This is a genomic window from Algoriphagus oliviformis (genome assembly GCF_017254915.1).
GTDB lineage: Bacteria > Bacteroidota > Bacteroidia > Cytophagales > Cyclobacteriaceae > Algoriphagus > Algoriphagus oliviformis.
This window is the reverse complement of the sequence record NZ_JAFKCT010000004.1, coordinates 173,015-230,685: the sequence shown is the minus strand read 5'-3', so window position 1 is coordinate 230,685 and position 57,671 is coordinate 173,015. Positions and strand designations below refer to the sequence as shown.

The 57,671-nt window shown below is 52.8% G+C and carries 49 protein-coding genes (2 of these 49 running past the window's edge); 23 read left to right on the top strand and 26 right to left on the bottom strand.

Annotated elements, in window-relative coordinates:
- A protein-coding gene (locus J0A68_RS11495; protein WP_236025547.1) for an aldose epimerase family protein crosses the window boundary here: on the top strand, positions 1-565 show its 3' portion. It extends 470 nt beyond the left edge of the window; only the last 565 of its 1,035 coding nucleotides appear in the window; its start codon lies off the left edge, out of view; it ends in the stop codon at positions 563-565.
- Positions 566-795: 230 nt separating this feature from the next.
- Here the strand turns inward: J0A68_RS11495 and J0A68_RS11490 are convergent, their stop codons facing one another.
- The 11 genes from J0A68_RS11490 to J0A68_RS11440 form a co-directional block, all read right to left on the bottom strand.
- Positions 796-1,164 carry a helix-turn-helix domain-containing protein gene (locus tag J0A68_RS11490; protein WP_206578355.1) on the bottom strand — a complete coding sequence of 123 codons (369 nt, stop codon included), beginning with the start codon at positions 1,162-1,164 and terminating at the stop codon, positions 796-798.
- Between the two features lie 11 nt (positions 1,165-1,175).
- Positions 1,176-1,472 carry a type II toxin-antitoxin system HigB family toxin gene (locus tag J0A68_RS11485; protein ID WP_206578354.1) on the bottom strand — a complete coding sequence of 99 codons (297 nt, stop codon included), beginning with the start codon at positions 1,470-1,472 and terminating at the stop codon, positions 1,176-1,178.
- A 60-nt stretch (positions 1,473-1,532) separates the two neighbouring features.
- On the bottom strand, positions 1,533-1,895 hold the full coding sequence (locus J0A68_RS11480; protein ID WP_206578353.1) for a DUF2200 domain-containing protein: 363 nt from the start codon (positions 1,893-1,895) through the stop codon (positions 1,533-1,535).
- Between the two features lie 76 nt (positions 1,896-1,971).
- Positions 1,972-3,015 (bottom strand): serine hydrolase domain-containing protein, encoded by a 1,044-nt coding sequence (locus J0A68_RS11475; RefSeq protein WP_236025546.1) that lies wholly within the window; start codon positions 3,013-3,015, stop codon positions 1,972-1,974.
- 191 nt (positions 3,016-3,206) lie between these two features.
- Positions 3,207-3,632, bottom strand: a complete 426-nt coding sequence (locus tag J0A68_RS11470) for a transposase (protein ID WP_317195105.1) — start codon at positions 3,630-3,632, stop codon at positions 3,207-3,209.
- A gap of 352 nt (positions 3,633-3,984) precedes the next feature.
- Positions 3,985-5,478, bottom strand: a complete 1,494-nt coding sequence (locus J0A68_RS11465; RefSeq protein WP_206578351.1) for a glycoside hydrolase family 3 protein — start codon at positions 5,476-5,478, stop codon at positions 3,985-3,987.
- Between the two features lie 355 nt (positions 5,479-5,833).
- Positions 5,834-7,096 (bottom strand): MFS transporter, encoded by a 1,263-nt coding sequence (locus tag J0A68_RS11460; protein WP_206578350.1) that lies wholly within the window; start codon positions 7,094-7,096, stop codon positions 5,834-5,836.
- On the bottom strand, positions 7,093-7,572 hold the full coding sequence (locus J0A68_RS11455; RefSeq protein WP_206578349.1) for a GNAT family N-acetyltransferase: 480 nt from the start codon (positions 7,570-7,572) through the stop codon (positions 7,093-7,095). Before J0A68_RS11455 ends, J0A68_RS11460 begins: the two co-directional genes overlap by 4 nt.
- Positions 7,569-9,242, bottom strand: coding sequence for a glycoside hydrolase family 10-like protein (locus J0A68_RS11450; protein WP_206578348.1), 1,674 nt, complete (start codon positions 9,240-9,242; stop codon positions 7,569-7,571). The genes J0A68_RS11455 and J0A68_RS11450 overlap by 4 nt, the downstream gene beginning before the upstream one ends.
- A 190-nt stretch (positions 9,243-9,432) precedes the next feature.
- Positions 9,433-10,101 carry an N-acetylmuramoyl-L-alanine amidase gene (locus J0A68_RS11445; protein WP_206578347.1) on the bottom strand — a complete coding sequence of 223 codons (669 nt, stop codon included), beginning with the start codon at positions 10,099-10,101 and terminating at the stop codon, positions 9,433-9,435.
- Positions 10,102-10,295: 194 nt separating this feature from the next.
- On the bottom strand, positions 10,296-11,282 hold the full coding sequence (locus J0A68_RS11440; RefSeq protein ID WP_206578346.1) for a c-type cytochrome: 987 nt from the start codon (positions 11,280-11,282) through the stop codon (positions 10,296-10,298).
- Positions 11,283-11,489: 207 nt separating this feature from the next.
- Here J0A68_RS11440 and J0A68_RS11435 point away from each other — a divergent pair, with 207 nt between their 5' ends.
- The 3 genes from J0A68_RS11435 (at position 11,490) to J0A68_RS11425 (ending at position 15,579) form a co-directional block, all read left to right on the top strand.
- A complete protein-coding gene (locus J0A68_RS11435) occupies positions 11,490-12,914 on the top strand; it encodes an amidohydrolase (protein WP_206578345.1) in 1,425 nt (474 codons plus the stop codon).
- Positions 12,915-13,204: 290 nt separating this feature from the next.
- The gene (locus J0A68_RS11430) at positions 13,205-14,620 is read left to right on the top strand and encodes a sulfatase (RefSeq protein WP_206578344.1); all 1,416 of its coding nucleotides are present in this window, start codon (positions 13,205-13,207) and stop codon (positions 14,618-14,620) included.
- Between the two features lie 263 nt (positions 14,621-14,883).
- Entirely contained in the window at positions 14,884-15,579 is a 696-nt protein-coding gene (locus J0A68_RS11425) for a DUF2490 domain-containing protein (RefSeq protein ID WP_236025545.1), read from the top strand.
- A 3-nt stretch (positions 15,580-15,582) separates the two neighbouring features.
- Here the strand turns inward: J0A68_RS11425 and J0A68_RS11420 are convergent, their stop codons facing one another.
- Both J0A68_RS11420 and J0A68_RS11415 read right to left on the bottom strand, forming a co-directional pair.
- Positions 15,583-16,893, bottom strand: a complete 1,311-nt coding sequence (locus J0A68_RS11420) for an ATP-binding protein (protein ID WP_206578342.1) — start codon at positions 16,891-16,893, stop codon at positions 15,583-15,585.
- 68 nt (positions 16,894-16,961) lie between these two features.
- Positions 16,962-17,528 (bottom strand): GNAT family N-acetyltransferase, encoded by a 567-nt coding sequence (locus J0A68_RS11415; protein WP_206578341.1) that lies wholly within the window; start codon positions 17,526-17,528, stop codon positions 16,962-16,964.
- Between the two features lie 167 nt (positions 17,529-17,695).
- On the opposite strand from J0A68_RS11415, the gene J0A68_RS11410 reads away from it, so the two are divergent.
- The 6 genes from J0A68_RS11410 (at position 17,696) to J0A68_RS11385 (ending at position 21,830) form a co-directional block, all read left to right on the top strand.
- Complete coding sequence (locus tag J0A68_RS11410) at positions 17,696-18,907, top strand: glycoside hydrolase family 18 protein (protein ID WP_236025544.1); 1,212 nt, start codon at positions 17,696-17,698, stop codon at positions 18,905-18,907.
- A 275-nt stretch (positions 18,908-19,182) separates the two neighbouring features.
- The gene (locus tag J0A68_RS11405) at positions 19,183-19,494 is read left to right on the top strand and encodes a helix-turn-helix domain-containing protein (protein WP_206578340.1); all 312 of its coding nucleotides are present in this window, start codon (positions 19,183-19,185) and stop codon (positions 19,492-19,494) included.
- Positions 19,495-19,538: 44 nt separating this feature from the next.
- The gene (locus J0A68_RS11400) at positions 19,539-19,937 is read left to right on the top strand and encodes a hypothetical protein (protein ID WP_206578339.1); all 399 of its coding nucleotides are present in this window, start codon (positions 19,539-19,541) and stop codon (positions 19,935-19,937) included.
- Between the two features lie 183 nt (positions 19,938-20,120).
- The gene (locus J0A68_RS11395) at positions 20,121-20,639 is read left to right on the top strand and encodes a hypothetical protein (protein ID WP_206578338.1); all 519 of its coding nucleotides are present in this window, start codon (positions 20,121-20,123) and stop codon (positions 20,637-20,639) included.
- A gap of 154 nt (positions 20,640-20,793) precedes the next feature.
- A complete protein-coding gene (locus tag J0A68_RS11390) occupies positions 20,794-21,207 on the top strand; it encodes a hypothetical protein (RefSeq protein WP_206578337.1) in 414 nt (137 codons plus the stop codon).
- Between the two features lie 32 nt (positions 21,208-21,239).
- Positions 21,240-21,830, top strand: a complete 591-nt coding sequence (locus J0A68_RS11385) for a hypothetical protein (protein WP_206578336.1) — start codon at positions 21,240-21,242, stop codon at positions 21,828-21,830.
- Between the two features lie 300 nt (positions 21,831-22,130).
- Here the strand turns inward: J0A68_RS11385 and J0A68_RS11380 are convergent, their stop codons facing one another.
- Entirely contained in the window at positions 22,131-22,811 is a 681-nt protein-coding gene (locus tag J0A68_RS11380; RefSeq protein WP_206578335.1) for a response regulator transcription factor, read from the bottom strand.
- Complete coding sequence (locus J0A68_RS23020) at positions 22,808-24,340, bottom strand: sensor histidine kinase (protein WP_206578334.1); 1,533 nt, start codon at positions 24,338-24,340, stop codon at positions 22,808-22,810. The genes J0A68_RS11380 and J0A68_RS23020 overlap by 4 nt, the downstream gene beginning before the upstream one ends.
- Positions 24,341-24,474: 134 nt before the next feature.
- Between J0A68_RS23020 and J0A68_RS11370 the strand changes: the two genes are divergently transcribed.
- From J0A68_RS11370 to J0A68_RS11345, 6 genes are all read left to right on the top strand, one after another.
- The gene (locus tag J0A68_RS11370; RefSeq protein WP_206578333.1) at positions 24,475-25,305 is read left to right on the top strand and encodes a GLPGLI family protein; all 831 of its coding nucleotides are present in this window, start codon (positions 24,475-24,477) and stop codon (positions 25,303-25,305) included.
- Positions 25,306-25,434: 129 nt separating this feature from the next.
- Positions 25,435-26,274, top strand: a complete 840-nt coding sequence (locus J0A68_RS11365) for a GLPGLI family protein (protein ID WP_206578332.1) — start codon at positions 25,435-25,437, stop codon at positions 26,272-26,274.
- 208 nt (positions 26,275-26,482) lie between these two features.
- On the top strand, positions 26,483-29,158 hold the full coding sequence (locus J0A68_RS11360; protein ID WP_206578331.1) for a carboxypeptidase-like regulatory domain-containing protein: 2,676 nt from the start codon (positions 26,483-26,485) through the stop codon (positions 29,156-29,158).
- A 349-nt stretch (positions 29,159-29,507) separates the two neighbouring features.
- Entirely contained in the window at positions 29,508-31,031 is a 1,524-nt protein-coding gene (locus J0A68_RS11355; RefSeq protein WP_206578330.1) for a Fic family protein, read from the top strand.
- Between the two features lie 126 nt (positions 31,032-31,157).
- Entirely contained in the window at positions 31,158-32,492 is a 1,335-nt protein-coding gene (locus tag J0A68_RS11350) for a purple acid phosphatase family protein (protein WP_206578329.1), read from the top strand.
- Positions 32,493-32,503: 11 nt separating this feature from the next.
- Positions 32,504-33,343 (top strand): glycerophosphodiester phosphodiesterase family protein, encoded by an 840-nt coding sequence (locus tag J0A68_RS11345; RefSeq protein ID WP_206578328.1) that lies wholly within the window; start codon positions 32,504-32,506, stop codon positions 33,341-33,343.
- A 375-nt stretch (positions 33,344-33,718) separates the two neighbouring features.
- Here J0A68_RS11345 and J0A68_RS11340 read toward each other — a convergent pair whose 3' ends face one another.
- Positions 33,719-34,306 (bottom strand): YceI family protein, encoded by a 588-nt coding sequence (locus J0A68_RS11340; RefSeq protein WP_206578327.1) that lies wholly within the window; start codon positions 34,304-34,306, stop codon positions 33,719-33,721.
- Between the two features lie 351 nt (positions 34,307-34,657).
- Between J0A68_RS11340 and J0A68_RS11335 the strand changes: the two genes are divergently transcribed.
- Together J0A68_RS11335 and J0A68_RS11330 are read left to right on the top strand one after the other, a co-directional pair.
- Complete coding sequence (locus J0A68_RS11335) at positions 34,658-34,807, top strand: hypothetical protein (RefSeq protein WP_206578326.1); 150 nt, start codon at positions 34,658-34,660, stop codon at positions 34,805-34,807.
- Between the two features lie 154 nt (positions 34,808-34,961).
- Positions 34,962-35,687 carry a hypothetical protein gene (locus tag J0A68_RS11330; protein ID WP_206578325.1) on the top strand — a complete coding sequence of 242 codons (726 nt, stop codon included), beginning with the start codon at positions 34,962-34,964 and terminating at the stop codon, positions 35,685-35,687.
- A 63-nt stretch (positions 35,688-35,750) separates the two neighbouring features.
- Here the strand turns inward: J0A68_RS11330 and J0A68_RS11325 are convergent, their stop codons facing one another.
- From J0A68_RS11325 to J0A68_RS11310, 4 genes are all read right to left on the bottom strand, one after another.
- A complete protein-coding gene (locus tag J0A68_RS11325; protein ID WP_206578324.1) occupies positions 35,751-37,181 on the bottom strand; it encodes a DUF1501 domain-containing protein in 1,431 nt (476 codons plus the stop codon).
- Positions 37,182-37,253: 72 nt separating this feature from the next.
- The gene (locus J0A68_RS11320) at positions 37,254-39,728 is read right to left on the bottom strand and encodes a PSD1 and planctomycete cytochrome C domain-containing protein (RefSeq protein WP_206578323.1); all 2,475 of its coding nucleotides are present in this window, start codon (positions 39,726-39,728) and stop codon (positions 37,254-37,256) included.
- A gap of 196 nt (positions 39,729-39,924) precedes the next feature.
- Positions 39,925-42,111 carry an alpha-galactosidase gene (locus J0A68_RS11315; RefSeq protein WP_236025543.1) on the bottom strand — a complete coding sequence of 729 codons (2,187 nt, stop codon included), beginning with the start codon at positions 42,109-42,111 and terminating at the stop codon, positions 39,925-39,927.
- A gap of 257 nt (positions 42,112-42,368) precedes the next feature.
- The gene (locus tag J0A68_RS11310; RefSeq protein WP_206578322.1) at positions 42,369-45,173 is read right to left on the bottom strand and encodes a PQQ-dependent sugar dehydrogenase; all 2,805 of its coding nucleotides are present in this window, start codon (positions 45,171-45,173) and stop codon (positions 42,369-42,371) included.
- A 209-nt stretch (positions 45,174-45,382) separates the two neighbouring features.
- On the opposite strand from J0A68_RS11310, the gene J0A68_RS11305 reads away from it, so the two are divergent.
- Together J0A68_RS11305 and J0A68_RS11300 are read left to right on the top strand one after the other, a co-directional pair.
- Positions 45,383-46,165 (top strand): threonine/serine exporter family protein, encoded by a 783-nt coding sequence (locus J0A68_RS11305; RefSeq protein ID WP_206578321.1) that lies wholly within the window; start codon positions 45,383-45,385, stop codon positions 46,163-46,165.
- Positions 46,165-46,653 carry a threonine/serine exporter family protein gene (locus J0A68_RS11300; RefSeq protein WP_206578320.1) on the top strand — a complete coding sequence of 163 codons (489 nt, stop codon included), beginning with the start codon at positions 46,165-46,167 and terminating at the stop codon, positions 46,651-46,653. The genes J0A68_RS11305 and J0A68_RS11300 overlap by 1 nt, the downstream gene beginning before the upstream one ends.
- 39 nt (positions 46,654-46,692) lie before the next feature.
- Here the strand turns inward: J0A68_RS11300 and J0A68_RS11295 are convergent, their stop codons facing one another.
- From J0A68_RS11295 to J0A68_RS11270, 6 genes are all read right to left on the bottom strand, one after another.
- On the bottom strand, positions 46,693-47,061 hold the full coding sequence (locus J0A68_RS11295) for a bleomycin resistance protein (RefSeq protein WP_206578319.1): 369 nt from the start codon (positions 47,059-47,061) through the stop codon (positions 46,693-46,695).
- A gap of 7 nt (positions 47,062-47,068) precedes the next feature.
- Complete coding sequence (locus tag J0A68_RS11290) at positions 47,069-48,037, bottom strand: NAD(P)-dependent alcohol dehydrogenase (protein WP_206578318.1); 969 nt, start codon at positions 48,035-48,037, stop codon at positions 47,069-47,071.
- 65 nt (positions 48,038-48,102) lie between these two features.
- A complete protein-coding gene (locus J0A68_RS11285) occupies positions 48,103-48,474 on the bottom strand; it encodes a VOC family protein (protein WP_206578317.1) in 372 nt (123 codons plus the stop codon).
- Between the two features lie 130 nt (positions 48,475-48,604).
- Complete coding sequence (gene purN, locus J0A68_RS11280; protein WP_317195104.1) at positions 48,605-49,177, bottom strand: phosphoribosylglycinamide formyltransferase; 573 nt, start codon at positions 49,175-49,177, stop codon at positions 48,605-48,607.
- 275 nt (positions 49,178-49,452) lie between these two features.
- Positions 49,453-49,884: a VOC family protein gene (locus J0A68_RS11275; protein WP_206578315.1), complete on the bottom strand. Its 432-nt coding sequence runs from the start codon at positions 49,882-49,884 to the stop codon at positions 49,453-49,455.
- Between the two features lie 25 nt (positions 49,885-49,909).
- Positions 49,910-50,512, bottom strand: a complete 603-nt coding sequence (locus J0A68_RS11270; RefSeq protein ID WP_206578314.1) for a hypothetical protein — start codon at positions 50,510-50,512, stop codon at positions 49,910-49,912.
- 405 nt (positions 50,513-50,917) lie between these two features.
- On the opposite strand from J0A68_RS11270, the gene J0A68_RS11265 reads away from it, so the two are divergent.
- From J0A68_RS11265 to J0A68_RS11255, 3 genes are all read left to right on the top strand, one after another.
- Positions 50,918-56,395 carry a PAS domain-containing protein gene (locus J0A68_RS11265; protein ID WP_206578313.1) on the top strand — a complete coding sequence of 1,826 codons (5,478 nt, stop codon included), beginning with the start codon at positions 50,918-50,920 and terminating at the stop codon, positions 56,393-56,395.
- Positions 56,396-56,479: 84 nt separating this feature from the next.
- Entirely contained in the window at positions 56,480-57,019 is a 540-nt protein-coding gene (locus tag J0A68_RS11260) for a DUF8685 domain-containing protein (protein ID WP_206578312.1), read from the top strand.
- 50 nt (positions 57,020-57,069) lie between these two features.
- On the top strand, positions 57,070-57,671 hold the 5' portion of the coding sequence (locus J0A68_RS11255; RefSeq protein ID WP_206578311.1) for an endo-1,4-beta-xylanase. It continues 511 nt past the right edge of the window; the window shows 602 of its 1,113 coding nt (coding positions 1-602); the start codon lies at positions 57,070-57,072; the stop codon falls past the right edge of the window.

The following is a 57,671-nucleotide window of genomic DNA, read 5'->3' as shown; positions in this document are numbered from 1 at the left end:
TGCCCTGCGGATTCGCTTCGAAAGCGAAACTGATCAAAAAACCATCCTCAACCTGACCAACCACACCTATTTCAACCTGGGCGGTATGAAGCGCGATGTGCAAGACCATGAGTTCCAGTTTTGGGCGGATGCCTACACGCCGGTGGATGCGGAACTGATCCCTACCGGAGAGATCAAGGACGTGACCGGAACTCCATTCGACTTCCGTACGCCAAAGATACTCGGCGAGCAGATCGCGGCCAATGGGGGAGGGTTTGACCATAATATGGTGATAAAACGAGAGCCCTCAGATGAGATGACCCATTTTGTACGGGTGCGGCATCCTGAGAGTGGCCGGGTGATGGACATGTATTCGGACAATGTCGGTGTGCAGTTCTATACTGGTAATTTCCTGGAGGGCTTTGCTGGAGCGGAGGGAAAGACCTATGGCAAGCATTGGGGATTTTGCCTAGAGTCCCAAAACTGGCCTGACGCCATCCATCACGACAACTTCCCCAGCCCGGTGCTGAACCCCGGCGAAAAATATGAGCATACCATCGAGTACAGATTTTCGGTGGAGAAATAGTTTTTCTGTATATACGCTTTTCTGCCAGTAAACGAATTTCCAATAACAATCGGGCTGGAAGACCGATGACCGATGACCGAAGTAAGGCAAAGCCCCAATTTTAGCGTTCTTTCGAATTGTCACGGCTGCCTACCGGCGAAGTAGCGGATAACCATGATATATAAAACACAGAGCCCTCCAAATTTTCATTTGGAGGGCTTTTTACATGGATTTGAGAGGGGAAAAGTTTCTTATCGCACTAATTCATAGTCCTGAATCAGAAGGTTAGGAGACAGATTGAGTCGCGTATTTAGCTTTCTGATCATATCCACGGTCAATTTGCGTTTGCGGCTGAGTACTTCCGAGACCCTGCTTTTGCCCCCCATTTCGGGGATTAGATCGACTTGCTTGAGCTCAAGCTCTTCCATTCGGATCTTGATTGCCTCAATAGGATCAGGAGCTTCGATAGGATAGTGTTTGTTTTCGTAATCGTCCACGAGCAAGCTCAATATTTCCAGCTCGTCCCCTTCGGGTGTGCCCAGTTTTGAATCAAAGATTTCCTCAAGCCTTCTCAGGGCTGCCTGGTAGTCCATTTCGGTTTTTATAGGCTTTAATTTCATGCTGACCTGTTCTAAATGCTGTTTGCGTCAATTTGGTTGTATTCCGAGTGGGTTCCGATAAACCGGATGAATGCGACCTGGTGCTCGAAATTGAACTTCACGATCAGCCGGTAGGAATTGCCCCTGATATTGAAGACGATCCGGCCGTCTTTTAGGATACTCGCGTTTGCATAGCTTTTTTTTACGTCTCTTGGCGACTTCCAATAGGAATTCATGGCGGTTTCATACCAGGTTTTGAGGTATTGCTCCGAATCAGGATGTCTTTCCCAAAATTGGCGAAGAGTACTTTTCGCAATAATCCGCTTCATGGTTCTCGATATGGGAACAAAGCTAAATCAAAAATTCCCAAATAGAGAACTTTTGTTTTGCTAACTCCTCAGGATCTTTTCCATCTTTCGGCCTTTGGCCAGTTCGTCAACGAGTTTGTCGAGGTAGCGGACTTGCTGGGTGAGGGGATTGTCTATGTCCTCGATGCGATAGCCGCAGATCATGCCTGTGATCAGGTGTGCGTTGGGATGGAGTTGCGCTTGCCCAAAAAATGACGCAAAGGTGGCTTTTTCCGCGATCAGCTGATGGATCTTCTCTTCGTCAAAACCCGTAAGCCAAGTGATGACCTCATGCAGTTCTTCCTTGCTTCGGCCTTTTTTCTCCACTTTGGTCACATAGTGCGGATAGACGGAGGAGAAAGTCATCGAGGCCATCCTCTCATTGTGGGTATCACTGGGCTTCATGGTGCTTGGGTTTGATAAGCTCAAATTATCGATGCTGGATGAAATAAGCAATTTTGGTTTGGGGTGGCATCTCGCCTTAGCCTTTCCGGAGGATCTTCACGATCCGGTTGTAAAAGATCTCTGACACGTTCCACATCGTCCCTCCGCTGGTATTGACAAACTGCACGACCACGGCATCGATATCGGGATGGTAAAAGGCATGGCTCTGATAGCCGGGAAGCAAGCCCGTATGCCCGTATTCGTAAATGGAAGAGTAGATCGCTTGTTCCTCCTCGCTGAGCAAAGAGCCGTCGTTCAAGGCGCGGATGAAGATGCCCACTTCCTCTGCCGTGGAAATCATGGAGCCACCCGGCTGGATGAAGTCATTGCCCTTGATATCGGGCTCATAGCCGACAAAATACCCGCTCATCAGTTCCTCGGCGTTGATCTCGCTCATCAGGCTGTACGTGTGGGTGAGTCCCATAGGGGCCAAGATCTCCTCGCGGATATAGCGATGATGGCTGTAGCCGAGCGTCCTGTCCAGAATGTCCCCGATCAGCAGGTAGTTGGTATTGGAGTAGGCGTACTTCTTGTCCGGGGCAAAATCCGCCGGCTGACCGAATACCAGCTGGTAGGTTTCGGCGGTCTTCTTGAAGGGGTCGTCCCAGGGATAGTCTGCATGGTAGGTGTAGTCGGGGATGCCACTCCGATGCCGCACCAGCATGAGAAGGGTGATTTGGGCCGAGTTTTCGATCTTGTCCGCAAATTCCGGAAGGTACTCCGCCAGGCTTTTGTCCAGGGAAAGCGTGCCTGCTTGGGTTAGTTTTGCCACTGCCACGGCGATGTAGAGCTTGCTGATGCTGGCGATTTTGAAAAGGGAATGCGGGTCGGCAGGGATTTGGTTTTCCCGGTTTTTCCAACCTGCGGCATAGAGGGCGGGTTCCTTTCCCCTTTGGTCCACATAGACGATCATCCCATCAATGCCGTAGGAAATCGCCTCGTCTACCTGCTCCTGCACCGTCTCGGGCAATGGCATGATCCAGGCTTTGACCAGGTTCCAGGGCGGAAAAACAATCAGGCTGATCAAGCCTGCCAAAGGCATCGCAATCTGAAAAAATCGCTTGGTTTTGCTTTTTGTCATTCATCCAAGGTAGGGAAGGCAGACGGGGAATGAAAAGAAACCGGGAGGTTTTGGGAGACTGCCGCCGGAAGATGCTCTTGGAGGGTTCGTCAAAAGGTCAACTCCAACCCACTGGAAAGAGGAATCGGTTCTGGCTACATTCTCCAACCCTCCAAGGGACTCAAAGCCCTTGGAGGGTTTTCTGCAAAGTCCTATTTTCCAAAAAGCCACTCGTTTTCAGGATTGTATTCCAATTCATGATCTTTTATAAAACCGGCTAGCCCGCCAAACCAGTCCAAAACAGCCTGCTTTTCAAGTTTTGTCTGCGATGTCGAGATCAAAGACTTCCAAGAACTGAATTTCCAATCCCTGAAATCTTTCACAAATCCGTGGTGAGCAGGGTTTTGATGGATATAGGTAATGCACCTCGTGAAATAGCTGTCGCCCTCGATTTTTCTTCGTTTGATATTCGGGACAAAGAGACTTCCCTTTCTCTGGTACTTTTTGTTGAAAGCTTGAGTATAAGAGTTTAGAAAATTGGAGAAAGCTTGACTTGGGTTTTTTACCAGATCTTCCCTCATTTGAATCATCACGTGGAAATGGTTGGGCATCAAACAATAGGCAAAGGTTTTTGCCACTGGCTGGATATGGATCGCGTATTTCGAAAGGAAAAACAGGTAGTTCTCTTCCTCCCGAAACAAGTTGTCAAGCCCATTTGCATGAGTCCAAACATGGTAAAAAGTACCCGGTTCAAATTGGTCCTTTGGAGTAGGCATAGCTGAAAAGTCGTCTTTAATTTACTGAAAAAAGGAAAGAAAACTGGCTAAATATTCCAACCCTCCAAGGGGCCAAAAGCCCTTGGAGGGTTTCTGCAGCTTGTGTCCACCCTCCAAGGGTTAAAAACCCCTTGGAGGGTTCGTCAAAAGGGCAGCTTCGACCTCCTGGAAAGAGAAATCATTTCTAGGTAAATTCCCTAACCCTCCAAGGGACTCAAAGCCCTTGGAGGGTTTTTGCCACGGCCTCCTGCACCTCCTGAAATCCCTGATATCCACAAATCACGGCTTCGAAGTTCTCCAAATCACCCAGATGCTTTAGCGCAAGTGGATTGCCGAAGTGGACGAGGATGCTGGGTCTGGATTTAGCCAGATTTTGAATTTCTTCCAAGGTCTCTCGGTTCATTCCAAACTGATTCAGTGGCTTGTGGCTGGGCACAAAAACAGCTATTATCTGCTTACTAGCGGCTTCAGCTGGAGGCAGATTCAGCAGCTCTGCGAAGTGGCTTTTTTCTTTGCTGAAAAACTCCCGATAGCCCAGTTTGCCTTCTTCGGCCAAAGCCCTCAATTCTTCCTTGATTAATTTTCCGGAGTGGACTTGTACATAGTTCTCTGCCAAAGTTCGTTGGAACTTGGAATGGCTTTCCCAATCGAAAACTGGGACTTCCACCTTTTTGGACTCCATCACGCCCAGTCGGGCCTTAAGCTCCATGATCTTTTGGAAGGCAGTGTCGATCTGGTCCTCGCTGGCTTTTTCGGAGATTTTTTGGATGCCCTCCTTCACATGATCGGAAAAACAAAGGATGTCATTTCCGGCTTGGAAGGCTTGCCATTCGAGTTCGCCGGGTTCGGGGAAAAGGTTGGCGACAGCCTTCATGTTGAGCGCATCGGAGATCACCAGGCCTTCGAAGCCCATTTCTTCCTTCAGCAATCCAGTAATCAGTTCTCGGCTGATGCTGGCAGGGATATCTTTTCCTCCAGTCAGGGCAGGAACCGCCAGATGTCCCACCATAATCAATTTCACTCCTCTGTCGATCCCATATTGGAAAGGAAAAAGCTCTTCCGCCTGGAGCTCTTCTTTGCTTTTGTGCAAAATCGGCAAACCCAAATGCGAGTCTGTCGCGGTATCTCCATGTCCCGGGAAGTGCTTCAGGCAGGCTCCGATTCCCGCTTTGCTCATGCCTTGGTAGGCTGCCAAAGCCAATTCAGCCACTTTTTTGGTGTCGTTTCCAAAAGAACGGTATCCGATTACCGGATTCTCTGGGTTGGTATTGACGTCGGCGCAGGGGGCGAGATTGAGATGGATTCCGGAACGCTTCATGTCCATGCCCATGCGGTAGCTCACCTCTTCCACATAGACCTTGGCATCGGTTTTCAGCGCGCCCAGCGTAATGGCAAAAGGGTATTGCGGGGTGTCTTCTACGCGCATTGCAAGACCGTATTCCCCGTCGATGCTGATCAGCAAAGGAACTTTGGATGCCGCTTGGTAGCGGTTGATGAGTCCGATGAGTTTTTCAAAAGTCCCGGAAGTATTCAGGCTTTCCGCCCGCTTCTCAAAGTTGGCTGCGGCGGAGTGGCGGCTGTGGAAAAAGGTCAACCCGCCGATTTCCTGCTCCACGATCATGCGCTCCATGGCCTGGTAATTTTCCTCCGTGTCGTGGATAAATGCGGCAGGAGAGAAGATTTGGGCTGTTTTTTGGGAGGTGTTCATTGGAAGATTTAGTTGGTGTCAGGCCGAGCGGAGTCGAGGTCATTTTGCGTGATTGGGGTCTTACTTTAATTTTCCGGTAGCGTGAAATGTTACTTGCGATCAACTAACGATCTTTTCAAATTGATTTATGCTCATCTTTTTCAAAGTTCTTTTGGCTTGACCCAAAAGAACCAAAAGGTCAAGATTTGCCAAAGCTCCCACCGCACAAGGCCGAACGCTGGCTCGCTGGCAAATCCTCCCACCGCGCCTATCCGATTGAAATTTGGTGCTACGCTGGCAAAATCAAGGCTTTAAAGTTGGAAAGATGTCTCAATACTACCCATCCCCTCGTAAATCGTATTTCGTAAATCGTAAATCAAGATGCTTTCTTCCCAAACTCCCTCGGATACTTCACCCAGTACGCCATGGCGAATCCGGGAATCGTGGCCAGCACCACCCAAACGAAGAATCCGGGATAGCCCAGCCACTGCTGCATATAGCCGCTCAGCATGCCGGGAAGCATCATCCCCATCGCCATGAAGCCCGTCGCCAGCGCATAGTGGGCGGTTTTGTACAAGCCTTCGGCCAGATAGATCAGAAAAACCATGAAGGCCGCAAAGCCAAATCCATAGCCAAACTGCTCGATCACTACCACCGTGGAGGCAAAAGCAATGCTTTCCGGCTGAGACCAAGAGAGGAGCACGTAGCCGATGTTCGGGGCGTTGATCGCGAAAGCCATGGGTATCATCCAGCGCCCGAGCCCGTCCCGGGAGATGACGACCCCTCCCAGAATTCCCCCAATCAATAGGGCAATGACTCCAAGGGTACCGTAGATAAATCCAACCTCCGTCGTGCTCAACCCCAGGCCCCCTGCTTCCCGGGTGTCCAGGAAAAAGGGCGAGGCCATCTTCACCAGTTGGGATTCTCCCAAGCGGTACAGCAGGACGAAGGCCAGGGAGAGCCCGATGTTTTTCTTGGTGAAAAAGGTAGAAAACACCTTCCCAAAACTGGGCTGCTCTTCTTTGGAACCTGTTTTCTCCAAAATATTCGGAGTCGCCAGATAGTTGAGCCCGGTCAAGACCAACATCAAGCCAGCCACGCCGATCATGGTATAGGACCAAGCTTGGGCTGGATTGCCGTATTTTTGCTCCATGTAGCCAGCCAAAATCACGATCAGCCCTTGTCCCGTGATCATCCCGACCCGATAGAAGGTACTTCTCAGGCCTACAAAGAAACTCTGCTGCTCCGGCTTCAAGGCGATCAGGTACAGCCCATCGGAAGCGATGTCGTTGGTGGCGGAAGCAAAGGCTCCCATCCAGAAGAAGGCCAGCGTGACGGTGAAAAACTGCTCCGTTCCGGTCGTCAGCCCTACCCCAAGAAAGACCAGGGAAAGGATCAATTGCATGCTGAGAAACCATTTTTTCTTGCTGCCAAACAGCTCCAAAATGGGACTCCAGATGGGCTTGATCACCCAAGGAAGGTAGAGGAAAGAGGTGTAAAGCCCGATGTCGGCATTGGAGATGCCCAGGTTTTTGTACATGATCACCGAGACGGTGATGATGACCACGTAGGGCATGGACTCGGTCAGGTACAGGGAGGGAACCCAAAACCAGGGGCTTTTCGGGTTGTTTTGGGTCATTTTTTTCTAAGTAGGTTTTGGTAGATGCTGGTTTCGGAGCCTTCGATGACTCGGGCATCCACGGTTTTTTCATAGAACTCGGCCGGGCCCACGCCGCCGATGATGGCATAGGCATAGCCCATTTCCCGCATGGACTCCAAGGCTTTGGTCAAAAGGACTTTTCCGATCCCTTTTCCACGTTCGGATTCCAGCGTGCCGGTGGGGCCAAAGAAATTGCGTGCAGTGCTCTCATAGACGGCAAAGCCCAAAATGGCATTCCCCCGCTGGGCTATCCAACAGGAGACCGGCTGCCGGGAAAAAGATACCTCTACCTCGGACTGCCAATAGGCTCCGAAGTTTTCCATGACCCATTCGCTGACCAGGTGTTTTTCCGGGGCGATAGCTTTTCGGAAAACGATCCGCTCCTTGTCAGCGAGCTTCTTTTCCAATTTCGAGCTATCCGGGAGCTCTGTCAGCCGAACGAGCATGTCTTTCATGGGCGGGAGGTTTTTGGGGTTTGGAATACCTGGGTCTGCACGATCCGGCCATAGTGGTCGATCCAGCGGATGGCCAGGTAGTCGGTGTTCAGACTCGGTACTTCTAAATATCGCACTCTTGATCCACCTACCCAAGCGGTGTGGATTCTTGCGTCGTGAAGCGTCGTGAGGTCATTTCCTCCCTGCACCATGGCGTAGCGGATGGCTGGGTCGATGGGCTTTTCCAGGCTGATTTGGGTTTTGTCGGCGCTGGTCTTCACGTCGAAGACGACGGGGACTTCGATTACCGCCGGAGTTTTTGGGACAAAAGAAGGCGGAAGGGTAGGCTCGTTGTAGACTTCCCGCTTGAGGAGATCGGCTATGTCGCGATTTTTCTGATAGATGGATTTGGCGGAGAAAAAGGCGTTTCCGTGGATCTGGGGTAGGGTGCGGGTGTAGTTGACCTGCGTATTGAGCTCCGAGGGGTTTTGCCAAGCCGCGTCGGAGTCGTCCCGGATCTTGTAGGGGCCGTTGCCGATGTAGACGTTGGTATTGTAGCTGTTGTTGGACCACCAGTCGGCGAGCTTGCGATAGGAGGCGAGTCGGTGCTCCATGCTCCAGTAGAGCTGAGGCAGCATGTAGTCCACCCAGCCGTTTTTCATCCAGAGCAGCACATCCGCGTAGAGATCATCGTAGTTGGTTTGGCCAGCTTGCGTCGGAGAGCCTTTGGGGTCTTTGCTCTGGTTTCTCCAGACTCCGAAAGGCGAGATTCCAAACTGCACCCAGGGCTTGCGGCTCTTGATGGTTTCGTTTAGGGCAAAGATCAGGTCGTTGACATTCTGCCTTCTCCAGTCGTCGATGGACTGGCCGGGCTTTTTGTATTTGTTGTAAGAAGCTCGGTCGGGAAACTCCAGCTTGGGCTCCCGGTAGGGGTAGAAGTAGTCGTCAAAGTGTATGGCGTCCACATCATAATTGTCCACGATCTCGGCAATCACGGCGAGGAGATGGGCTTTCACTTCGGGCAAAGCAGGGTCGTAGTACCACTTGCTGCCATACTTCAGCATCCAGTTGCGGTGCTTGTTGTAGTCATGCTCGGGGCTCAGCTCCTCCGTGTTCAGCGTCATGGTGGCGCGGTAGGGATTGAGCCAGGCGTGGAACTCCAAGCCTCGGTCGTGCGCCTCCTTGATCATCCAGGTCAGGGGATTTTCCGAAGTGGCCGGGGCTTTTCCCTGCTTTCCGGTCAGGTACTTGGACCAGGGAGCCAGATTGCTGGGGTAAAAGGCATCCCCGGCAGTCCGCACCTGCACGATCACGGCGTTGAAGTTGTGGTTTTTGTAGTAGTCCAGCAGCGCCCGAAACTCGCTCTTCTGCTTTTCCCAGGGATCGGTAGAAGACAGCGGCCAGTCGATGTTGGCGACGGTAGCGATCCATACGCCGCGAAACTCCCGGGGAATGTCCGGCATCTGGTAGCTCAGCGGCTTCAGTGCCAAAGCTGGCTGGGTTGTCTTGGGAAGGGTCTCGGAGGTTTTTGGGGTGGTTTGGGTAGCCGGAGGAGTCGTGGTGGACGGCTTTGTCGTCGTCGGTGGAGTGAGGGGCGGCTTTTGGGCAATGGTAGGTTTTTGGGATTTACAGGAAGCGAAAAAAAGGAGTAGACAGATGATCCAAACGGGCAGTTGATGTTGGAAACGCATAGAGATAGAGCTGGGGTACTGGTTTGGGATTTGAGTGGCTATTTCTGACTAGCTAAGCAAATCTTCGGCCTGTGAGTGGTCAGGCCAAGTTGAAGCGAGGTTGCGCCCCGTCATCGCGAGTGCAACGAAGCGATCTTACTGTCATTTAAACGCACTTGTTTGAGATTGCTTCACTACGTTCGCAATGACGCTATAGCTTGGGTACTGGCTTGAGATTGAGATCATCGAGGTTTTTTCGCAGTTGGTTCATGAATTTGTCCCCCGGATCGGTCTTGACCGTCCGATAGTTCGGGTCGGCTTCTTTCCATAGCTCCGTAGTCTGAAAGTTTTGGTACTCGTGGTGGCCGATGACGTAGTCGATGGGATATTTTCTTTTCAGGTGGCGGACCAGCTGTTCGTTGGCTTTGAGTTGCGCCTTGGTCAGGGGCATGTCGTCGCTGCCGATATTTTCCACGCCTATGGCCAGATAGTTTAAGCCAATTGTGTGCCGAGCGAAAGCGGTGTCTGGCAAAAGCCTGAAAATCGTCCCATCCCGGTCGATCAGAAACTGGCTGGATACATTCAGGTTACTCGCTCCGGTCAGGTCTGCCCGTCCGCCAAGCAGCGGGGGATCAAACACGTCGAAGGTCACCTCGATGTTGTCTATCGCCGTCCAGTGCACGACGACCATCTGAGGCTGGATGGTGGCTGTTTTTTGCTCCAGTCCATGCCGGTCTTTGAGGTATTGGAGGGAAAGCTGCTCCCGCTCGGCATTCCAGGTGATGGGCTTGTCGATGATGCGGAAGGTGGCCTTGGGACTGCAGGAAAATGAAAAAGAGGCAATTGCCAGCAGCACTGCGAATGGATGGGATTTGCGCATGTTTCCGTTTTTGAAATGGGACAAACAACGCGGCTAAGCTAGCCAGAAAACGGCAGGAAAGGAATGGGGAGAATGGGAAAAGCTGGGCTAGGGATTGCCCAAGGTAGTTTGGGAAAAGCTCCCACCAGGTTTTCGACAAATACAAACGGCCCCATTGTTCGTGGGGCCGTCTGCATGGGATGGAGGAAAGGGGGCTATTTGCTCGACGCGGTAAACTTTACCACTTCGTTTTTGATCGGCTGGATGGTCTTCAGGTAGGCATAGATGGCCTTGAGGTCCTCCTCCTTCATGCCTGCATACATGGTCCAGGGCATGATGGTATTGAATTCACCCGGCCCGACTTTGGGATTGACGTAGCCCGAATCCGCATATTGTTTGAAGCGGGCCAAAAAGGCAGTTTCGCTCCAACTGCCGATGCCCGTGTCGGGGCATTGGGTGATGTTGGCAGAGATGACCTCGCTGCCGTCTGGAAAAGGAAAGGCGCGTCCTCCCGCAAAGGCGACCTCGGGAAGGATTACCCCTTGGGGACTGATCTGGGTGTGGCATTCGACACAGCCGGAAGCATTGACCAGGTAGGCGCCATAGGCCACTTGGTCGCTGGGCGCGGGCTTAGTGGTCATTTCAGCGTTCTTTGGCATAGTTCGCAGGATCAGACTGACCGGAAAGTCCGCTTTGGACTCCGGAATCTCCGAGGCTACCGAGGGAAGGGAGCGGATGTAGGCGATGATGTCATAGATGTCTTCGGGGTCCATTTTGCCATAGTAGGAGTAGGGCATCAGAGGAAACATGGGCCGGCCGTCATTGGTCACTCCTGTAGTGATCAGGCGGAAGAGCTCCCCGTCCGTGTAGTCGGATATGCCATGCGGGGTGATGTTTTTGGCGAAAAAAACGCCCGGCAAGCCCATGCCATGGTCAAAACGATCCCCGCCGGCTCCCAGCGTTCCAGGGACGGGAGGCCCGGAAAACTGGCTAAAGTCACGGGTGGAATGGCAGTCCATACAGACCGTCACATGGTTGGCGAGGTAGGAGCCCCGCTCGATGCGCTCTTGGGAGTAGTCGATGCTGAGTTCTGGCGCTGGATCTACCTTTGGAAAGCCGAGTTGGAGAAAAACGAAAGTGCCGATCACGAGTAAGACCAGCACCCCGATGAGATAAAGAAAAACCTTCAGAACTTTTTTCATAGGATACAAAGTTTGTTCTTTAAAATTTAGGCATATTCTTATGCATTGAAAATTAATCCCTTACAAAATGTTTTTCATTGTTTAAAAAATGTAATTTTTTCTTGAATAGGTGTTATTGTCCCCGCTTTCACCGTCTTTGACCGTCTGCCACATCCGGGCTTTTTCATTGGGCAACAATTAGTATTTTGCCCCGAAAACCAACCTTACATGAAAAAGCATCTACTTCTACTACTGGTATTGCTTTCGTCCATGCCGCTGTTTGCGCAGGACGAAGTGCTCCAAAAACTTGACGCCAAAGCTGATTTCTACGGGGACATCGCCCGACAGCTTTGGTCTAATCCCGAACTGGGCTATCTCGAAACCAACAGCTCGGCTCTGCTCCAGAAAACCCTCTCCGACGCTGGCTTCCAAGTGAAAGCCGGTGTGGCGGATATTCCCACTGCGTTTGTGGCCGAGTATGGCTCAGGGAAGCCCGTGATCGGCATCATGGCGGAGTTTGACGCGCTGCCTGGGGTGTCGCAAAAAGCCCTTCCCGTGCGTGAGCCTGTGGTGGAAGGCGGCGCCGGCCATGCCTGTGGGCACCATCTCTTTGGCTCAGCTTCGGTGGCCGCAGGGATCTCGGTGATGGACTGGATGAAGGAAAACAAGATACAGGGCACGCTCCGCGTCTATGGGACTCCCGCCGAAGAAGGCGGAGGGGGAAAGGTGTACATGGCTAGAGCAGGGCTGATCAGCGATGTGGACGTGATGCTGCACTGGCATCCCAGCTCGGGCAATGCCGCCGGAGCGACTTCCTCCCTAGCCAATATCTCCACCAAATTCCGCTTTTACGGCGAGGCTTCTCATGCGGCGGCGGCTCCAGAGCGCGGCAAGTCTGCCCTTGATGCGGTGGAGGCAATGAACTTCATGGTAAACCTCATGCGTGAGCACGTGCCTCAGGAGACCCGCATGCACTATGTGATCACCCGTGGAGGCGAGGCTCCAAACGTCGTTCCGGCTTTTGCGGAATCGTACCACTACGTGCGCCATCCGGACGCCATGGTGGTGAAAGAAATCTTTGAGCGCATGGTGAAAACCGCCGAAGGTGCCGCCCTCGGTACCCGCACCCGCATGGAATATGAGGTGATCAACGGGGTGTACAACCTGCTTCCCAACGAAACCCTAGCCCGGATCATGCACAAAAACCTGGAGCTGGTAGGCGGCGTGTCCTACACCGCCGAGGAGACCAAGTTTGCTGAGGATATCATCAAAACCTATCCCGCCGGAGTCAAAGTGAGCCCTGGGGATGCCGAGAAAATCGCTCCTTTCGTCGTTTCCGAGACGGGTGGGGGAGGCTCTACCGACGTGGGAGACATCAGCTGGCTGGTGCCTACAGCGGGTATGGGTGCCGCGACTTGGGTACCGGGTACTTCCGCTCACACCTGGCAGGCCGTGGCCGCCGGAGGCATGAGCATAGGCCAAAAAGGCATGATGGTAGCGGCCAAGACCCTTACCCTGACGGCTATCGATATTTTCAAAGATCCTTCTGTCACCGGCAAAGCGCTGGAAGAGCTGAACAAGCGAAGAGGGGATGGATTCTCCTACGAAGCTCTGGTTGGAGACAGGAAGCCGCCGTTGGATTATAGAAAGTAAGCCCTAGCTTGGAGAAAGATCCAGCTGAAAATGGAATCTTTCTCCAAGCTCTTTTTTACGGCAATTTTTTTGTGCTGCTTGGGTCTCTTGCTTTTCCTGCCCATGGTACCGAGGCCTTCCTTTCCTCTCGATCGGCCTTTCGATGAACTATTCGGGCCGATGGCTTTTGGGGTAAAAAAGTTAGAGGGTGGTTGGAGGGCGAAAGGGGATTGTCCGGTTTGTCACATGATTTAGTTCTTTTGCACTAGGTTGAAGGACGGGATTCTCCACTTTTTCCCTTATTTCAGGGCATGAAAAGATTTTTGCTTGGCCTTGCCCTTTTTGCTCTTGCCCTTCCGGCCTTTTCACAAAAACAGGAAAAACCCAACATCATCCTCATCCATGTCGACGATCTGGGAGCGACTGATTTGGCGGTCTTTGGAAGCGATTTTTACGAAACGCCCCACCTAGACCAGCTTGCGGCCGAGGGCATGCGCTTCACGCAATCCTACGCGGCGGCGCATATCTGCTCTCCGTCCCGGGCGGCCCTGATGACTGGGAAATATCCCGCCAGGGTCGGGATCACGGACTGGATTCGTGCCAAATTTCAGGGTGTGACCACTTCCGGTCTGCCGGGGGAATACGAGGAGTTTCCCGACAAGCCCCTGAAAACACCCAAAATCCAGGGATTTCTGCCGCTGGAGGAGCAGACCATTGCAGAGCGCCTGAAGCCGCTGGGCTATACCACGCTGCATGTGGGCAAGTGGCATCTGGGCGATGAGGGCATGCATCCCGAAAATCAGGGCTTTGACGTGAATATTGGTGGAAATGACCTCGGCCAGCCGCCAAGCTACTTTGACCCTTATCTGCCTGCCCAGCCGCGGGAGTTTTACCAGATTAAAAACCTGCCGCCGAGGAAGACGGGCGAGTTTCTCACCGACCGGGAGTCGGACGAGGTGATCGGTTTTTTGGAAGCGCACCCCGGCCAGCCCTTCTTCGTGCACTGGGCGCCCTATGCGGTGCATACGCCCATCATGGGGCCGGAGGATTTGGTGGAAAAATACAAGGGCAAGACCCCTGGGCAACAGCGAAACCCCGTCTATGCCGCGCTCATCGAAAACCTGGATGCCAACGTGGGCAAGCTCATGGCCTATCTGGATGCAACGGGCGAGCGGGAAAACACCCTGCTGATCTTCACTTCCGACAATGGCGGCCTGATCGGCAACAAGTCCAATCCCATCACCTGGAACATCGGCTTAAGGGAATACAAGGGCTATCCTTATGAGGGAGGAATTCGTATTCCGACTATTGTCAGCATGCCGGGTACGGTGCCGATGGGCGTCGTCTCCGACGTGCCGACCATCTCCATGGACTGGATTTCGACGGCTCTGGAGCTGGCGGGAGAAAATCCAAATCAGCCCGAGTTGGAAGGGGAAAGCCTCTGGCCGGTATTGACCGGAGCGAGCCAAAGCCTCGAAAGGGATCTATTTTGGCACTTTCCCCACTATCGGGCTTCTGACGTGACTCCCCATACGGTGGTGCGATCCGGGAATTACAAGCTAATCTATTTCTTTGACGGATCGGAGATGGAGCTCTACGACCTGAGCAACGACCCGCTGGAGGAGCGAAACCTGTCCAAGCAGTTGCCGCTGGTGGCCATGCAGCTGAAGACCAAGATCGAGGACTTTTGGAAAAACACGGATGCCCGTCTGCCCGTCAAAAAATAGCGAATATGTATTTCCGCAATCTTGGCAGTAAGCGAATTTGCTTCTTCAATCGGGCTTGCCTGCTCAGGCCGGCTGGAAGACCGATGACCGAAGACCGAAGTAGGGCAAAGCCTAAAGTTTAACCTTCTTTTGAATAGTCACGGTTAACTACTGGTACAGTGGAGGATAATTATTAAATGAAAACTAAGAGAAGGCTGAAGTCCAAACGCTGTTGTCGCGAGGGCTTTGGAAGATCCCACAGCCCTTCTACCAAACCCAGAATGATGAAAAAACTGATTTTTCTTTTCCTTTTGACGGTTTGTTCCCATTTCGCGGCGGCCCAGGCCAGCTTTGACGAAGACCAGCTGGGGGCCTGGTACATGTACTTTTTCACGCATCGCTTCGGTGATGGGCCTTGGGGTGTCCAGGGGGATTTCCAGTATCGCTCTTGGGATATGGGTGGGGACAAAGAGCAGCTTTTGCTCAGGTCAGGCCTGACCTATACTCCCCAAAACGCCAACGTCACTTTTACGCTCGGCTACGCCAACGTGACTTCCGGGGCCTTTGGGGATGGGGGAGAGGTGGTTTTGGAAAACCGCGTCTATCAGGAGGCGCTGCTTCCGCAGAAAGTGGGTGGGCGCTTTTTGCTCACGCATCGCTTCCGCTACGAGCAGCGCTGGGTGGAGTACCAGGACTTTCGCACGCGCTATCGCTACAATCTCTTCATCAACGTGCCGCTCAACGCCCGGGAGCTCAAGAAAAACACCCTGTATGTGGCGCTGTACAATGAAATTTTCATCAACGGGCAAAAAGACATTGGGATGGGCCGAAGCGTGGGCTTCTTTGACCGAAACCGGACTTACCTCGGGATGGGCTACGGCCTCGGTGACCGGCTGAGAACCCAGCTCGGCTGGATGCGGCAGACTACGGACAACTGGGCCAAAAACCAACTGCAGGTCAGTTTGCACCACGCTTGGTAGTCTTTACATATCTTCCAGAGAAAGGCCGCGGTATTCCAGTTCGTAATCAGGAAACTGGGCGGCTAGGCGCTGAGATTTTTGTCTCAAAGCATCCAAGTTGATCTTGGCGGCGTTGACTTTTACCTCTCCAAAAACAGCACGTTTCTCCACAGAATTGACGGCTACCAAGTCGATCTCGTTACTGTTGCCCCGCTCCCAATAGGTGCCAATCTGCGAATAGCGCTGTGCTTCTTTGACTTGCTCCACAAAGTAGCGTTCGAGCATTTTTCCGGAGAAAGTCGAAAAACCCTCGCGAGCCTGGGCTTTCAGAAAACCAAAGTTTCCGATTTCTACGGCACTGTAGTTTTTGAACACAAATCGAAACCAAAAGCAGAGGAAGTTGTCCACGATTTCGTATTTGACAGTCCTGCCGGTGGGCTTGGCCAGAATCGGTCGGATTTTTTTGATAATCCCAAAGTCCAGTTCGAGCTTTTCCAAGAAAGGCCCGACGCTGGTTTCCAGGATCGATTCGATCTCCGGCCTGGAGGTCTTCGAGTTGGCGACCAGCGAAAGGATGGAAAAGTAGGTGGTGTAGTCCCTGCCAAACTCTTCAATTAGCGTGTTTTTTCCCTCTTCCAGAAAGAGTGAGTTTGCGGAGAAAACCTCCTCCAGCATGGTTTCCAAAGTCAATGCGCCCGCCGAAACGAAATTTTCCACGTACTTGGCCACACCTCCGGTGAGCGAGTAAAAGGCCAACAAGTCCTCATTTCGGTAGGCCGGATTGGCCTCAGAAAGGATTTCTTTCAGTACGCTTACGGCAAAAGGCTTGACGTACAGCTTTGCCGTGGCCCGGGAGAAAAGCGGCTCGCGGGAGTTTTCGAAGATGTCCTTCATCATCGAATACACCGATCCGCAAAGGATGAGATTGAGCTGACTGCCTGCTTTTTGGGAATCCCAGAGGTTTTGGATTTCGCTGAACACCGCCGGGTTGATGAGCTTGAATTCCTGGAATTCATCCAACACCAAGGTGAAATTTCGACTCTGCGACAGCTCCATTATCCAAGCGAAAAAGTCTCGGAACCGGGTGATTTCACCGAAGAGATTAACGGCAAGTATGCTTTTCACCGCCTCGACAAATTCCTGGCAGAGCAAGGCTTCACTTTTTTTTGCGACGAAAAGATAGATGGCGGGACTACCCTCCATGTCCTTTTTCAGCAGGCTGGTCTTTCCGATCCGCCTACGGCCAATTACGACCGTCATCTGGGCGGAATGTGCTGATCGCTCACGGATTTTTTGTAAAAGATCGAGTTCGTTTTCCCTGTTGTAGAATCGCATTCCGCAAAAGTAGTCAATTTATGTAGTAAAATATACTGTAATAAAAATTACAATAAGTTTCACTGCGGTTAATTCCCGTTCTTTTTCAGCTGTAAATGCTCCAACTCTATCTCCAGCAGCGTCTTTTCCCCAACAGGGTAAAAGCCCAGTTTGAGGTAGAGTTTCTTGGCAGCTGGATTGGTTTTGTCCACGAGTAAGCCGAGGGTCTGGCCTTCTTCGAACACTTTTTCCTGGATCAAATGCTGCAGCAGTCGCGAGCCAATGCCTTTCCCTTGCTGATTTGGCGATACGCCGAGAGAGTCGATGTAGAACTCACCCGCTTCGGTTTCGTCTTCCAGACTTGCCTCAGGGTTGAAGTTTTGGCGGATATGTTCCAAAAATGGGCTCCGCAGTGCTTCCAGACGGCCACCGTCGTAGGCCAGCAGGGCTCCGGCGATCTCAGCGCTTTCTTCGGCTACGTAGCAGTTTTCGTAGGAGTATTGGTTTTGCGGCTGTTGGACAAAGTAGAGCAGCAGCGCTTCCGCTTCGGGCTGGTTTTTCTCCCCGAGCAGACGACGGATGACCTCGCCGGTCGCCAGCATGAGCAAAGCGGCGATGGCTGGGGCATCTTCGGTTTGGGCTTTTCGTATCCGCATGGCCTGGTTGGGTTGCGTACGAAGCTAAGCCTTTCACAAAAGAATTCTGACTTTTATGGTGTTTTGGTTTTACGAGAAAAAAATATTCGCTTGATTAGATTTTTGAAAAAATAATAAAAGTCTATTTGAATAAGTAAAAATATCAATCAACTATAACCAATTCTACTTTGTCTACCCATCGCAACTACCTCGCTGTCCTTTTTGCCCTTGCGCTGCTCTGGAGCTGCTCGCCATCAGGGAATTCCCCAGAGGCGAACACCGAGCCAGCCAATCCCAAACCCGTCATCATGGCCTACTATGTGCCCGAGCGGGACTACAAGCCGGAGCAAATTCCCGTGGAGCAACTGACCCACATCATCTATTCCTTTGCCAACCTGGTGGATGGGGAGATGACTTTTCGCAAGCCTGAGGAAGCGGGAGCGAAACTGGCCGCTTTGGTCAAGCAGAAGGAGCGCAATCCAGACCTTAAGGTGATGATCGCCATCGGCGGCTGGGGAGCAGATGGCTTTTCCGACATGGCGCTGACCGAGGAAAGCCGCGCGAAGTTCATCGCCAGCTCCAAGGCTTTCATCGAAACCTACCAGCTGGACGGCATGGACATGGACTGGGAGTACCCGGGGATCTCTGGCGCTGGTACCAAGGCCCGCCCTGAGGATACCCAAAACTTCACCGCACTGATGAAAGGCCTGCGGGAGATGCTGGACACCTTTGAGTCACCAAAACTCCTGACTTTTGCATCAGCTGGCTGGAAGCGCTACTACGACTTCATCGAGACCACGGAGGTGATGAAGTACGCTGACTACACCAATGTGATGACCTATGACCAAGTCTCAGGCGTGTCCATCTACACCGGGCACCATACGCCGCTGGGGGATGTGAAGAGCGCGGATATAGCAGGGACTCCTTTCAAGGCACATATGGACAGCCTGTACCAAAACGGCGACAACCTGGATCCGGATCCCCGCTCGGCACAGAAGATCGTGGACTTCCTGATCGAAAAGGGCGTGGATCCCAAGCAGATCGTGATCGGTGGAGCGTTCTACGGCCGCGTGTGGAAAGGCGTGCCGCCGACCAACAACGGCCTCTACCAACTCAGCGGTGGCCTGCATGTCGGCTGGATGGCCTACCATGCCATTCGGGAAAAGTATGAGACGGACAGCAACTTTGTGCGGTTTTGGGATGACAAAGCCCAGGCCCCGTATATGTACAATGCGAAAGACAGCCTGATGCTGTCCTACGATGACACGGTTTCCGTAGCGCTGAAAACCCGCTATGCGATGGAAAAAGGCATCGGCGGGATCATGTTTTGGGAGCTGGGCAACGACACCAAGCAGGAAGGCTCTTTGCTGGATGCGATCTACAAGGAAGCGCAGAAGTAAAGGCTATTTCAGAATTTGAAGGAAAAGGCCCTCTGAGTGATCGGAGGGCTTTTTCGCTTTTCTATGGCGGTACAAACGTTTTTCGTGTAATTGGTCTAAAATTGTAAATTTGGTTAAAACCACTTTGGACTATGGGGACAATCGAGCTGAAATCGGATCTGCACCCGATTTTGGACAAAATTGAGGATGAGAAGCTGCTGAAGGCAGTTTACCATTTTTTTTTTTGCCCCAGCAGTTAAAAAAAAGTTCTAGCGATCCCTTATTGAGATAGAAGAATGAAATCATGCAGTCTAGACGAAGCCCAGGATTTGCTGATTGGCAAGGTGGGCACTCCTAAACGAGATCAGTTTGAGTTTGAGCTAAAGCTTGAGCTTTTGGGGGAAATGATCAGAACTGCCCGCAAGGAAAGGCAGCTGACCCAAGAACAATTGGGAGAGCTCGTCGGCGTGCAAAAATCGCAGATTTCCAAGCTTGAGAACAATTCAAAGAATGTCACCATCGAAACGATCCTGAAAGTCTTCGAGGCCTTGAAGGCAAAGGTAAATTTCAAGGTTGAATTGCTAGGGAATGAAGTGGAGATCGCTTAGGTTATCCTGTGTACGAGAAATGTGAATAGTAACTCCTTGTTATAATGTTGATTGTCCAGCTAAAAGCTTTGATGTTACTTGCCTTTCTACTAATTGGAAGGGAGAAAGTCGATGAGATTGAACGAGTTAAGATCGCCTATTTGCCAGAGTATTCATGTTTCAATGTTCCGGTTACTTGTTCTTCACTGGAATGGGTTTCTGGCTTTAACAAGGAAAAAATAGCGGATGATAGAAGATTTACTCGATTGATTTCCGATGAACTTAAGAAATTAAAGCCTAAAGAAGGTAGACAATACCCTGACTTTCGGATAAAGCTGATGATCAAATATCAAGATAGGGTGGATACCTTGTGTATGGGGGAGTTTTTCGATGTGACACTAAACGGTCAGGCAATGGAGGATAGTCCGGAATTGCTGGCGATTGTAAAAAGAAGAATTTACTAGGTGCCAGTTCCCTATTCGGGATTCACAATCCCAAATCCCCCGTTTTGCTCTTGGTCTGGATTCCGAAATGACATAATTTGAAGGGCAAAACGTTGGGAAGTCCCATCGTCCAAAACGGATATACACGACACTCGGGAAAGGAATGGGACTTATACGGATGTTGTAGGCCATGCGCTAGTAAAGATGACAGACTTCGAATTGACGATAAAGAACGTAAGACCAGTTTTTGATGCATTCGGATTCAATGCCGTTGAGATCCACAAGAACGTTATCAGGCTAGAGTCAAGTAAAGTTACCGTTACGATTGCCTATGACGAGAGGGAAAAATCAAACCTTTTTTTTGTTGGGCATATTAACAGCATTTCGCACCTCTTGAACAGTAAAAATCTAAAAGAAGTATTTAACTACGACAGGTCCGCTCGAAATTTTGCTGACTTCCTTCTTGATTTTTTAAACAATGAAGGGAAAGGAATTTTGAAGGATGACCTCGATAAGTTAAATGAGCTGGATGCTTTTGAGGAAAGACAAGCGAAGATTTATACTAACAACCTCCTAACAGAACAAGAAGTAAGCGCAGCGGACAATGCCTGGGCAAACAGGGACTACTTGACGTTTGTGAACGTGATTGAGAGAATTGATTTGGCTCAATTGCCGGGTTCATATAAGTTAAAATACAAAATGGCGTGTGATCGCATTCGATAACAAATTGAGTTCGGCGGAAGCGCACAGGCCTACAACAATGCATATGGCGCATTGCCGTTTTGTTGTTTAATTTTGAAAGGAAAACGCCAACGCGCCATATGCTAGCGTTGCCAGCAATTGTTCCGGGACAATGACGACCAAGAAATAAAGACTAATGGACTCAGTAATAATTATCGGACTCGTTGGACTATTTATCGCGACAATTTTCGCGACTGTTTATTTTCTTCCGACAATGTTGACCAGTTGGAGAGCATCGGCTTTAGGACTTAATTTAACCTACGGACAAGCAAGAATAATAACGAAGGATTTTTGTAATAAAAAGGAATTCTTTTTGACAGTGAAGGACATTTGGGAATTGGCTGACATTCCAGTCGACAAACTAACAAGTCATTACAACGCCAAGGGTGACTTGAGAAATTTGAGAGACGGAATAATAGAAATGAAACAACAGAGCAGAGACATTGACTTCTCGACACTCTCGACTTTTGATTTAGCTGGACGAAATTTAAGAGAGGAAGTAAAGAAAGCTGAGATGAAAAATTGGGTCTTCGATTTAACTACTGAGTAAGGAACGCCTGCCGCTAACAAAATGTGTAATCCATGGCGCTGATAAGGAGGGACATTTTTTTATTTTTGCTCAGCGCCACGGCTTATACAAACGTTGTGCAACTTATGACAATACCAATGAGAATTTTGTTAGTTTTAATGTTTTTAGGTGGTTTTAATTGCAATGGACAAGAAAAATTAGGAAAAGCAGAAATTGTCGAATTAGAAAATTATCAGAAAGAGGATGGCTATTTCCCTCACGATTGCTCAATGGAATCTGATATGCTAGAAAGGGCAATTGAACTGGATAAATATGGTGTTGAATTAATAATAAAAAGTATTGCGAATGATGGATATACAGGTCATTCGATAGCTTTTCGGCTGAATTCAAAAATGGAAGTTAAAGAAGCCGAATATGACGAATGGACTGACGCATTAGATGGAAGTTCAACGAATTATAAAATTGATGAAATTGAACTCAAACTGAATTCAGACCCTTTTAAAAGTAATAAGCTAATCGGCTATTATAAAGTCTATATGACAGGATACTATAAAGCTGGAGATATTTTGGAAAAAGAAGGAGTCAAAGACGAACAATTCCAAAGAACATTTAAAGGAAAATTTAACACAACGTGCGATGAATAAATACGTTGCGCAATGTATATCCGCAATTATGGAGGATTCGACTGCATCCTAATCCACTAGGAATTGCTAATGTCTGTGCTAAACCGAAAATTAACGCATATTTACCCGTAACTGCGGGTATACTTGACCGTTATGGGCGTGTTTCGGTACCTTCTCTATTCGGAATTTATAATTCCGAATCCCCGATCCGAGAATTTGTAATCCGGCGCTAAAACAAACAATTCTAGAGATTGCTTCAGGATCGAATTGCTGAAAAACGATCAGATGTGCAGATTGATCCCTCGCAATGACGCTCTTCTCTCAGCACACCAGCTTAAACCCATACCCCCGAACGTTGAGTATCTGGATCGCTGGATCGTCCTGGAGTTTTTTGCGGAGCTTGGTGATGAAGACGTCCATGCTGCGGGCGTTGAAGAAGTCGTCTGAGCCCCAGATCTGGGTGAGGATCAGCGTGCGGTCGGTGATGTCGTTGGCGTTTTCGAGGAGCATCTGTAGGAGTTGGCTTTCCCGGGCGGTGAGGGGCGATTCCTCTTCGGCCAGCTTTAGTACTTGTCTCGTAGGGTGAAACTCGTATTTCCCCAAGCTTATCCAATCACTCTGGGCCTGTCGGGTGCGGAGGCGATCCAGATGGGCTTTGATCCGCACGATCAGTTCCTCCATGCTGAAGGGCTTGCGCACGTAGTCGTTGGCACCGAGTCCAAAGCCTTTCACCACGTCCTCGGTTTGGCTTTTGGAGGTAAGAAAGATGATCGGCGTGTAGGGGTCGGTTTTGCGGATCTCGGCGGCGAGGCTGAAGCCGTCCATCTTGGGCATCATCACGTCCAGGACGAGCACATCGGGCTTTTTGGTCTGATAAGCTTCCAAAGCCTGGGCTCCGTCTCCGCAGAGCTTGACCTGAAAGTCTCGACTTTGCAGGCTCTCTTGGATGATGGTGCCGAGGGCGAGTTCGTCCTCAGCCAGGATGATGCTGATCTTGCTCATGGCCAGTAGGTGATAAAGGCGGTGGAGTTTTTTCCGGTCTCCAATTCCACTTTTCCGCCGTGCTTTTCCAGGATCTTTTTCACGTAGTACAAACCAATGCCGAAGCCCTTCACGTCGTGGAGGTCGCCTTTGGGAATGCGGTAAAACTGCTCAAAAACCCGCTCCTTTTGCCCAGAATTGATATTTCCCCCATTGTCGTGGATGCGGATTTTGTTCAATCCGTTTTGATCGAGGCATATGCGGATCTGGCTTCCGCCATATTTGACGGCATTGTCCAGTAGGTTGGAGAGGACGTTTTCGAAGTGAAAAGGATCCGCCTCGATGGCTTTGCAGTGGGAAGGTAGGATGAGCTCGATGGTTTTGTCGGGCGCCAAAGTCTGGAATTTCTGCACGAGCTGATGGAGGAGAGGTTCGGTCTCGATCTTTTCTTTTTTCAACACCACCTGCTCAGAGTCCAAGGTGGCCGTTTCCAGCAGCTTTTCCACCATCTGGTTGAGCTTGTGCATCTGGGACTTCGAGATGCCGAGGTAGCGACTGGTCTTGGCGGCGTCGTTTTCGGGATTGAAGAGCTCAATCCCCTCGATGGCAGAAAGGGTGGTGGCTATCGGGGTCTTGAACTCATGGGTGATGTTGGCGACCAAGTCCTGCTTGATCTCGGCGATTTCCTTTTGGTTTTTGATCGTCTGGTAGAGGTAGTAGAACGCGAAGGCGATGACGGCCAAAAACAGGAAGGAAGTCAAAACCTCCACCGATCCGCGCCGGAGCAGGGTTAGGGCGGTGTTTTCGAAGTAGAGCTCCAGGGATTGGCCTGGAGGGAAAAAGGTGGATCGGGAGACGGTCTTCATCTCCATTTCGGGCTTTTGTCCCGATATGGGAATGTCTATGATTTCGCTGCCGACTTGGGGGATTTGCCTCCTCACCGGTACCAATTGGTAGCGCAGGGCTATTCCCTGCCTGTCGAGCTCGGCCTGGAGGAGCGAGGCTATCTTGTCGTAGTCCAGGGAGTCCCGCGTGAGGGAGATCATGATCCGGTTGGTGAAAAAGCGCAGCTGTTCCACGCTGTCGGTGCCGTCATGGCCGAAGAACACGTTCATGTCGCTGTTTTGCCCAAACTGGACAAACTTCAGCGAATCCATCCGAACGAGGTGGTGCATCGTGTCGGAGGGACTCGTCTCCCAGACCAGGGAGTCCAAGACCTGCTTGGGAGACTCGATGCCGTTGCGGACTAAAATGCGGTTTTTTCCTCCGGCAGTATCCGCCCGCATGCGCGTCACCACCGTGCTGACCCGCATGGAGTCGCGGAGTGGAGGTCGGCCGGGCCTTTGGCCAGTGATGGTGACCACGTCGGTCTTGACGATCTCGGCGAAATAGTTTTCCACCGCGTTGTCCAAGCTCTGTTGGATGTCCAAAACGAGCTGGTGGCGGATGACTTTAAATTGCGAGTACATGCGCCAAGCCTGCACCCCGATGCTGAGCAGGAGCGTGAAGCCGATCAAAATACCGATTCGCTTGAGTTGGAGCTTTTCCACGGTGCTAAATTAGAAGGCTTGGATGCGCCAAAAAACAGGGCTTAACACTCGTTAACACTGCTTAACGCTTTTGCTTCAGGGGCTTGGCTTGTTTTGGGAGACTTTTATCTGCAAACAATAAATCCAATCCCGCCATGAAAACCAAACGCTGTCTCCTCCTTGTCATTTTGCTCTTGGGCTTCGGCTCCGCTTTTTCTCAAAGCCTGACCGGCCGGGCCTTTTACAAAGCCTCCAACCAGATCATGATCCGAATAGACAGTGCGGACATGAGCCCAGAGGAAATCGCCCAGGCGCATGAGATCATGAAAAAGCCCTGGCAGCGTGATTTTGTGCTCTCTTTTACCCAGACGGAATCCAACTGGCAGCAGCTGCCCAGTATGGAGCAAGGCACTGCGCCCCAATCCGGCGAGGGCATGTCCGTCAGTCTTTCTGGCCAGGAAGACGACCTGCTTTACAAGGATCTGGCCCAGCAAAGCTACATCCAAGAGCAGGAGTTTATGGGCAGGGACTTTTTGATCCGGGACGTCCTCGCAGTCGAAGACTGGCAAATGGGCGAAGAGACCAAGCAGATCGGGGACTATACCGCCCAAAAGGCCACGTACTTCAAGGTCATCGATTCCAGGCGCTTTTCCACCGGCATGGCGGAGATGGAGGCCGTCAAGGATACGATCCGGGTGACCGTGTGGTACACCCCTGAGATTCCCGTGGCGCATGGACCGGAAAACTACTTTGGCCTGCCGGGCCTCATTCTCGAGGTGCACAATGGGGGGCGTTCTTTTTACTGCGAAAAAATCGAGCTCAATCCCTCTGCAGAGCCAGTGCAGATCCGGGTGCCGAAAAAAGGCCGGACCATGGACAGCGGGGAATTTCGCGCCATGCAGGAGGAAAGTATCCGCCAGCTGCAGGGACAGTACCAAGGAAAGCCGGGAGGGAAAAACGGGAGAAAGGTCAGTATAGGGGGATGAAATGCGGAGGAAATGGTCTTTTGGACGTTCTAAGTGACGTTTTTCAAGACTCGGTTAACACACGTTAACAGTGCTTAACGCTCGGATTTTTGGCCTTTATATTCATTTGTAACCTAAACAACACATGCTATGAAACTCCAATCTCTACTCCTTGCAGGCTTCCTTTTCGCAGGTACTTTTATCGGCGAAGCCTCGGGCCAAGGCCTCACCGGTCGGGCCTACTACAAAACCACGAGCGCCATCCGCTTCCAGATGGACAGCACCCGCACCAGTCCCGAGCAGATGGCCGAGATGCAGGCCCAACTGAAAAAACAGATGGAGCGGGACTACATTCTCTCCTTCACCCAAACCGAATCCAACTGGAAGCAGGCCGAAAGCCTCGGCGGTGGCCCGGCCACGGCCTCCTCCGGTGGTATGACCATGGTGATCAACACCGGTAGCGCGGACCGGGTGCTCTACAAAAACGTCGCCGAGCAGGCATTTGAGCAGGAGCAGGATGTGATGGGGAAGGAGTTTCTGGTCAAAGACGCACTCGAACCAGCCGAATGGGAGCTGAGCGACGAGACCAAAAAGATCGGCAACTACACGGCCCAAAAGGCCACCTATTCCCGCATTGTGGATTCCCAGCGCTTTTCTACCGGTATGACAGAGATGGAAAACGTCAAAGACACCATCCAGGTCGTGGCCTGGTTTACCCCAGAGATTCCCGTAGCGCATGGACCGGAAAACTACTTTGGCCTCCCCGGCCTGATCCTCGAAGTGCACAACTCGGGCCGCTCCATGGTCTGCGAAAAGATCGAGCTGAATCCCTCGGCTGACCCGGTCAAAATCGAGCACCCCAAGCGCGGCAAAGTCGTGACCCGGGAGGAGTTTCGCGCGATGCAGGAGGAAGGTATGAAGCAGATGATGAACCGCTACCAGGGCAAACCCGGCGAAGGAAACCAGTTTACGATCAGGATTGGCAATTAGTAGCAAGACACTAGTATCAAGTAGCTAGACAGATCCAAGAGCCTAAAAGCGAGACTTTCTGTCAAGTACAAAGAATTGAATCTTTAGGATTTTTTTCCTAAAAACCGAGTGTCGGTCACCCTGAGCGGAGTCGAAGGGTCCTCGACTCCGCTCGGACTGACAGCGCTGTCGAAAGCAGTTACAATTTGGAATTCATACTAAACCAACTATGCCTTCTCTCTACCGCATTCTTTTCTGCCTTGGGCTTTTCCTGATCTCCCTGAGTTCTTTTTCCCAAACCAAGCCCCTGATCGGGCAGGTGCTCGACAGCCTGAACCGGCCCATCGCCTATGCCAACGTGGTCGCCATCAACCAAAGCACGCAAAAGATCGGCGGCTTTGGCATTAGCAATGAGGAGGGGAGGTTTAAGGTCACGCTTGCTCCAGGTTCCGAGTACTTGATTCGGGTGTCGTTTGTGGGCTATAAGCAGTTTGAAAAAGTGATCTCCGACTGGGACCCGGAAGTGCAGCTGCAGATCGTGCTGGCGCAAAGCGACACCGAGCTAGGGCTGGTTGAGGTCGTGTCGGAGATGCCCGTGACGATGAATGGCGATACGCTGACTTACAAGACTGATGCGTTTACTACGGGTACGGAGCGAAAGCTGGGCGATGTATTGGAAAAGCTTCCGGGCTTCGAGATCGATGACAACGGGGAGGTCAAAGTGCAGGGCAAAAAGGTGGACAAGGTCATGGTGGATGGCAAGGCTTTCTTTGACGGGGACACCAAGTTGGCGACCAAAAACCTGCCTGCCAATGCAGTGGATAGGGTGCAAGTCTTGAAAAACTTCAACGAAATCGCCCCGGTTCGCGGACTCGACAATGACGAGACCCTCGCGCTGAATATCCAGCTGAAGGACGGCAAAAAGAACATGGTCTTTGGTGATCTGAGCGCAGGTGGAGGCCTCGAAGAGCGCTACCTCGGTCACGCCAATGTATTCTACTACGCTCCCAAGCTGAACCTCAACCTGATCGGGGGCTCCAACAATGTGGGCGAGCAGACCTTCACGCTGCAGGACTATTTCCGTTTCAGCGGGGGAATGGCTGGCCTGAGCTCCCGTACGGGTTCTCGGGTGAATCTAAGCTCCGACGATCTGGGCATTCCCATGGCCAGCCGCGACAATGCCGCCTCGCTGGAGACGCATCTTGGCGCGCTCAATTTCAACTACACGCCAAGCAAAAAGTGGAGGCATTCGGGCTTTGCCATCGCCTCGGCCTCGGACAATAGGCTGGGAAGTTCTTCCTATCGCACGTATTTGAATTCGGGGGAAAACAACGAGGAATTGCTCACTACCGCCAGCCAGGTGGAAAACAAATCGGGACTTTTCAAATATGGCTTGACTTTCACGCCAAAGGAAGAGACCTACCTCAAGTACAGCTTCTTTGGCAAGGTCTCAGACATTGCCAACAGCAACGTGCAGAACTCCAATTTTGGGCAAATCGAGCAAAAACTCTCCACAGCGCAGACCCGAACACCTTTCAGTCTGCAGCAAAAGGTAGAGTGGTACCATGCCTCCACCGAGAAGAATGTCTTTTCCATGGAGGCAAATTGGGAAAAGAAATTTCAGGATCCGCTCTATGACCTGACGACCAACAGAAGGCCTTTCGGGGATTTCCTCCCGCTGATGGATCAGGAGACCTACCGCTTTCTCCAAAACCAGGAGATCCGCAGCCAGACCATCGAGGGAGCTTTCAACTACTACCACATCCTCAATGCGACCAACCACCTCAACTGGGCTTTGGGCTACCAAAATATCTCCCAGAGCCTCGTGGGAAGCATGAGACAGGCCGAGGCTTCAGAAGATTTAGGTGCTTTTGCCAATGACAACGAGTTTGGAATGCAGGACGCTTACCTCGGGATGACCTACAAGACCAAGTGGAAAAAAGTCATCCTGAGCCCCTCACTTTACCTCCATCGCTATGCCTGGCGCGACCGACAGTTTGCCGACGAGCAGGAATACGACAAAGTGATGCTACTGCCGGGAATGTATGCGAAGTGGGCGATCAAATCCAACCGCTCCCTGACCTACCGTTTCCAGACCGAGGCCAACTTTATGGATATCCAAAGGCTTGCCCAGGGCTATGTGCTGCAGGATTACAATGCGATCTTCCAAGGCAATCGGGTTTTGGAAAATGGGCTCTATTACACCCATTCGCTTAATTTCAGCCATTTCGACCTATTTTCCGGATTCAATCTCTTTGGGGATTTGCTCTGGCAGCGAAAGAAAAACGAGCTGGTCACCAGCACGGAATTCATGGGGATCAATCGCCTCCTCTCGGTGCTCAACGTGGAGCCGGTCAATGAGACGGCCAGCGCAAACCTGCGCCTGGACAAGCGCTTCAATCGATTTAAGTTTGAGCTGGGCGGACGCTGGAATGCTTTCTCCACCAACCTGGTGCTGGACGAGATGCCAAGCCGAAACGAGCAGTTTTCCCAAACCTACGATACCAAGCTCACGACGACCTTTTTTAAGATATTGGAGGTGGATCTGGGCTACGCTTTCACCGCCAACAACTACAGCTCGGGAGCGATCCAAAACACCTTCGCGACCCACAGTCCCAAGCTGGAAATCGATCTGGATATCTACAAAGGATTGAAGCTAAACGCCGACTACACGTACAACAGCTACCTGAACCAAGCCAGTGGCATTCGCAGCGACTATGAGTTTCTCAATGCCTTTCTGAGCTATCAGGGCAAGTCTAGCCCCTGGGAAATCCGCCTGTCTGTCTGGAATATCCTCGACACGCGCTCGATCCGCAGGGATAGTTTTAGCGAAAACCTCATCAGCACCTACGCCTATCTGGTGCAGCCTCGGTACGGGATACTGAGCGTGAAGTTTGATTTGTAAGATTTTGGGACAGAAGACGGAAGACCGGAGATCGAAGAAGCTGATAACCAAAATCATTATTCTGTGAAAGTCTGTGTATTCTATCCGTGGGAATCCGTGGGAAAGCTTTTTGTTGCGAACTTACTTTTTCCCACAGATCGCCACGGAAAAAGCCACGGATGGCCACAGAAGTAGAATGGCAAAGTATGGCTGTTTCTATTTTTGTGAAATGAATTAGATGGCTTGTTCCTTAAAAGCTAAATATAGCGATCCGTCTAATGCTAAATTTAAAACGCATCAAAAGCTAAAATGTAATAAACTTTTTAAGCTAAAAATTGTAAGTCCGTAAAGGCTAAATTACCTTTGTGGTATGGCCAAGCTGTCTGAAAAACTCGCCCAATCGCTCGATGTCCTCAAACGTCTGCAAGGGGAAGGGAAGATTGCTGTGCAGTCGGCAGACCTCAGCCGTACCCATCGGGAGAGATTGACTCGGACGGGCTTTCTGAAGGAAGTGATCCGGGGTTGGTACATTCCAGCTAGGCCGGACGAGACAGCTGGCGAAAGCACGGCCTGGTTTACCTCCTTCTGGGATTTCATCGCCGCGTACCTGCAGGTTCGCTTTGGGGACAACTGGAGCCTGTCGCCTGAGCAGTCGGTCATCCTGCATGCGGGCAATCTGACGGTGCCACGACAGTTGCTGGTGCGTTCGCCGCAGGCGCGAAACCAGACCACGGTCTTTCCCCACGATACCTCCATCTTTGAGACCCGAGCCAATACCGCCAGCGGGGAAAGTGTGCAGATGCTGGGCGGCCTAAGGCTGTTTGCCTTGGCTCCGGCGCTGGTGTACTGTCCCGAGCCTTTCTACCGCAACAATCCCACTGAGGCAAGGACAGCTCTGGCGAGCTTTCGGGATGCCTCCGAGCTGCTGGAGATCTTGCTGGAGGGAGGGCATAGTGTGGTGGCTGGGCGGATGGCAGGGGCTTTTCGGAATATTGGCCGAGAACGGATCGCTGACGATATCCTCTCGGGCATGCGCTCCGTGGGCTATAATGTGATGGAAAATGATCCTTTCCAAGCAACGAGTCCCTTTGCGATCCCCTCGCGGCAGGTGTCTCCGTATGTCAACCGACTCCAGCTGCTCTGGCACGCCATGCGGGAACCGATCATCGAGGTGTTTCCGCCAGCGCCGGGTTTGCCCACCGATATCCCGGGCTACTTGCAGCAGGTCGCGGACAACTTTGTGAACGATGCCTATAACTCCCTGTCCATCGAGGGCTACCGGGTATCCAACGAGCTGATCGAGCGGGTGCGGAGTGGGAATCGGCAGCCCGAGTGGAGCGAAAGCGACCGGCAGCACCGGGATGCCTTGGCCGCGAGGGGCTATTGGCAAGCTTTTCAGGAGGTAAAAAAGGCTGTGGAGCGTGTGCTCCGAGCGGAAAATTCCGGCTTGGTGGCGGATCAGGTACACCAGACTTGGTACCGGGAGCTCTTTGCGCCGAGCGTCACGGCGGGCATCATCCGAGCCTCGGATCTGGCGGGCTATCGCAGCCAGCCGGTTTTTATCCGGAGATCCAAGCACGTCCCCCCCACCGCAGAAGTGGTGCGTGAGCTGATGCCGGCCTATTTTGAGCTTTTGGAAAATGAGCCCAACCCAGCCGTGCGGGTGGTTTTGGGACATTTTATGTTTGTTTATATCCATCCCTATATCGACGGAAATGGCCGCCTGGGACGCTTTCTGATGAATTTGTTCTTGGCATCGGGAGGTTACGATTGGGTGATCGTGCCGCTTGCGAGACGGGAGGAATACATGGCCGCGCTGGAAGCTGCCAGTTCGGATGGAGACATTCGACCTTTTGCTCTTTTCTTGGCGGCCTTGGTGAAAGCCGAATCGTAAAGACAATTTCACAAAGGATTAACCGGCCAGACTAGCCCGATTGCTACCTTGTGGAGGTAGAATAGATGTTGGTTTTCTGACAGGATGGGGCCTAGTGCCCTGTCCTGTTTTCATTTTACTCTTTTCATGAAATACAAAATCAAGATTTCACTGTTTCTCGCCTTGATGCTTGGCGGTATGAATCCATTTCAAAGCAAGGCCCAGATCGCGGACTCCATTCCCGGCAAAATGGCTTTGGCTGGCGAACGTCCCGACCGGATCATTCTCCATCCAGGAGAAGACGGAGAGACCTCCATCGCCGTCAACTGGCGGACTTCCTCGGCCGTGACCGAGTCGTTTTTGGAGCTGGCACCAGCCACTCCCGGGCCGGGATTTGAGAAGGAGGTCAAGCGGTTTTCCGCCAGCACTTCCAAATTCACCACCCAAAAGGAAGACGAACCCATCCTGACTTTCAACAACCATGCTGCGAAGGTCGATCAGCTCACTCCCGGCGCTGGCTACCTCTATCGGGTAGGTAAACCTGGACTGTGGAGCGAATGGTTTCAGATCCAGATGCCGAATTCCAAAGAAGGGTTTTCAATCCTGTACTATGGCGATGCACAGACCAACATCCTGTCACAGTGGAGCCGAGTCTATCGCGAGTCGCACCTGAAGGCGGGCCGTATGGATGTCACACTTCATGCCGGGGATCTGATCAACCGCCACAATTCCGACCTGGAATGGGGCGAGTGGTTCAAAGGCGGCGCCTTTTTGCATTCCTCGATTCCTACACTCATGAGCCCCGGCAACCACGAGTTTCGCAACGTAAAGATCACCGAGCACTGGAGGGCGCAGTTTAACCTGCCATCCAATGGCCCGGCAGGTGTGGCGGAACTCGAAGAAACGGCCTATGAGGTCAACTACACCGACGTGAAGCTGATCTCCCTGGATACCGAGCAGATCGACGAATCCAATGAGATGCTGGAGGTCCAAAAGACCTGGCTGCGCAAGATCCTGACCGAGAATCCGAAGAAATGGACGTTTGTCTTCATCCACTATCCGGTCTATGCGACTAAGGCGGAACGAACAAACGACAAGCTGCTGCGGGATTTTAGGCCGATTTTCGAGGAGTTTGGAGTGGACATGGTACTCCAAGGCCATGACCATGCCTATGCGCGTGGCCAAGCCAAAACCATGGCGGGCTCGGAGGAATTGGACTACAAAAAGGGTCCGGTCTATGTGGTCTCCGTGGCTGGGCCAAAGATGTATGACGTGAAGGAGCAGGACTGGATGGTGCGAAAGGCCTTCAACACCCAGCTTTTCCAGACGATCCGCATCAACGGCGATCAGCTCGAATACGACTCCTACATGGCCACTGGCGAGCTGTATGATTCTTTTGTGATGACCAAGAAAAAAGGCGGCAACAAGATCGTCAACCGAATCCCGGCCACACCAGAACGGGAAGGATCAAGAGAACAATGATTTTCCAAAACATGAACTACCGCATTTCCCTGATTGCATTTTTCCTGCTCATTTCCGCAGGAGCCCATGCCCAACTCAGCCAGATCAAAGTTAGGATGGAGCATCCGGACAGCCTGGTGATCGCGTCCCATCGCGCCGCGCATGAAGTCTATCCCGAAAACAGCCTGAAATCCATCGAAGAGGCCATTCGCCTTGGAGCCGATATCATTGAGATCGACGTGCGCGTGAGTGCGGATGGGGTGCCCTTCCTGCTCCATGACGGCACCTTCAACCGGACGGCCGTCTCCGCCCGGGGGCCGATTGAGACGATGAAAGCCGAAGACATTAAGCGGATTCGGCTGAAAAATACAGACGGAAGCGAATCCGACCAGTTGGTGCCCACGCTGCGCGAGGCGCTGCAATTGGCCAAGGGCAAAATCTATGTGGACTTGGATCTGAAGACCGAAAAGGTCGAATACCTTGTGCCGATTGTCAAAGAGCTCGGAATGGAAGACCAGGTCTTTTTCTTCGATTCGGATTGGGAGGTGCTGGATAAGGTGCGGAGGCTGCTGCCAGAGGCAAAGCTGATGCCGAGGGCCTATTCCGTCGGGGATCTTTACAAGGCCGAAAAGCGCTTTGATCCCACGCTGATCCACATCGATGCGGGCTTCAACACGCCAAAGACGATCAAGGTCTGTAAGAAACTCGGCATGAAAGCCTGGATCAATTCCCTCGGTGACAGCGACAGGCAGCTTTCTGCCAATCCCGATCCCCAAATCGCCCAAACCCTGACCGCTCCCGGTGCCAAGATGGTTCAGACGGACTTGGTGCCTTTTTGGGTGGAGTATCGGAGTACAGTTAATGGGAAATGAGGCCCGTTTTCTTTCACCAAAAAAATAACCGCAGAGACCGCGGAGAATTTTGGACTAGGTGTGAACTGACGTCGTTCTGAACGGCACACGATAGTACACTAGCTGGTGTTTTCGAGAGCGCAGAGAAAAAAGCTGAAGCTTTTTGGTTTCAGAAATGAAAAGCTAATCTGCCAAAGCTTAGCGGCCTTTGCGCCTCAGCGGTAAAAAAGAGTTTTTTCACATAGAAGAAACAAGACTAGTCCCGCTTCTGGAGAAGCAAGACAACGGAAGTTTGAAACATGGTACTTGGTCAAAAAAAAAGGCCTGAGTATGACTCAGGCCAAATTTTTCAATCCGCCCCAGCGGACAAGTTTTTAAAATCTTTCAATTTTCAAATCAAATTGTCGCGACCAGCTTCACTTCCAGCTTGACGTCGTCGTAGATGGCCTTGTCGGCCAGGTTTTCGAAGTAGTTGCTGGAGCGGTACTTGATGTCATACTTGGTGCGGTCAAAGGTGATCTCTCCGGTAGCAGTCAGCTGCTTGCCAGCTACGGACACTTTCGCAGGGAAAGAGACCGGCTGGGTGACTCCCTTGATAGTCAGGTCGCCAGAGATGGTGTAGTCCGTTCCGTTGGAGGTTTTTGCATCCTTGATTTTCAAAGTTGCCTTATTGAATTTCTCTACGGAGAAGAAATCGTCAGACTTCAGGTGGTTGGTGAGGTTGCCTTTGGATTTGGGGTCGGTGAGGTCTTCCACGGTCAGGTTGACCATGTCCATTTCAAAGGTACCTCCGGTGATTTTGCCGTTGGCCACGTCGAGTTGGGCATCGGAGATGGGCACATAGCCCCAGTGCTTGCCGGTGACTTTCTCGGCCATCCACTTGACGGTGCTTTCGGTTTTGTTGACCGTGGCAGGTGCGATGGGCGCTGTGGCGCTGGCGAGGAAGGTTCCTACCGCCAGGGCAATGGTAGAGATGAATTTCATGTGTGTAATGGGTTTGGTTTGATTGTGGAATGAAACGTCTGTCTTTGATTTTTGACAGTTACCAAAGTTTAACGGCAGCCTCTTTTAGGGTTGTTGATTTGTGATGGGCGGATGTTTGTCCGGATGTTCGGCCTTAGGCTTTTGCCGAAAGGTCAAATTCCACCTTCCCATGTCCGTCAGGAGTGGTGTAGAAGGGACGCTGCTCGATCTCGTAGTTTTTGATGTTCTCGATCATGTCGGTTTCACCACGCTCCCCAAAAAAAAGTCGAGAAACATGCATAAAATACCCTATACAGGGTATTTTTTAATATTTGGTTCTACTATATTTTTGGAAATCACAATCTAAAAACCATGAAAACACAAAAACACAAAAACACAAAAACACAAAAACACAAAAACACAAAAACACAATTTTCTGAAAGCGCTTCTTTTCAGGAGTCTGGTTTTTATTGTAGCTTCATTTGGCCTGCTTTCTTGCCAGGAGGAGTTAGTCGGGGATAATGACCCTCCATCTCTTTTGGTCAAGGAAAGCGAGATGTCATTTTCAAGTACGCTGAAAGATCAAGTAGCGTCGAAGGTTGCCAAAAATGTTGCGGCAAGCTTGGACGACCCAGGAGTTGTTGATTTTATTGAGAACAAAGGCTAACCGACGATAATGAAAAGACTGCTAATTGGTATTATCTGTTTATCGGCTCATTGGAATGCCTTTTCGCAGAATTCCTTTGGACTCGAATTTGGCCAGGTGGATCAAAATAGCTTTGGCAATGTCAATCAAATAGGAAACGTTATTGTCGAGCCCATTGGAGGCGGGACCACCACTACCAGGATTTTTGGTCTTTTCTATGAAAGGGAGATTTCCAATCGCCTGTCACTCCATAACAAGGTCACCTATTCGCGGGTATTCACGAGGTATTACTTTTATGATAACAGCAAGCCGGTATTTCCAAATGTGCCCGGTCTCTTTGAGGGAAAAGTTGGAGGTCCGCCTGTTGGGAGACTCTCCTTGGAAATTTTGCCCCAATTCACGCTCCTTGAAGTCGGAAAGATTCGGTTAAATGCCTTCGGAGGGGTGAACCTGTCTGCTAATATTGTTAAGGAACAAGCAGATGAGTTTCATCGCGGACTACCAGAACTTTCCACAGTATACAATTCCTTTGAAACCTCTCAAATGCCCTTTACCGCCAACTTTGCCTTTGGAGGATCGATCGAATATGCCCGGAGAATTGTGTTTTGGGCAAAGTACCAACCGACATCCTATTATTCCAGAGAAATAGAGGTGGAAGGGAAAAAATATCCTTTCGAGAACCGATGGAATTTCTTAAGCATGACCATGGGGTATAGGTTTTACAGTTTCAGGTTCAAAAAGAAAGACGATAGCTGATACAAATGCAAGGGGGGCTGTCTCATAGCTGAGGCAGCCTCTTTTTTTTCGAAATCTTAGTTTTTAGGCTTTTTCCAAGAGGTCAAGCTCCGCCTTTCCATGCCCATCGGGCGTGGTGTAGAAGGGACGCTGCTCGATCTCGTAGTTTTTGTCCGCTGGGATTCCCAGTGCGTGGTAAACCGTCTGGTGGATGCCGTCGATCTTGATGGGGTTTTCGATGGTCTTGCAGGGACGCTCGTCGGCGGTTTTGCCAAAGACATGCCCTCGCTTGACTCCCCCGCCAAACAGCAACATCGAGCAGCCGTCGGTGAAGTGGCGGTGCATACCGTAGTTTTTCATGTCCTCGATGATATCGGGCACCTCGACTTGATCCAGCACTTTTAGATCAGGCCTTCCCTCCGTGAGCATGTCCCGGCTAAACTCACTCGCCAAGATGACCAGGGTTCTGTCGAGCTTTCCGCTTTGATCCAAGTCCCGGATGAGCTGAGCTACGGGGGCATCGATCATCTTTTTCATGTCCTTGAGCCGGGTGTGGCCGTTGTCGTGCGTATCCCAGCCAAAGAAGGGCTCGTACTCCGTGGTCACGGTGATGTAGCGCGCGCCTTGGTCTACCAGCCGTTTTGCCAAAAGGCAGCCCAAGCCAAACTTCCCCGTGTTGTACTTGTCGTAGCTTTCTTTGGGCTCTTGGCTGAGGTCAAAAGCCTTCGCTTCCGGCGAGTTGAGCAGCATGTAGGCCTGCTCCATGGAGCGCTTCAGCGATTCTTTTTGGTAGTCGGAGCCAAATTCTCCCATTGGGCCAGCAGAAATCAAGTCTTGGTAGAGTTGGTTTCTGGCTTCAAAGCGTTTAGAGTCCATCCCAACTGGGGGTCTGACCGCTTCCAGTCCCGCTGAGGGGTCGGGAATCAAAAACGGCCCATACTCCGAACCGAGAAAACCCGCGCTGTGGAAGGCTTTCAGTTCTTCGCCCTCGCCGACGGTGAAGCGCTGCCCGATATTGATAAAGGGCGGAATGACGGGATTTAGCACACCTTTTTCCTTGGCGATCCAGCTCCCCAAGTGTGGGACGACGACAGACTGGGGAGGCTCGTAGCAGGTATGGAAATGGTATTGGTGACGGGTGTGGAGGATGTGTCCCAAATCCGCCGCAACGTAAGATCGGATCAAGGTGCCCTTGTCCATCACGGAGGCGATGTTTTCCAGCCCTTCGGAAAACTGGATCCCGTCCAGCGCGGTGGGGATGGCCGGGAACGTGCTCAGCACTTCCTTGGACTCCATTCCCTTGCGGAAAGGCGTGTACTTTTTCGGATCAAAAGTCTCCGTGTGGGCCATGCCTCCAGCCATGAAAAGCAGGATCACCGAGTCGGCAGTGGAGGGCATTCCTCCCGATCCGCAGGAGGAAAGCAATCCCGCCAATGGCGCGCCCATGCCCATGGTGGCCATTGCGGCGGCGCTGGTTTTTTTGAGAAAGTCCCGTCTTGAGTTGAGCGTTTTCATGTTTTCGACGAATGGTTTCCGGCAGGTGAAGATCTGCCTTTCGGCAGACAGGCACCAGCCGGGGCGGAGTTTTCAGTAGATCATTTGAAATTCAGGTAGGAGAAAAACGGCCCAGAGAAAATCCTGGACTTCGCTCGGTTCTGGCCGTTCTCCGAAGGCTTGTTTGGCAACGGCCAGTTCTTTTTCGTTTGGTGCTCGGAGCAGGGCCCGTGCATAGAGTTCTCGCGTGAGCTGCTCGGCATCGGGGTAGCTTTCAGTCCAATTTTTTCCTCCCTTTGTCAGGGATTGGTTGAGCCGCTCCCCATTGCTCAGCTCCAGCGCCTGGAGCAAACTGGCCTGGGAATCCCGGCTCGTAGAAACGATTTCCCGGTTGGGACGGCCGAGGGAGGTCAGGAAGGCATTGTTGGCGACGACTGCCGCTCGGGCGAATGGAAGGGAAGGCTTCGCTTCCGGAATGAGTTCGTAAGGGCGAAACTTCACCTCTGCCGAGTCGAATAGGGGAGCCGAGAGCTGGCTGACCGCGTCGGAAAACTGCTCCGCAGTCAGTCGCCTTCTGACCAATCCCTGAAACTTGAAGTCCGCAGCCATCAGCATTTCTGGCGAAGCCACGGCGATGGACTGGCTTTGGTAAATCTTCGAGGAAGCGATCTGAAAGATAAGGCGCTTGAGATCGTAGCCGTTTTCCACAAAATCCACCGCCAGCCAATCCAGCAAGTCTTCGCTCCAGGGCTGGTTGTCCATCTCGTCCACGGGCTCGACTATGCCCCTGCCCATGAGTTGCTTCCAGATGCGGTTCACGACCGTGCGGTACATGCGTCCGTTGGCGGGCTGCACGAGCTGCTCGGCCAGCTGCTTGAGCTTTTCGGCCTTGGTGGCGAGGCTGTCGATCTCTCCGAGCTCTTCCCAGAGGATTTTGGTTTTGGCCATCTCTCCGGTAGGAGTCTCGCAGCGGCTCACTTCCAGCGTGGAGTCTGCGAAAATGTTGGCAAAGGCATAGGACTGTTCCAGCTTCCAGTCGCTGATGAAGCTGTCGTGGCAGGAGGCACATTTCAGGTTGAGGCCGAGGATGACCTGTCCCACGTTTTGCGCGGCCTGCATTTCCACGCGTTGGGAGGCGTTGACCGTCCCGCGCCAGCGTATGCCCTCGATGAAGCCCTTGGATTTGGGGGAGGGATTCAGCAGCTCCTTGACCAGCTGTTCGTAGGGCTTGTTGTCGCGGATGGAGGTGTAGAGCCAGTCGGTGATTGCAAATCTGCCTTTGGTGATGTATCCGGTGCCGGTGTAGTCGTTTCGCAGGAGATCGTTCCAAAAGGTCAACCAGTGTTGCGCAAAGTCGTCCTTTCGATCCAGCAGCTTTTGGAGCCAAATGTCGCGTTTTTCAGGGTTGGGGTCGCTTTCAAAAGCGGTCAATTCCTCAGGCGATGGGAGCAAGCCGATGATGTCCAGGTAAATTCTCCGAAGGTAGGTGCGGTCGTCCACCGTCTCACTCCAGGCCAACTCGTTTTCTTGGAAATACCGATCCACCCAGCGGTCGATGGGGTTTTCCAGTCCAGGTTTGGCAGGAGGCAGGTCGGGCTTTCTTGGAGCCAAAGCCGCCACACGATAGACGGACTGCTGGGCTACGCCGTCTGGCCAAGGGGCTCCTTTTTCCACCCAAAGCCTCAGGAGCTGGATCTCTTCCTTGCTGAGCAGCTTGCCCTTGGAGGGCATGACATCGTCGTGGTTTTTGCCCAGGGAAATCCGGCGGATCAGCTCGCTCTCTCTTGGATTTCCGGGTACGAGAATCGGCCCGCTTTCGCCTCCGGCAAAGACAAATTCCTTTTCGTCCAGCCTCAGCTCCCCTTCGATCTTGGCTCCGGAGTGGCACTTGTAGCAGTTGTGGGCGAGGACGGAGCGGACGTTGGTGACGAGCTGGATTTCCTGCTCTGGAGAGAGCGCCGAGGCAAAGACCGCAACGTCAATGGTCAGCGACTCGGGTGCCTCGGATTCTTCCTGCCAAGGAAGCACCTCGGTCAGGAAATCCTCTCCATGCGTGAGTGAAGCACCAAAATGCCCGGCGACTCCGACACCGATGCCAGAGAGAAAAAGCAGACTGCGGTAAACAGGAATGCTTTTGGGTCTCTTTTTCCCTTTTCCCAGAAAGAAAAGCAGGGCCAAGCCCAGTCCGGCAGAAATGATGCCTATCCACTGATGGAGGTCGAGCAGCGAGCCGGTCACACCTTCGTTGGAGGCGAAAAGCAGTCCTAAAGCCGCTGCGACCACCGCGCTGACCGCTCCGGTCACGGCGAGCATGCGTATGCCTGGACGCAGGGGGTGCTTGAAGTCTTTCAGCGTCAGCAGCTCCAAGAGCCCGGCGACGATCAGGAGGCTGATCGGGAAGTGCACCACCAGGGGATGGAGCCTGCCGAGCAGCTGCCAAAGCCAGAACCCAGTGCCCTCATCCCCGCTCTGAGCTAGGGCGGACGAGCTTACCAATACCAGCAGCGAAGCGCTAATGGCAAGCGCCTTGACGCGGAAAAGACTCTTGTTTTGGGGTTTGTAGAACATTGGCGAGAACAGAACAGGCTGAAAATATAGGCTTTTTGCCCAGAAAGCCTGTCCTGATAGTACCCTTTCTCGGGAGGATTGGGCTATGTAAGGCCTTGCATATATTGAACACCATCAAGGACTAAGCATTGAATCTCCAACCTAGCAGGCCGTTTGCAAAGTCTTGTGTCTTGATTCTTAAATCTAGCGTCTTGATTTACTCCACCACCAGCCAGGTATAGCCATTCGCTGGGATTTCTACAGGAACCACAGCTTCGTAATTTCTACTGAGCGAATAAGATTTGGTTGAGCCCTCCTGCTCGCGGATGCTGGCTTTTTCATCCAAGCCTGTATAGTACAACGGGATGGAAATATCTTTTTTGATGGGTGCCGGAGTTGGATTGAAGAGCATGATCAGGCCCTTTTCTTTTCCCTTGGGATCCACGTGCATCCAGCCGTCCCAGTCCCTTCCGTCAGCCCTTCTCAGGCGGACGATGTCGGCGTTTAGGATGTCCCGGTACTTTTTGTACCAGTCGATGACCTCGATGACGGTGGCTTTGGTCTCCTCGGTGTCGTACAGCCTTGGACCTCGGTAGCAGGCTTGGATTCCCGCGCCGTAATATTGCATCATGAGCTGGCGGTAGTCGTCCAGATGCTCGTTGAGCGGCTCTAGGACAGCATCAGGGCCGCCGCCGTGATAGGCCGTGAGCGGTACAAAACCCCAACCCATGGAAGGTGTCTTTTCCCAAGTCGCGTCAAAGATATTCTGGCGGTTGAGGATCTTTTGTCGGTCTCTAGGCAGGGCAAAGTTCACCTCGCGGTAGCCCATGGCGATCTTGTGGGTGCCGTCCAGGAAATACCAGTCTGGGGCGTTGATGTAGATTCCTTCTCCGTTCATCCACTGGTAGAGGCCCTTTTGCAGGTTGATCTGCGTCCATTGGGAGCCGGCCAGTCCCTGATGGCCGGGATGGGTGGTGGAGGCGCAGACGTCGCCGGGGTAGGGGCCGTCATTTTCGAAGATGTCAAAGCCGGTCTCCGTGAAGAAATGCCGCAGCTTTCGCAGGTAGTCCAGTCCCCATTCGCTGCCTAGGCAGGGCGCATTGCCAAAGAACGCCCCGCCGGGTTTGCCCGTGAGAGGGCTGATCACGTCTGTCTCCGGGCCTATGCTGCGGGAGGAAAATAGGGAATAGCCGCCGATCTTGATCCCCTTGGAGTGCGCGTAGTCGGCGAGGGATTTCCAGCGGGCGATGTTTTCGGGGGATTCGTCCTCCATGTTGATGTGGCTACCGAAACTCAGGATCAGCGCTTCATAACCGGTGGCGACGCACTGGTCGATGGCTACGCGTACCTGTTCGTCGTTTTTGCTGACCAGGTGCATGAAGATCGGGTTTTGCATGGCCCAGGGGGTAAGCGCCCGGTACATTTTCCGGCGGGCGAGGCCGTTTCTTTCCCGGTCGTAGCTGTCCAGCACCAGTTCATAGCTGCGGATGGAGCGGAAGCTTTGGTTTTGGGCAAGGTCGATCCCGATTCCCTTTTCCGGATAGATCTCCAAGGTGCTCGGGGTTTGGTAGTTGTAGTTGACTTGGGAAGTGTAGGACGAGTCCTGCTTCCAGTGGCTGGCTTGGTTGCTGAGTTCGGCATTCATGGAGTTGTTGAATGCGAAATCGCTCTCCACATACAGCTGATGCGGTTTTTTCATCTCGTCGGTGCTGCCGACCACGGCCGATTCCTCCTCCACGGTGCCGAGAATCTCATGCACGACCTGATCGATGTGGATGGATTTTGCGCCTTTGTTTTCCAAAGTCAGGTACTTCCCGATCAGGGGCAGGTCGTCGTAGATTTCGTAGTGGATAGCCAATCGAAGTCCTGGGAATCTCGAATGGGTGTAGGAAAAGGTCACTTTTTTTCCCTTGCCGCCCTTCTTGTCGCCAGCCCAAAACTGGCTTTTTGAAGGGAAAAGTGGGGTGATGTCGGAAACCTGGTAGGATTGGTACTGAAAGTTGTCGTTTGGATTGCCCATCTGCGAAAGCCATTCCTTTTTGAAAAAGCCTTTTTCTTTCAAATCCATCTCGCCACCAACAAGAAACTCCCTTCCGTCCAGGGTGATCCGCGCCTCGGGCATGACGGTGCGGAGGAGCTGGTCTCCGGTGCTGAGGTTGCTAAAATCAAAGCAAACCAAGTTAGGATCGAGGTAAAAGCTCCGCCGGATCAGGCCGTTGGTGAGTTGGATTTCATTGGGGGAAATTTCGAGCACTTGGGCAGGCCTTGACTTGCCGTCCACCAGCCAATCGCCTTTTTCGTTTTGGGAAAAAACTTGTTGAGAAAGCAGACAAAGGTCTGCCAGAAGCAAAAGCAAAAAGGTAAAAGGGAGGTGGCCGTTCTTGGCCCGGGCAAAAGTAAGCATGGGTAAATTGGGGTTTTGGGCTAAAATTCGCCTGAAAATAAGCCTTCGCCCCAAGCTTTCCATCCGGACGAAGCGGGATTTGGTGCTTTTGCCCAAAAAAAACAGCCCCGAATCGACACGACTCGGGGCATGAGAACTGCTATTTGTATCTCCATCGAACAGGCGACTCCCAGCCTACCGGCTAGGCAGGCGCTCGACCTGACAGTCCGGTGTCAACTTGAGCGAAGTCGAAAGGTTATTTAGGAGTTAACATATCACTAGTTGTCCGCCTTGTTTTTAAACTCGATCTCGATCAGGCTCATCAGGACTTCTTCGCCCTTGGCGTTCGGGTTTTTGAAGATGAGGTAGATGTCCTGGAACCCACTCACAGCCTTGATCGGGGTCTTGGCCCGGGGAGCTACCTGTCGTCTCCAGTCGAGCATGTTCATGCCCTGAGGCGGGCGGAAGCCCATCTCCACACGTCCAATAGTCTGGGACTGGCCAAGCAGCTCTCCGGTCGGTGAGCCGAGACGGATTTCCACCGAGCCGCCCACACCGCCGTTTCGCTGGCTGATGCTGGCGATCACGTCGATCTGCTCCACGCCAGTCAGGTCTATGCCTTTGAAGGCGATGTGCGAACCGTCACCGATCATCATGAAGCTGATGCTCGGCGTAGTGAGGAGCTGTACGCCTTTTCTGTCCACAGACAGCTGCGGGTCGAGAAAGGGATTGCGCAGGGCGACGTAGTCCACTCCGGAAAGCGAACCGATGGCTCCGGCGCCTTTGTCGGCATAGGACGCGCGGAGTAGAAAGCTGCCTTGGCCGTTTTCTCCCTCAGGGATCACTGCGCTGGCCTTTCCGGAAAGTGGATGGGATGCGATGTTGGCTTGGGTGTCGTCCATAGAGAGGATGTAGTCGACCATCCTGCGGACATCCGCTTCGGGTAGCGAGGGGTGCGCAGCCATGCCATGCTCGCCCCAGACGCCCGCGCCGCCGTTGATGATTTTGTCGATGAGGTACTTGGTGTTGGCCTCGGTGTTGGGATACTTCTCGGCCACTGCCTGATAGCTCGGGCCGATGGATTTTTCGCTGTATTGGTGGCAGGACTTGCAGTCACTGGCCTCGATGAGGTTTTTGCCCAGATTGAGGATGGCTGCGTTTTCCACACCGCTTTGCTTGGAGGCAATCTCGATAGGGTCAAAGCCTGCCGGTACATAGTCAAAAGTCACCGCTACCTCTTCGGCTTTGATCTTGCCATCGGTTGTACTGCCGTCTTCCTTGTCACTCACGCTAATGGAGTAGGGCAGCTCTTTATCCCCAAACCAGAAGGATTTATTGGCGCCTCCAAAGTCGATCATCACGGAAGGAGGCTCGTTTCCAGCGACGATTTCCATTGCGCTGCTGTTGGTCTCTCCTTTGGTATCGGTCACGGTCAGGACGACCTGGTAGGTGCCGGGATCGGAGAAGGTAAAGCTGGGGTTGGCTTCGGTCAGTGTTTGGTCAAAACCTGCTCCGTTGCTGATCTTCCAGGAGTAAGCCAGTTTTCCCTGATCATAGTCGTCGTAGTCGTTGGTTCCTTCTGAGCTGAAAACGACAGTCAGCGGAACCGAACCGGAGCGTTTATCCGCGCTGGCGCTCACGTTCGGCTTGCGGTTGCCTTTGTTGTATTCGATCTTGATCAGTCGGGAGTTTGCATTGCCTCGGAACCAAGCCGAGCCGTACTCCAGGATGTAGAGCGCCCCGTCTGGGCCAAAGTCCATATCGATGGCCGAGCTGAAAGTTTCATTGGGCAGGACACGCTCCATGCTTTGGTAGTCACCATTTTCATCCATAGAGACTGCGAAAATCCAGCCCCGCATGAAGTCCACGATCAGCCATTTCCCTTCGTAGTAAGCAGGAAAAGTGAAGGGAGCATCCGTTTTGAAATCAGCCTTGCGGAAAACCGGCCCGCCGGTAGCACTTCTACCCGAGGCTCCCAGCTCAGGAAAAACTTCCGAATTGCCATAGGGATAGTAGATCATCGCGGGGACGACAGGGGTTGGAAGTTCCCTCAGGCCGGTGTTGTTGACCGACTCGTTGACCGGCTTGCTTGGGTCATAGGGAGCGCCGTAGCTGCTGTCGGCGTGGTTGTGCCGGTTGTAGGGGAAGTTGTCCCCGATGAAATAGGGCCAGCCGAAGAAGCCGGGGCCCTTGGCTTGATTGAATTCATCGTACCCTTTTGGTCCCCAAATGGAGTCCACCGAGGCATCCGGCCCGACTTCACCCCAATAGAGGTAGCCGGTCTTGCTGTCCAGCGTTGGCCTCCAAGGATTGCGGTGACCCATGGTGTAGATCTCGGGTCGGGTCTTTTCGGTGCCTTCCGGAAAAAGGTTTCCTTTCGGAATGGTATAGCTCCCGTCGTCTTCGGGATGGATGCGGAGGATTTTGCCGCGAAGGTCGTTGGTGTTGCCGGGTGCGCGCTGGTCGTCGGAGTTTTCCATGCCGGGTCGTTCGTCCAGGTTGGAGGAGCCTTCACGGGGATTGACGGTGTTGTTGCCCACGGTGAGATAGAGGTTTCCCTCCGCGTCAAAGACCATCCCGCCGCCGGTGTGGCAGCATTCCTCGCGCTGGGTGGGAACTTCCAGGACGATCTTTTTGGTGGACTCCACGAGTTCATTTCCCCTCAGTTCCCAGCGGGCAAGCACATGCTTCGCGTCGGAGGGATCGGCGTAGTAGAGGTACACCCAGTGGTTTTTTTCAAAATCCGGGTGGGCAATCACGCCCATGAGCCCTTCTTCCGCCTCGCGAACTACGCCTTCTTTATTGGTGTACTTAGTGTTGACCGGGATGGTGGCTACCAGGGTGACTTCCCGGGTGGCCTCGTCGAGGATCTTGACGCCGCCTTTTCTCTCCACAAAGAGGATCTTTCCCCCCGGGAGAAAGGTCATCTCCATAGGTTCGTCCATGCCCTCGGTGAGGACGACTTTGGTAAAGCGGTTGTCTTCCGGTTTGACGGTGGGGTCGTCCTCCGGTTCGGACTTGCAGGCCAAGAGGCCGAGTAGCGCCAGCGCAGCCAGCGAGTGTTTGCGTAAAAGGTTGATCATAGGTTATTGTTGGGATTGGATTAAAAGCATGGACTCGGCGATGGCCGAAACCTGGCAGACAGTAGGCAGTGGACTGCTGTCTATCTATTGTCTCAATTTTAGTCAATTGATTTTCAATTCCAAAAAATATTTCTGGGCGGTAGAAAAGGGGGATGGGCGTTTCGAGAATCCTACTATCTTACCCCTCCAATCGCAGTGTTTTTTGGCCTATGCCCTCCACCACCAGCCCCCATGATCCACTCTTGCTGGGCAAGCTCCTGCTCAATATGGGCATGAGCATGCTCCACGCCGGCGCGCCTACCCGCAGGGTGAGTCTGGTCCTAAACCGGATTTCTACAGCCTATGGCTATCGCATCTACACCGACCTTGGGACCAGGCATCTGTCCGTCAGCATTCGCGACGCCGAGGGAACCAATGTGTTTTCTGGCGGCAGAGGCAAGCCCTCCCTGCCGGGCGTAAACTTTCGCTTGGTCTCCGAGATCAGCAACATGAGTCTGGAGCTGGAAGAGATGCAAATGCCACTGTCCGAGGCGAGAGGGGAGCTGCTCAAGATCCAGGCCCAAGCCCACTATTCCCGCTGGCTGGTGCTCCTGGTGGTGAGTCTGGCGGGATCGGCATTCTGCTACACTTTTGGCGGGAGCGTGGCGGAGATGTGCAGCACCTTTTTCGCGACCTTTTGTGGGCTTTTCCTCAAGCAGGAGCTCCTTAAAAAACGCATGAACAGCTACGTGATCACGTTTCTGAGTTCCCTGCTGTCTGCGTTGGCGATTGTGTTTTGCTGGAAAATAGGTGTCCTCAGCGAGTTGGGACAGGCATTTGCCACCAGTGTGCTTTATTTGATTCCCGGGGTGCCGCTGATCATCGCTTTTGTGGATCTGCTGGATGGCTTTATTCTAAACGGCCTAGACCGCGGCGTCAACGCGCTGATCCATGCCTTTGCCATCGCGGCCGGACTGGCCTTCGCCTTGTTTGTCTTTAACATTCCGTTTTGATGGAGTTGCTGGAAGTCGTTTTTAAGGGTTTTTGGTGTAGCCTGGCCGGTTTTGGCTTTGGCGTACTTTTCAATGCGCCCCGGAAAAGCCTGTGGATGGTCCTTGTGGTTGGTTTTTTGGGCGGGCTGGTCAAGTTTGGACTTCTCCTGCCCCAGATCGACGCAGGGGTGGTTTTGGCTACTTTCGTCGCTGCCTTGGCGGTAGGCTTTACAGGCGTCTTGCTCGGCAACCGTGAAAAAATGATCCCCATGATGGTCACTATTCCCTCTGTGATTCCCATGGTGCCGGGGGCCTTTGCCTATCGGGCCATGCTGGGGCTGATGGAGCTGGGCACCAAGCCCGACGAGCATTATGGGGAAATCGTCAACCACGCAGTCTACAATGGCGCGATGACGCTCTTCGTCCTGCTGGCGATCACGCTGGGAGTATCGGTGCCGCTGGTGATTTTTCGGCTGGAGTTTTCGGGAAAAGAAAGAAGCAGATCCTGAGCCCTGAGCTCTTTTTTCCTTTCCTACCTAGCGCTACTCTTACGGAATTTGCTCGCCAAAGGCGATCCGATGTCCATCCGGCGTCTGTAGGGTAAACTCCCGCTGTCCCCAGGGCTTGTCCTCCAGATGGCTGAGAAAGGCGATGCCTTTTTCCCGGTATTCGCGGTAAAGGAGGTCTATGCCTTCCACCTCAAAATAGCCAAAATAGGAATGATCGCCGGTGTCGCCAGCCGGCATCTCGTCCGCGCACTCGCCCAGCATGAGGGTGATGGCGCCGCGGCGGACAAAGTGCCAAAACCCATCCGTCCAAAGGCTCTCAAAGCCCAGCTGCCTACAGTAAAAGTCGGCGGAAACCTGCAGGTTTTTCACCGCTAGTACATGTCTGCTTCCGGTCAGTTTGGGTTTCATGGCTTGGTTATTTTTTGCTGAGGTCCAAGAGCACGTTTCCTATTTTTTTGCCAGAGGCTACATAGGCAAAGGCCTCCCTGACTTGGTCCAGGGGATAGCTTCTGTCGATCAGCGGCTTGAATTTCCCCTGCCCATACAGCTCGGCGCAGACCTTCAGGCTTTGCGGGATATCCACGGGTAGGGGAAAGATGACCTTTTTCTTGCCCCAAATGGGCGTGGTCAGGGCGAGGCCTATATTTTCCCAGTTGGGGCCCAGCTCGGTGGAGATGTAGGTGCCCCCGGGACGGAGTATGGCCTTGCAGAGCGAAAACCTGCTTTTTCCCACCGCATCAAAGACAAAATCGTATTGGACAGGCTCTTGGGTAAAGTCCATTTTTTCGAGGGGAATCACCCGGTCTGCGCCAAGGGCCTTTACTTTTTCCGCATGGATCTCAGGGCAGACGGCGGTGACCTCGATGCCGCGGGCCTTCAGCAGCTGGATGGCCGCGGAGCCGATGGCCCCCGTGCCGCCATTGACCAGCACGTGGTCTTCTGCCTGTAGGCTGACCTTGTTGATGAAGTTGATGGCGTAGTGGGCTGCCTCGGCGCAGGCGACGATGTCCGTGAAGTCCGCACCCTTCGGGATAGGGAGGATGGCCTTTTGGGAGGAAAGGCAAAGATACTCGGCGTGGCTTCCGGCTCCGTTGTCGTCAAAGCCCCACACCCGGTCTCCGGGCTGAAAGGCGGTGACTTCGGAACCTACCTGGTCCACGACACCGGCAAAGTCCGTCCCGGTGACCGGCTTGTTGGGCTTGGGAAATCCGGCAAAGGCACGCATCAGGTAGGGCTTGCCCGTGAGCACGCCTATATCGGTGCGGTTGACGGTAGTGGCGTGGACACGGATGCGCAGCTCATCCGGGCGGGGCTCCGGTATTGGCAGTTCTTGGATTTGGATGGACTCGACGGGCCCATAGCTGTAGCGGACGGAAGCTTTCATGGGATGATGTGAAAAAAGGGAATCGCCGCAGGCAATGCGGCTGGAAGATCAACGCAAGACTCGGCTTAGATATGTTGGTCGATGAGGATGCTGTTGCCGTCGGGATCAAAAAGCAGGAGACTGCCGGGGCCACTGGTCGCGGGGTCGGTCTCTTGCGCCAGGGGGATTCCCTTGGACTTGAGGTGGGCCTGGATGCTGCGGACATCGTCATAGGAGTCCAGGGTTTTGGCATCCTGATCCCAGCCGGGATTGAAGGTGAGGATGTTTTTCTCAAACATCTCGTGAAAAAGTCCGATCAGGGCATCGCCGTTTTTCATGATCAGGTAGTTCATCTCATCGCTCCCGGCAAAGACCGAAAAGCCAAGGTGCTCATAGAATTCCTTGGAGGCTTGAAGGTTTTTGACCGAAAGGCTGATGGAAAAAGCGCCGAGTTTCATGGTTTTTGGGGTTTTGTCTGTTTTAAAGCTAGGAAAATGCAAGGAAAATCATCCATGAACCCGCCTGAAATAAGGCAAAAGAACCCTAGCACCCAGCTTCTTACTCTCCGTACGAGCTGTGTTTCTTGTGTTATCTACCCAGCAGCTCTCCGATGACCCTTGGGAAGTGTTCGTGCTCCAGAGCATGTACTTTCTGGGCGATGTCCTCCGGGCTGTCCTCCGGACTGACCGGAGTGGAGGCCTGAAAGATGATCTTTCCTTCGTCGTAGTGCTCGTTGACCAGGTGGATGGTGATGCCGGTCTCGGCGTCGCCGGCCGCCTTGACTGCCTCATGCACGTGCATGCCATACATGCCCTTGCCGCCATACCTGGGAAGGAGAGCCGGGTGGATGTTGACCATGCGATCCGAAAAAGACCTGGTCAGCTCGTCGGGGATTTTGAGCAGGAAACCGGCGAGGATCACCCAGTCGATTTTGTCGGCCAGGAGCTTTTGCGTCAGCGTGCCGGCTTCCATTTCCTTGCGGGAAAAGGTAAAAGTAGGCACCGAGAATTTCCGGGCACGCTCCAAAACGAAAGCATCGGCTTTGTTGGAGGCGACCAAGGCGATTTCCGCTTGGTCGGAATGCTGGAAATATTCCATGATTTTTTCGGCATTGGAGCCGCTGCCTGAGGCAAGGATGGCGATACGGACGGGGCTGGACACGAGACGTGGGGTGTTAGGCTTAATAAGGCGCAAGTTAGAAAAGGAAGCAGGCTTATCCCAATTAAAATGCCCTACTTCGACCATTGGTCGGGTGGGGCATTTCCAATTTGGGACGCGTGGGACGGACTCTACGCCAGTCTAAGATTTCCGGTTTTTGCCTCTCGCTTCCTGATGCTTGATACTAACTTCTTGAAACAAGCTACTTGATACCTCAAAAAGTGACTATGCCTGAAAATGCTTGTCACTTGGTTCTCGGTTCTATTCCTGGCTCTAGCTCACTCTTCTCCGGGCTGCAGCGTGTAGTTGACCATCCAGCCAATGCCGTACTTGTCCTCAAAGCTGCCAAAATAGGCTCCCCAGAAGGTTTTGTCATAGTTCATCTCGACTTTTCCGCCTTCGGACAGGCCTTTGAAGATGCGCTCACCTTCGGCTTTGCTGTCCGGCGCCAAAGAGACGTAGTTGTGGTTTCCCTTGATGAGGATGTGGCCCATGGAGGGACTGGTGTCGCTGGCCATGATGGTGACCACGTCGTTTATCTTTAGGGAAATGTGCATTACCCGGTTTTTTTCGTTTTCCGGAAGCTCCATTCCGGGGATTTCGCTGAAATAGTTGATGCCACCTTCAAACTCTCCGCCCAAGACGGATTTGTAAAAGGTCATGGCTTCCTCGGCAGTGCCGTCAAAATTGAGATAGGGATTTACTTTCATGATTTTTTTGTATTTGGGTTTGGGTCTAATTTACGGATTGCAGCTGGGTTTTCCCCTTTGAAAGCCTATCAATGCGGAAACTTAACACCGCGATAACGAGCCCCACCGCGGCGAGGCAAAACGCCAAAGGCAGGATTTGGAAGGAAACGGGGATGGAGACCAGCTGCAGTGCCCATCCCGCCAGCCAAGTGGCGTGTCCCTGTGCAGACTTGCCCCTGCGCGTGCTCAGGCGGCCTCCATTTTCCCCCTCATCCAGCAGCGGACGGAAAAAATCCCGATACTGCCAAAGCAGGAAGATGTCCATCGCCAGCAGCACGGCGAGGACATAGGGAGTGCCCCTCCAGTGCTGGGAAATCGTCACCATCAGGATATTCAGGATCATGGGAATCATCATGATGCCTCCGAGGAGCTTGTATCTGGTGGTGAACAGCATGAAGCCTATCGTGATCTGGCATAGGGCGATGAAGCTGGCATAGAGCCCAAGGTCAAACTCCACCAAGCGCTCCACCAGCCAGGGAGGGCCTATCCAGCCGATGAACTGGTGGCCGGCGTAGAGCTTGACCATACCGGCAGTCCAAAAAGTAAAACCCAGAAAGATCGAGGTCAGGTTGGGGAGGAGCTTTTTCATGGCGGGCGGGGAGAAGAAAAGGTGGGATGGCCAGCACAAATTGCTCATTTTTCCGATGGAATCTATGCGAAGCCCCTTGCCAGAAGCATCGGGGAGGGATTCAATGGCAGGTTGTTCAATTGAAACCTAGCCTTTATTCTTAGGCGATTGTCCGCTTTTATGCCAGTAGGTAGCCGTGATGATACAAAAGAAGGCTAAACTTTAGCTTTGCCCTACTTCGGTCTTCCGACCTGCCTGAGTGAAGAAGTAAATTCGCTTACTGGCAAGATTGCGGATAATCATGTATTCTTATATTTCAAACCAGAGATACAAGGATGCGTGGGCAAAATTGTGTCATAGTTTAGCATACTTTTTAACCGAACGGAATGAATGGGGGGCTTCATGGACTTGGAAAAACCACAAGAAATGGATGGGAACGAACAGGGGGAGTTGTTGCCTACGGCAGCGTTTGAAGACTTAGCCTCGCTGGCGGCAGATTGCTGCGGTGTCTCCATCGGTGTGGTGTTGACTTGGGAGGGGGAAAAGTACAGCGTCTTGGGAGCGGTGGGAATGGAATTGCTGTCCGACGACTTTCCGGAAAATCTCCACCCTTTCTTTCGTGCCTCCTTCCGTGAGGAAACAGTCGTCCAAGACCTGCGAAATGATCCCCGTTTTGAAAAGCGTCCCAAGTTGGGGGAGCAGGAGAGACCGGCCTTTTTTGCCGGAGTGCCATTTGCCTCGGCCGCCGGTCAGCAGGGAGCGCTCTGTGTCTTGGACCTTTCCCCCCAAAAGCCCGGCACGAAGCAGCTGTCCGCTCTGCACAGGCTCGCCAGCCAGGCGGCCAGGCTGCTTGACCTCGGGGACAGCCTCCGCAGTCAGCGTTTGGCCAGAGGGATTTTTGAAGAAGAAAAAAGCCGGCTGTTTCGGGTCATCGACTCCGCGGAGATGGGGATCTGGGAGCTGGATCTCGAGTCAGGGGAATTTGCATTCAATGAGAAATGGGCAGCCATTTTGGGGTATTCCTCACTGGAGTTGGGGAAGCTGGACAGGAAGGGAAAGGAAGCTTTCATACACCCGCAAGACCTAAGTGAGTCCGAAAGGGCCCTGTCAGACTACCTGGCCGGTATCCTGCCACGCTACGAGTGCGAGCTCAGGATGAAGCACAGGAAGGGCTACTGGGTGTGGATATTGGAGCGGGCCGAGCTGAAAAGAGAAGCGGAAGGAGGGGCTGGCCGCTGGCTTTTTGGCACGCTGACCGACAACTCGGAACAGGTCGTCGCCTACGAGCAGATTTATCTGAGGGAAAAGAAATTCAAGATCCTGCTGGAAAACAGCGAGGATGCGATAGCGATACTCAACAGGGAAGGAAGGCCGCATTTTGAGACGGAGTCCGTTTCCCGCATACTGGGGCTGGAGACTACACCCCGCTCGGCGGAGCCTATCCGAAGGCTGGTGCATCCCGCCGATCTGGAGGAATTTGACGAGTGGTTTAGGCAAGCGCTGGACAATCCCGGCAAGGCCCTTGGAGGCAATGTCTCCCGACTGCGGCATGCCGACGGTAGCTGGCGACATGTCTCGGGCACCATGACCAACTTTTTTGGCAATCCCATCATCAATGGGCTGGTGTACAACTTCAAGGACGTGTCGCGGCAGGTCCTGGCCGAGGAGCGGCGGAGAAGTCTGGAAAACCGCTATCGCAAACTGGCCCAAGAAGGAGCCGACCTGGTCTGCGTGATCGACGAGGAAGGAACCTTCCACTACCTCAGTACCAATTTTCGCCACTACCTGGGCTTTTCGGAGGATGAGCTGGAGGGCAAAAATGCCTTTGGTTTTGTCCACCCGGATGACCTGCCCTGGGTGCTGGAGGATTTTGCGAAAATCAAGGAGCTGAGGCAGATTCACGGTCTTCCATACCGCTTCAAACATCAAGAGGATGGGTGGCGATGGGTGAAAAGTGTCGTAACGAACCTCCTGGATGATCCGGATATCCACGGCATCGTGATCAACTCGATCGACGTCACGGCCGTCATCGACGCCAAAAAAGAGCTGGAGCAAAGCAATGAGCGCTTCCGCCTTGCCTTAAAGGCGGGCTCGGAGAGCATCTACGACTACCACCCCGAGACAGAAAGGACTTTTGTCAGCGAGACCTTCGAGGAAGATTTTGGGATCAGCTTGGGTTCCATGGAGGAAAACTTCCAGCTGATCCGGGATAGAATCCATCCCGATGACCTGGGGCAGGCGGTGAGGGAATTTCGCGAAGCGCTGGAAAATCCCGAGGTGTCCACCTGGACCCGGCAGTACCGACTGCTCAAGGGGGACGGTACCTATGCCCACATTCGAGACCGGTCCATCAAGCAGACAGACAAATCCGGCAAGCCGGTACGCGTGGTAGGCGCATTGATGGATACCACCCAGATCGACTTTTTCGAAAAGCTGCACGACATAGAGAAGGAATTCATCGAGTCCAGCCTGGTAAGCAACACCGACGAAAAGGCGCTCTATCGCCGCTACTTGCTTCAGCTCGAATCGCTGATTCCCGGCATGAAGGCCTCTATCCTGAAAATAGAGGACAGGAAGCTGAAAAACTACGTCTCTCCAAGCCTGGATCCCGGTTGGATCCGAGCGATAGAGCATCTCGACGTTGGTCCAAACCAAGGATCCTGTGGCACGGCGGCCTACTACGGTGAGCGGGTGCTGGTCACCGACGTGTACGAAGATCCCCGATGGGAAAACTACACCGAGCTGGCCAGAGACTATGGGATAGGGGCCTGCTGGTCCTTTCCCATCTTCAATGTAGAGGGAAAAGTGGTGGCCACCATCGCCAACTACTACTCCACACCGAGGGAAGTGGGTGAAAAAGAAGTGAAAACCCTGGAGCGGGCCCAGCGTCTGATCTCGCTTTTGATGGCGCAGTTTGACTACCTGGAAAAAATCCGGCTGAGCAACGAACGCTACGAGTTGGTCAACAAATCCACCAACGAGGCGATTTTTGACTGGGATGTCCAAAAGGACAGATTCTATTGGGGAGAAAGTTTTACCCGGGTTTTCGGCCACGACCACCAGGTCGCGGAGTTTACCCTGGAGACCTGGACCAACCTAATGCATCCCTCCGACAACCAGGAAAAGGCGGGGGAGTGGGAAGAGTTCATCGCAGACCCTCAGGCAGACAGATGGCAAAACCAATTTAGGTTCCGAAGAAAGGACGGATCCTATGCCTTTGTGGAAGAGTCTGCGTTTATCATTCGGGACGAAGCCGGAAAGGCGCTGCGGATGATAGGCGTATTGCGGGACCGGACCGAGCTCAAGCGGATGGAACTCCTGCTGGCAAATGCCTCCAAGCTCTCCCGAGTCGGAGGCTGGGAAGTCGATGTGCTCAATGACCGCTTGCTTTGGTCTCCGATCACCTGTGAGATCCACGAGGTGCCGATAGGCTTCACAGCGAGCACTGCGGCAGGGATTGATTTCTACCGGGAGGATTTCAGGGAGAGCGTGGCGGCCATGGTCGCTTCTACCATGGAGAGGGGCGACAAGTTTGACTTTGAAGCGCCGATCATCACCGCAAATGGGGAGGAAAGATGGGTGCGTGCGATCGGAGAGCCGGAGTTTGTGGATGACAGGTGTGTCCGCATCTTTGGCTCCATACAGGATATCCAAGAGCGGAAGTTGATGGAGGATAGGCTCAAGGGCGTCTCCGACAGTCTGCCGGGGCTGATTTTCCAGTACATTCTCAACGCCGACGGCACGGACGAATTCCGATATGTCAGCAGGGGCTCGATAAAGCTTTTGGGGCTCAGCCCCGAGGAGTGCATGGCCGACAGTGAGTTGGTATGGTCCCGACTGGCCAAGGGAGGGGATTTGGAAGAAGTCAGAAAAAGCCTCGACGAATCCGCATCCTCCCTCAGCTTTTGGAACTGGGAATGGAAAGTCCTCAGTCCCGAGGGCAAGATCCGTTGGCGGGAAGGACGCGGCACTCCCAGCAAGCGCGCCGACGGCTCGGTGGTCTGGGATGGGCTGATCGTGGATGTCACCCACAGAAGGAACCTGGAAAACCTGCTCGACCAATCCACCAAGATGGCCAAGATCGGCAGCTGGGAACTCGACCTCACGCTGGAGCCCATTCAGCTCAACTGGTCTTCCACCACACGCTCCATTTTGGGGGTGGAAAGGCTGGGCGGCATGAGATTGGAAAAGGTCTATCAGATTTTTGTGGGCCAATCCGAGGAAATAGCCCGGCAGGCCATGGAAGGACTGATCGAGAAGGGACGCGGATTTGACGTGGAGCTGGAGCTGGACGGCGCGGGCGGCAAACGCCGCTGGATACGCTGCATAGGCCAAGCGGTGCATGTGAAGGGCAAAACCCTCAGCGCCTTTGGAAGCTTGCAGGATATCCACGAGCGGAAGCTCTCCGAGCTCAACCTGAAGCGGCTCCTGCTGGAGCGGAATACCATCCTCGAAAGTATCGGAGATGGCTTCTTTGCGGTGGATTCCAATTTTACGGTCACCTATTGGAACAAGCAGGCGGAAAAGCTCATGAAGGTGCCCAGAGCGGAAATCTTGGGCAAAAACGTCTGGGATGTCTTCGAGACAGGCGGGCTGGACCGCTTCCGGCGTAAGTTTGAGCAAGCCTTGGCCAGTGGCAAGGCCGTCAATTTTGAGGACTACCTTGCCGAGTTTAAGGTTTGGTTTTCCGTTTCGGCATTTCCCTCAGACTCCGGATTGACGGTCTTTTTCAAGGATGTGACCCAAAACAAAAACGCCCAGGAAGAGATCCGAAACTCCAACGACCGCTTTGAGCGGGTCTCCGAGGCGACCAACGACGCGATTTGGGATGCGCAGCTCAGCGAGGGCAAGCTGTATTGGGGGCGAGGGTTTAAGTCACTCTTTGGCTATGACCTGGACGTTTTCACGCCTGACTATAAGTTTTACGTGGACAGGATCCATCCCCAGGACCGGAAGCGGGTGGTCGGCAGCCAAGAGCGGGCCAAAGCCAATCCCCAAGTTCGGCACTGGAACGAGGAGTATCGCTTCCAGAGGGCAGACGACACCTACGCCTATGTGATGGACCGGGCGATCTTTACCCGAAACTCCTGGGGCAAAGCCACCCGCATCATCGGGGCGATGGCGGACATCACCGAGAGAAGGGAGTTTGAGGAGTCGCTGAAAAAACTCAACGTGAAGCTCAAGCGCCAAGCCAAGGAACTGGCGATTTCCAACTCCGGCTTGGAGCAGTTTGCCTATGTTGCTTCCCACGATTTGCAGGAGCCACTTCGCATGGTGTCGAGCTTTCTCTCCCTGCTGGACAGAAAATACCGGGAGCACCTCGACGACAAAGCCCAGCAGTACATCCACTTTGCGGTGGATGGAGCGATACGGATGAAGCAGATCATCTTGGATCTCCTGGAGTACTCCAGGGTAGGCAAAGGGGAAAAAGAGCTCGAGACGATTCACCTCGAGGATCTGATTTTTGAGGTAAGCCAGCTTCAGGCGCAGCTGATCGAGGAGAAAAACGCCACGATCCGCTTCGAGGGAATCCCCACCCTGACCAGCTTCAAGGCGCCCCTGTTGCAGGTCTTCCAGAACCTCATCGGCAATGCCCTCAAATACAGCCGGGAGGAAGAGCCACCGCTGATCCTTGTTTCCTGCGAGGAGGAGAGGTACCAGTGGCTGCTCGCCGTGAAGGACAATGGAATCGGGGTGAAGGAGGAGTATTTTGATAAGATCTTCATCATTTTTCAAAGGCTGCATTCCAAAGAAGAGTACACGGGCACGGGCTTGGGCCTGGCCATCGTCAAAAAAATCATCGACAGTCTCGGAGGCAAGATCTGGGTAGAGTCTGTGTACTCCCAGGGCACGTCTTTCTACTTCACCATCCCCAAGCCCGGCAAAAAGGGAGGGGAGGGATGAAGCTTCACGATTTGCGACATCCGAAATCCGACATCCGACATCATTCAACTTTCTTCCCTATTTTGAGACAAAAATCAAAAAGACATGGCAGCACAGGAACTGGGCGTGGGTAGCCGCATCGGCCATCCAAAATTCGGATCGGGGATCATCGTGGCGGCGGACGCCGACTACTACAAGATCTTTTTCTCTGCCTCGGAGGAGGTCAAGACTCTTGCCCGGGACTACGAGGGATATACCGTGGAGGAAGCCAAAGTACCGGACTTCCCCAGCCTGTCCATGAAGGACGTGGAAAAGGCCATACGCGAAGCGCTGATGGCCACGTCCGAGCGGGCTCCGCTGGTGCCGCTGGGAGGAAAATGGATGGGGGGAAAAATCATCCTGGAGCCCTCAGACAAAAGCCTTCAAGCCAAGGAAATTCCCATGGAGACTTTTTTCAGGAAAATCGTTATGATCCGCGAAAAGCTCCGGGTGCTCGAACAAAACATCAACAACCACCCCAAGCTGGACGACGAGGACCGGGTCAACCTGCAGCAATACATCACCCGATGCTACGGGTCGCTGACGACCTTCAACGTGCTTTTTGCCTATAAAGAAGACCAGTTTAAGGGCAGCGGAAAAGAGTAGCAAGCTTGAACGCTGCCGCTAGCCCGGCAGAAGCCAAAACCCAAAATGCCATGAAATACTCCCTGTTTGCCTGCGCGGTTCTCCTGATGTCGGCCTCCTTTCAGAGCACTCCGAAAGCGGGCTTGAAGGATGCTTTTCGAGATGAATTTTACATCGGTGGGGCATTGACTTTGGGTCAGGTTACTGGTCGGGAGGCTGGGGCGGACCTGCTGCTTTCGACCCACTTCAACTCGATCTCTCCCGAGAACGGCCTGAAATGGGGCCCAGTCCATCCCAGAGAGGGAGAATACAGTTTTGACTTTGGTGATGCCTATGTGGCCTTTGGGGAAAAAATGGATGCTTTCACGATAGGACATACCTTGGTTTGGCATCAGCAGACGCCCGAGTGGGTGTTTCAGGACGCAGCTGGGAAGGAGATAGGACGGGAGGCTTTGGTGGCTCGGATGGAGGATCACATCGCTACGGTCGTGGGGCGCTATCGCGGAAAGATCCACGGCTGGGATGTGGTCAATGAGGCCTTTGAGGATAATGGGGATTGGCGACAAAGCCCTTGGTATCGCATCGCGGGCCAGGACTTCGTCAAGACAGCTTTTCGCAAAGCCCATGAGGCGGATCCCGAGGCAGAATTATACTACAACGACTACAATGTCTG

Coding starts and splice junctions, on each gene's coding strand:
- J0A68_RS11490 (WP_206578355.1), bottom strand. CDS start 1,164: ATGAAATTAAAGCCTATAAAAACCGAAATGGACTACCAGGCAGCCCTG.
- J0A68_RS11485 (WP_206578354.1), bottom strand. CDS start 1,472: ATGAAGCGGATTATTGCGAAAAGTACTCTTCGCCAATTTTGGGAAAGA.
- J0A68_RS11480 (WP_206578353.1), bottom strand. CDS start 1,895: ATGAAGCCCAGTGATACCCACAATGAGAGGATGGCCTCGATGACTTTC.
- J0A68_RS11475 (WP_236025546.1), bottom strand. CDS start 3,015: ATGACAAAAAGCAAAACCAAGCGATTTTTTCAGATTGCGATGCCTTTG.
- J0A68_RS11465 (WP_206578351.1), bottom strand. CDS start 5,478: ATGAACACCTCCCAAAAAACAGCCCAAATCTTCTCTCCTGCCGCATTT.
- J0A68_RS11460 (WP_206578350.1), bottom strand. CDS start 7,096: ATGACCCAAAACAACCCGAAAAGCCCCTGGTTTTGGGTTCCCTCCCTG.
- J0A68_RS11455 (WP_206578349.1), bottom strand. CDS start 7,572: ATGAAAGACATGCTCGTTCGGCTGACAGAGCTCCCGGATAGCTCGAAA.
- J0A68_RS11450 (WP_206578348.1), bottom strand. CDS start 9,242: ATGCGTTTCCAACATCAACTGCCCGTTTGGATCATCTGTCTACTCCTT.
- J0A68_RS11445 (WP_206578347.1), bottom strand. CDS start 10,101: ATGCGCAAATCCCATCCATTCGCAGTGCTGCTGGCAATTGCCTCTTTT.
- J0A68_RS11440 (WP_206578346.1), bottom strand. CDS start 11,282: ATGAAAAAAGTTCTGAAGGTTTTTCTTTATCTCATCGGGGTGCTGGTC.
- J0A68_RS11435 (WP_206578345.1), top strand. CDS start 11,490: ATGAAAAAGCATCTACTTCTACTACTGGTATTGCTTTCGTCCATGCCG.
- J0A68_RS11430 (WP_206578344.1), top strand. CDS start 13,205: ATGAAAAGATTTTTGCTTGGCCTTGCCCTTTTTGCTCTTGCCCTTCCG.
- J0A68_RS11425 (WP_236025545.1), top strand. CDS start 14,884: ATGAAAAAACTGATTTTTCTTTTCCTTTTGACGGTTTGTTCCCATTTC.
- J0A68_RS11420 (WP_206578342.1), bottom strand. CDS start 16,893: ATGCGATTCTACAACAGGGAAAACGAACTCGATCTTTTACAAAAAATC.
- J0A68_RS11415 (WP_206578341.1), bottom strand. CDS start 17,528: ATGCGGATACGAAAAGCCCAAACCGAAGATGCCCCAGCCATCGCCGCT.
- J0A68_RS11405 (WP_206578340.1), top strand. CDS start 19,183: ATGAAATCATGCAGTCTAGACGAAGCCCAGGATTTGCTGATTGGCAAG.
- J0A68_RS11400 (WP_206578339.1), top strand. CDS start 19,539: ATGTTGATTGTCCAGCTAAAAGCTTTGATGTTACTTGCCTTTCTACTA.
- J0A68_RS11395 (WP_206578338.1), top strand. CDS start 20,121: ATGACAGACTTCGAATTGACGATAAAGAACGTAAGACCAGTTTTTGAT.
- J0A68_RS11390 (WP_206578337.1), top strand. CDS start 20,794: ATGGACTCAGTAATAATTATCGGACTCGTTGGACTATTTATCGCGACA.
- J0A68_RS11385 (WP_206578336.1), top strand. CDS start 21,240: ATGGCGCTGATAAGGAGGGACATTTTTTTATTTTTGCTCAGCGCCACG.
- J0A68_RS11380 (WP_206578335.1), bottom strand. CDS start 22,811: ATGAGCAAGATCAGCATCATCCTGGCTGAGGACGAACTCGCCCTCGGC.
- J0A68_RS11370 (WP_206578333.1), top strand. CDS start 24,475: ATGAAAACCAAACGCTGTCTCCTCCTTGTCATTTTGCTCTTGGGCTTC.
- J0A68_RS11365 (WP_206578332.1), top strand. CDS start 25,435: ATGAAACTCCAATCTCTACTCCTTGCAGGCTTCCTTTTCGCAGGTACT.
- J0A68_RS11360 (WP_206578331.1), top strand. CDS start 26,483: ATGCCTTCTCTCTACCGCATTCTTTTCTGCCTTGGGCTTTTCCTGATC.
- J0A68_RS11355 (WP_206578330.1), top strand. CDS start 29,508: ATGGCCAAGCTGTCTGAAAAACTCGCCCAATCGCTCGATGTCCTCAAA.
- J0A68_RS11350 (WP_206578329.1), top strand. CDS start 31,158: ATGAAATACAAAATCAAGATTTCACTGTTTCTCGCCTTGATGCTTGGC.
- J0A68_RS11345 (WP_206578328.1), top strand. CDS start 32,504: ATGAACTACCGCATTTCCCTGATTGCATTTTTCCTGCTCATTTCCGCA.
- J0A68_RS11340 (WP_206578327.1), bottom strand. CDS start 34,306: ATGAAATTCATCTCTACCATTGCCCTGGCGGTAGGAACCTTCCTCGCC.
- J0A68_RS11335 (WP_206578326.1), top strand. CDS start 34,658: ATGAAAACACAAAAACACAAAAACACAAAAACACAAAAACACAAAAAC.
- J0A68_RS11330 (WP_206578325.1), top strand. CDS start 34,962: ATGAAAAGACTGCTAATTGGTATTATCTGTTTATCGGCTCATTGGAAT.
- J0A68_RS11325 (WP_206578324.1), bottom strand. CDS start 37,181: ATGAAAACGCTCAACTCAAGACGGGACTTTCTCAAAAAAACCAGCGCC.
- J0A68_RS11320 (WP_206578323.1), bottom strand. CDS start 39,728: ATGTTCTACAAACCCCAAAACAAGAGTCTTTTCCGCGTCAAGGCGCTT.
- J0A68_RS11315 (WP_236025543.1), bottom strand. CDS start 42,111: ATGCTTACTTTTGCCCGGGCCAAGAACGGCCACCTCCCTTTTACCTTT.
- J0A68_RS11310 (WP_206578322.1), bottom strand. CDS start 45,173: ATGATCAACCTTTTACGCAAACACTCGCTGGCTGCGCTGGCGCTACTC.
- J0A68_RS11305 (WP_206578321.1), top strand. CDS start 45,383: ATGCCCTCCACCACCAGCCCCCATGATCCACTCTTGCTGGGCAAGCTC.
- J0A68_RS11300 (WP_206578320.1), top strand. CDS start 46,165: ATGGAGTTGCTGGAAGTCGTTTTTAAGGGTTTTTGGTGTAGCCTGGCC.
- J0A68_RS11295 (WP_206578319.1), bottom strand. CDS start 47,061: ATGAAACCCAAACTGACCGGAAGCAGACATGTACTAGCGGTGAAAAAC.
- J0A68_RS11290 (WP_206578318.1), bottom strand. CDS start 48,037: ATGAAAGCTTCCGTCCGCTACAGCTATGGGCCCGTCGAGTCCATCCAA.
- J0A68_RS11285 (WP_206578317.1), bottom strand. CDS start 48,474: ATGAAACTCGGCGCTTTTTCCATCAGCCTTTCGGTCAAAAACCTTCAA.
- J0A68_RS11275 (WP_206578315.1), bottom strand. CDS start 49,884: ATGAAAGTAAATCCCTATCTCAATTTTGACGGCACTGCCGAGGAAGCC.
- J0A68_RS11270 (WP_206578314.1), bottom strand. CDS start 50,512: ATGAAAAAGCTCCTCCCCAACCTGACCTCGATCTTTCTGGGTTTTACT.
- J0A68_RS11265 (WP_206578313.1), top strand. CDS start 50,918: ATGGATGGGAACGAACAGGGGGAGTTGTTGCCTACGGCAGCGTTTGAA.
- J0A68_RS11260 (WP_206578312.1), top strand. CDS start 56,480: ATGGCAGCACAGGAACTGGGCGTGGGTAGCCGCATCGGCCATCCAAAA.